This window comes from Bradyrhizobium sp. MI1.11 (assembly GCF_055811255.1).
Genome location: NZ_JBVVPM010000050.1, coordinates 1 through 56,322, shown reverse-complemented (window position 1 = coordinate 56,322; position 56,322 = coordinate 1). Strand labels below are relative to the sequence as shown.

The window sequence follows — 56,322 nt, the reverse complement described above, 5'->3', positions numbered from 1 at the left end:
ATCCTGCATTCCAAAAACAGTCCACAAAGTCAAATGCGATCCTAGCTCAATCGCTTAGCCGCTCTTCACGGACGACTGGTTATGGGTCCCGGATCAGCGCTCGCTTGTCCGGGACGACATCGGAGAATGCAGGGACAGCTCGCCAACAAACAAGCCTGCAACCCTACACCTGCTCCGCCTTCGCAAACCGATCATCCAGCGCGTAGCCGGCGCCGCGGACGGTGCGGATCGGGTCTTGCTCGCGGCCGAGATTGAGCAGCTTGCGCAGGCGGCCGATATGCACGTCGACGGTACGCTCGTCGATATAGATGTCGCGGCCCCAGACGCTGTCGAGCAGTTGCTCGCGCGAGAACACCCGGCCCGGGTGCTCCAGGAAGAACTCCAGCAGGCGATATTCGGTCGGACCGAGATCGATCGGCCGGCCTGAGCGCGCCACGCGGCGCTTGTCGCGGTCGAGCTCGATGTCGCCAAAAGCAAGCACGGTGGCGAGCCGCTCGGGGCTCGCGCGCCGCAGCAGGCCCTTCACGCGCGCCAGCAGCTCCGGCACCGAGAACGGCTTGACGATGTAATCGTCGGCGCCGGTCGCAAGACCCCGCACCCGCTCGCTCTCCTCGCCGCGCGCGGTGAGCATGATGATCGGGAGCTGCTTGGTCTCGGGACGGGTGCGAAGCCGGCGGCACAGTTCGATGCCTGACAGGCCCGGCAGCATCCAGTCGAGCACGATCAGATCGGGGATGTGCTCCTTGAGGCGGGTGTCGGCGTCGTCGCCGCGCATCACCGTCTCGACGTCATAGCCGTCGCCTTCGAGGTTGTAGCGGAGAAGCTCGGTCAGGGCTTCCTCGTCCTCAACCACCATAATGCGTGCGCCCATCGGGTCGTCGCTCCCTTAAGTCTTCAGGTGTTCGGTACCGTGTTGGCGAAGGTCGTCATGTCGCCCTTCGGCCGCTTGTCGGTGATCGCCTGGCCCTCGATCATGTAGAACACGGTCTCGGCGATGTTGGTGGCGTGGTCGCCGATCCGCTCAATGTTCTTGGCGCAGAACATCAGGTGAATACAGAACGAGATGTTGCGCGGATCCTCCATCATGTAGGTGAGGAGCTCGCGGAACAGCGAGGTGCAGATGGCGTCGACTTCCTCGTCGCCCTTCCACACCGCCATCGCCGCCGGCAAATCATGCGCGGCATAGGCGTCCAGCACCGACTTGACCTGCTGCTGCACGAGGTCGGTCATGTGCTCGAGGCCGCGGAACAGCTTGAGCGGATGGAAGTCCGTCTCCAGCGCCGCGACGCGCTTGCCCATGTTCTTGGCGAGGTCGCCGATGCGCTCGAGATCGGTCGCGACGCGCATGGCGCCGACGATCTCGCGCAGATCGACCGCCATCGGCTGGCGGCGGGCGATGGTGAGCACCGCACGCTCCTCGATGCGCTTCTGCAGCGCGTCGAGCTCGGTGTCGATGGCGACGACGCGCTGGCCGAGCGGGACGTCGCGGCGGATCAGCGCGTCGACGGACTCGACGATCATGCGCTCGGCGATGCCGCCCATCTCGGCGACCAGGCGGGTGAGTTCCTGGAGGTCGGTGTCGAAAGCCTTTGCGGTATGTTCGGAAGCCATGTCGCGTCTCCTCAGCCGAACCGGCCGGTGATGTAATCCTGCGTGCGCCGGTCGGTCGGCGACGTGAAGATCTTGCTGGTGTCGTCGAACTCGATCAGCTCGCCGAGATACATGAAGGCGGTCTTGTCGGAGACGCGCGCCGCCTGCTGCATGTTGTGGGTGACGATCGCGATCGTGTAATCCTCGGACAGCTCCTGGATCAGCTCCTCGACCTTGGCGGTCGAGATCGGGTCGAGCGCCGAACAGGGTTCGTCGAACAGGATCACCTCGGGCCGCACCGCGACGGTGCGGGCGATGCAGAGGCGCTGCTGCTGGCCGCCGGAGAGCGACAGGCCGGAGGCGTTGAGCTTGTCCTTGACCTCGTTCCACAGCGCGCCGCCGCGCAGCGCCTTCTCGACGCGGCCGTCCATTTCGGACTTCGAGATCTTCTCATACAGGCGGATGCCGAACGCGATGTTCTCGTAGATCGTCATCGGGAACGGCGTCGGCTTCTGGAACACCATGCCGACGCGGGCGCGCAGCAAATTGAGGTCCAGCTTGCCGTCGAGGATGTTGGTCTGGTCGAGCATCAGCTGACCAGTGGCGCGCTGGCCGGGATAGAGGTCGTACATCCGGTTGAAGATGCGCAGCAGGGTCGACTTGCCGCAGCCCGACGGACCGATGAACGCCGTGACGCGATTGGCGCCCAGCGTCAGGTTGATGTTCTTCAGCGCGTGGTGCTCGCCGTAATAGAAGTTCAGGTTGCGCACGGTCACCTTCGGGGGCGCCTCCGGCAGCACCGGCGCGTGGGGCAGCCCACCGGCCGCGCTCATCGATACGGAAAGATCACTCATTTTGCGGTCCTCTCGGCGCCAAGGATGCGCGCGCCAATATTAAGGGCAAGAACGGTCAGGGTGATGAGCAGCGCCCCGCTCCAGGCCAATTGCTTCCAATAGGCATAGGGGCTCTGCACGAAGTTGTTGATGGTGACAGGCAGGTTCGCCATCGTCTTATTCAGGCCGAGGCTGAAGAACTGGTTCGACAGCGCGGTGAACAGCAGCGGCGCAGTTTCACCGGCGACGCGAGCGGTTGCGAGCAGCACGCCGGTGATGAGGCCGGAGCGCGCGGCGCGATAAGCGATCCGCTTGATCACCAGCGAACGCGGCAGGCCGAGCGCCGAGGCCGCCTCGCGCAGCGCGTTCGGCACCAGCAGCAGCATGTCCTCGGTCGTGCGCAGCACCACCGGGATCACGATGACCGCGAGCGCGAGCGAGCCTGCGATCGCCGAGAAGCCGCGCATCGGCACCACCACCGCGCCGTAGATGAACAGGCCGATGATGATCGAGGGCGCCGAGAGCAGGATGTCGTTGATGAAGCGGATCACCGAGGTCAGCCGGTCATTGCGGCCGTATTCGGCGAGATAGGTGCCGGCGAACATGCCGAGCGGCGCGCCGATGCCGACGCCGATCACGGTCATGATCAGCGAGCCGACGATGGCGTTGAGCAGGCCGCCCTCGTTCGATCCGGGAGGCGGCGTGTTCTCGGTGAACAGCTGGACATTGAGTCCCGCCAGTCCATTGTAGAGCAGCGTGATCAGGATCAGCGCGAGCCAGGTGACGCCGAAGGCCGTTGCGGCGATGCAGAGCCCGCGAACGACGATGTCCTTGCGGCGGCGGCGTGAATAGATCGGATTCATGGCGCTAGTTCCCCGCCTTCTTTTCCAGCCGCATCAGCATCAGCCGCGCCGCTGCAAGCACGAAGAAGGTCAGCACGAACAGCAGGAGACCGAGCAGGATCAGGCCGGACTGGTGCAGGCCGTCGCTCTCGGCGAACTCGGATGCGATCGCCGCCGAGATCGTGGTGCCCGGCGCGAAGATCGACGACGAGATCCGGAACGAGTTGCCGATGATGAAGGTCACCGCCATGGTCTCGCCGAGCGCCCGGCCCAGCGCCAGCATGACGCCGCCGATGACGCCGACGCGGGTGTAGGGGATCACCACGCTGCGGACGACTTCCCAGGTGGTGCAGCCGACGCCGTAGGCGGCTTCCTTCAGCACCGGAGGCACGGTCTTGAACACGTCGACTGAGATCGAGGTGATGAAGGGCAGCACCATGATGGCGAGGATCAGCGCGGCATTGAACAGGCTGAGATAGGACGGGGGACCTGCGAAGATCGCGCCCAGCACGGGCACGCCGTCGAAGATCTTGATCATGAAGGGCTGGAACGTGTTGGCGAGGAACGGACCCAACACGAAGAAGCCCCACATGCCGTAGATGATCGAGGGGATGCCGGCGAGCAGCTCGATCGCCATGCCGATCGGGCGGCGCAGCCATTGCGGGCAGAGCTCGGTGAGGAAGATCGCAATGCCGAGACCCACGGGAATGGCGATCAGCATCGCGATGAAGGAGGTGACGAGCGTGCCGTACATTGGCCCGAGCGCGCCGAGCACCGGCGGATCGGCCGACGGCGCCCAGCGCTGCGTCCACAGGAACGAGACCCCGAATTCCTTCATCGCCGGGAAGGCGCCGACGATCAGCGAAATGATAATGCCGCCGAGGATCAGAAGCACCGAGATCGCGGAGAGCCGCGTGATCCAGTAGAAGGTAACGTCGCCGAGCTTGAACGCGCTCAAGGCCTTGGCGCGATCATACGGTCCGGCGTCGTCGATTACATCGCTCTGAACGGCCATCTCTGCCACGCCGATCCCCTGTACTAAATAGCATACGTTTTTTTGTTGGTCCGTGCCCCGGATGCGGCGCATCGCATCCGGGGCACGAGCGTCGCGAAGCTAGCTCTTGATTTCGGCAGCCCAGGTCTTCTCGATCAGCTGAACGACCGGGTCCGGCATCGGGATGTAGTCGAGCTCTTCAGCCGCCTTGCCGCCGTTCTTGAAGGCCCAGCGGAAGAACTTGATGGCTTCCTGCGAGGCCGCCTTGTCGGTGGCGTCCTTGTGCATCAGGATGAACGTCGCCGCCGTGATCGGCCAGGACTTCTCGCCGGGCTGGTCGGTCAGGATGACGTAGTAGCCGGGAGCCTTGGCCCAGTCGGCGTTGGAGGCGGCCGCCTGGAACGCTTCGACGGTGGGCTGCACCGGCTTGCCGGCCTTGTTGACGAGGCCGGTGTAGGTCAGCTTGTTCTGCTTGGCATAGGCGTACTCGACGTAGCCGATCGAGTTCTTGGTCTGGCTGATATTGCCCGATACGCCTTCATTGCCCTTGGCGCCGACGCCGACCGGCCACTCGACCGCGGTACCCTCACCGACCTTGCTCTTCCAGTCCGCGCTGGCCTTGGCGAGGTAGTTGGTGAAGTTGAAGGTGGTGCCAGAGCCGTCCGAACGGCGGACCACGGTGATGGCCTCCGAGGGCAGCTTCACGTTCGGGTTGAGCTTCTTGATCGCGGCGTCATCCCATTTGGTGATCTTGCCGAGATAGATGCTGGCCAGCGTCTCGCCGTCGAACACCATCTCGCCGGGCTTCACGCCCTCGATGTTGACGACGGGAACGATGGCACCCATCACCATCGGCCACTGGACGAGGCCGTCCTTCTCGAGCTGCTCGGCCTTGAGCGGCGCGTCGCTGGCGCCGAAGGTCACGGTCTTGGCCTGGATCTGCTTGATGCCGCCGCCGGAGCCGATCGACTGGTAGTTCAGACCGTTGCCGGTCTCCTTCTTATAGGCGTCAGCCCATTTGGAATAGATCGGGAACGGGAACGTCGCACCGGCACCGGTGATATCGGCAGCAAAGGCCGCCGTCGTCGATGCGGCGACGATGCCAGCAGCGACGAGTGTTTTGAGGAAATTCATGCTGGTCTCCATACAGGGGAGCGAAGCGCCATCCGCGCCCGATCGCGCTCCCCGTGCCGCCCCTTTAGGAGCGGACAGCTGAGCTTTTACGAAGGTTTGGTGACAGTCGGATGACAGCGTTAAGCAGCTGAAATCGCTGGAATTTAGCTCAGAGCCGCAGGCTTGCCCTGGGGGAAACAGGCGGTGAAAGTGGCGCCCTGTTTGGGCACGCTTTCGATCAAAAGCCGGCCGCGATGGCGGTTAAGAATATGTTTCACCAGGGATAATCCGAGGCCGGTGCCGCCCTGCGAGCGGCTGTCGCCGACATCGACCCGGTAGAACCGTTCGGTTAGCCGCGGCAGGTGCTCCGGCGCGATGCCGGGGCCGAAATCCCGGACCAGGACCCGGATTTCCTGAGTTCCATCAGGGGCGGCGCCTGGCATCAGCGACACGATGACGCGACCGCCCGCGGCGCCGTATTTGAGCGCGTTCTCGATCAAATTCTCGAACAGCCGGAGCAGCTCCTCGCGGTCCCCCGCGATCAGTACCGGGGTCTCAGGGAGCTGGGTCTCGACCTCGACCTGGCGTTCCCGCGCCAGCGGCTCGAGCCCGTCGGCGACCTGCAAGATGATCGGCAGCAGGTCGACCAGGGTGTCGGGCCGCACATGGGCGGACAGTTCCACCCGCGACAGCGACAGCAGATCGTCGATCAGGCGCGCCATCCGGGTGGCCTGGTTGTGCATGATGCCGAGGAAGCGCTCGCGCGCCTTGGGATCGTCCTTGGCCTGGCCCTGGAGCGTGTCGATGAAGCCGGACAGCGCGGCCAGCGGCGTGCGCAGCTCGTGGCTGGCATTGGCGACGAAATCGGCCCGCATCTCCTCGACCCGACGCAGCGGCGTCTGGTCGTGGAAGGTCATCAGCATGCATTTGTCGGCGCCGCCGAAGGTGGTCGGCACCGGCACCGGCGTGATGGTCAGCTCCATCCAGCGATCGACCGGGACATGGTCGAGATAGGTCGCGCGCCGCGGCTCGGTGGTCGCGATCGACTCGCGCAGCGCCGTGATGATCTCGGGCGAGCGCAGCGCGAACTGGGCAAGCTCATTCCGGCGCAGCGCCGGCGCGAGCTGGGCGGCAGCAGCGTTGAGATGGATGACGCGGCCGGCGCGGTCGAGCAGCACCGCGGGATCGGGCATGCCGGCGACCACCGCGGCGACCGCCGCGCTCTCGACCGGATTGACGCGGCGGGTCTCTTCGCGCGAGGCGGCAGTATCGTGCAGGCGCCACGGGATCAGCGCTGCGGCCGCGACGCAGAAGAACACTGCGATGGCATGCAGTGCCGACAATTCGCCCAGCGAGACCACCACCGACAGCGCCAGCGCCGCGGCGATCAGGATGACGGTCGAGTGCCGCAGCCGGTCGGACCAGGGCTGGGAGGAGGGAGAAGATGGGGCGTCGATCGCCATCGGGGCGGGCTTCTCCAAAGGACGTTGCGCCGGTCAGGCGCCGCTGTCGCTGCGCTTTCTCACGTAAGCGGCTTTAGGCGCGGGCCCGGGGTCGAGCTTGAGCGCCGCCTGCTGCAGGCGCTTCGATCGTGCGCCGATGATAACTTCGCGAAACGTCAGCAAGATTACAGATATGACGAAAGGGGACAGATAATAGAGGACGCGGAACAGCAGCATCCCGCCCAGCAGCTCCTCGCGGTCCATCTGCCAGAGCCCGACCAGCATGGCCGCGTCGAACACGCCAAGGCCTCCGGGCGAATGGCTGGCAAAGCCGAGCAGCGTGGCCGAGACGAAGATCACCGCGACCACCACGAAGCCGAGATTGGGCTCGTCCGGGACCAGCACGTACATCGCCAGCGCGCAGAAGCCGAGATCGATGATGCCGATCGCGATCTGGAGCAGCGTCAGCGGGCCGCCCGGCAGCATCACGGTCCAGGGCCCGCGGCCGACCATCCGGGGCTGGGTCCAGACCCAGACCACGTAGGCGACCAGCCCGACGATGATCATCATCGCCAGCATCCGGTTCAGCCAGGGCGGAAGCATGTCGATCGAGGCCGCGGCCTCCGGATGATAGGAGATGCCGAGGCCCAGCACCGCGGCATTGCCGAGCCAGAAGGTCAGGCCGGCGAGGAAGCAGATCTTTGCGACGTCGATCGCGTTCAGGCCGTAGGCGGAATAGATGCGGTAGCGCACCGCGCCGCCGGTGAAGACGCTGGCGCCGACATTGTGGCCGATCGAATAGCTGGTGAAGGCGGCGAGCGCGTTGATGCGATAGGGCACGTGGGCGTGGCCGATCGCGCGCACGGCGAACAGGTCGTAGAAGGTCAGCGTGAAATAGCCCGCGGCGACGAACAAAGCCGCCAGCGCAATCTGGCTCGGCTCGGTGCTCTTGATCGCTTCGAGGACTTCGTTGACATCGATGCCGCGCAGCATGTGGTAGAGCACATAGCAAGCGATGCCGATGACAGCGACGCTGATCACAACTCCAAGCTTATGCAGGATTTGCTTCTGGCGCAGAAACGTCATCGCCCTGCGTATGGCTTCCAGCATCTAGACCTCGAACAACGCTTCAGCGGCCGGGGTGGCCAGCGAACAGGCGGACGACGCACGGGCACTCGACGAATCCTCGTCAGCGGCTCCGGCATCGCGCATGCCCCCTGCCCCTCCACTAGCGCGTTTTGGGGCGGAGTGGAATTCGACAATTCGAACAAAAAGTCGTGGCTTCAAGGTTTTAGGCAGGTTGCGGGCTCCTGATGCACGGTTTGGCGCTTTCGGCGGCAAGCCTGACGCGAATCTCCATGGCAATCCTGCGCAGACGCCATGAAGTTTTGATGATTTCGGCCGTACAATGTTCCGTCACGGCTTAAGTCGAAATCAATCTATGGGCGGGATTCCGCTGTTGAAAGAGGTCGCTCCGCGCGCGGCCGCTGCGGCGCGCACGATTACGTGGCCGACGGCTCGCGCTCGATCATCCGGTTGCACTGCGACATCACAGACGTCATCGCGGCCGCCGGCCAGCGGCCGCGATGAGCATGTCGTTCGGAGGTAGCGTTCTGCTCAGGCCGCAAGCTGCGGGCGCACCGCCTCGATGCCCGCGATCCAGCCGGCCACGGAGCGCCCGATCGCCTCGGGGTGATCCTCCTGGAGGAAATGCAGGCCGGCGCCGAGACGAACCAGCGCGCAGTGCTTCAGGGAGGCTGCAAACCGTTCGGCAAATTCCGGTGCGACCAGAGCTCCGGGCTCGCCGGTGAACAGGAGCTTTGGATAGGACGACGCGGCCAGCGCTGCATGCGCGGACTGGAGCGCCTCATAGACGTCAGCAGGCTCGCCTCCGATCGGCAGTTCGCGCGGAAGCGCAAGAACGGGCCGGCGGCTCTCCGGCGTCGGGAACGGCGTGCGATAGGGCGCCATCTCGTCCTCGCTGAGCTTGCGCACGATGCCGCCCGGCAGCACGCGCTCGACGAAGGCATTCGCCTCGAGGATCATCGCCTCGCCCTCGCCCGGCGTCCTGAATTTACGGAAGGCCGCCCGCGCCGCCTCGGCATGCTCCTGCTCTTCGGCAACCTCGGTGTCGTGGAAGTCCTGCCAGGTCGGCATCGGACGGATGAACTCCATGAAGGCGAGGCCGCGCACGAAATCCGGGCGGCGCTCCGCAAGATGAAATGCGAGCGCCGTGCCCCAATCCTGTGCGACCAGATAGGCCGACGTAAGGCCGCGCTGTTCGATGAAGGCATCGACATAGCGGACGTGGTCGAAGAAGCGGTAGTCGATGTCGGGCTTGTCGGACTGACCGAAGCCGATGTTGTCGGGCGCGAGGCAATGCGCGACCGGTGACACCAAGGGCATGATGTTGCGCCAGATGTACGAGGAAGTCGGATTGCCGTGCAGGAAGAGCGCGACCGGCGCGTTCTGCGCGCCTGCCTCACGATAGGCCATGCTGCTTCCGAGGACGGACGCTTTGCGAATCTTGATCTCGATCTGCTTGGTCATGTCAGCTCCTTGAACACGGTTTGGAATGCGATGGTCTTGAAACGTTCGAGCGCTTTGGGATTGCGGTCGACCTTCATGCGCAGGATCGCGCCCTGCCAGGACGCGAGCAGGAAGTCGGCGAGCTCCTCAGGCTCGAAATCGGAGGCAATCTCGCCGCTGGTTTGGGCATCCCTGATGCAGGCGGCGAACGGCATGCGCCATTCAGCAAAGATGGCCGCGAGGCGCCCGCGCAGCATCTCGCTGCTGCCGGTCGCCTCCAGACTGAGATCGCCAATCAGGCAGCCGCGGCCGTAGCCGTCCGCTTCGAGCCGGCCAGTGATGATGTCCAGGTAGCGCTTCAGCCGCGCCCGCGGGGTCAGCGAGGTGTCGTCGAGCGCCTCGGCGACCAGCGCCCTTGTGATCTCGAAGTAGCGGTCGAGCACCTCGGAGGCGAATGCTTCCTTTGAGCGGAAATGATTGGTGAAGGACCCCTGCGGCGCGCCCGCAGCAGTGGTGACGTCGCGCACGCTGGTGCCGTGATAGCCGGTCCGAAACATGACCTTCAGGCCGGCGTCGAGAATGGCGTCTTTGAGTGAGGGCTTTGGCATGGCGTTATAATACGTACGTACGTATTGATGTCAAGCGCCATATCCTCGCCCTTGAAATCTGATGGCGGAGCAGGTGATGAGCGCGATAGCGGGCGCGCGTTTGCCTCTCAGCTCAGCCGCTCAGGCCGGCGGCATGCTGCGCGCGACCACCCGATCGCGCAGCCAGGCGCCAATGGCGCCGCCGACGAGATAGCAGGCGAACATGATCAGACCGAGGTCGAGCCAGTAGCCGAAGCGGCCGGGGACCACATGCGCGAACGAGGCCGCGACCAGGCCGGCAACAAACACGGCGAGCCAGCGCGCGGTCACCTTCGAGGTGCCGTTGCCGCGTTGGACCACCGAGATCCAGCCCATGCAGAAGCCGAGTAGCAGCGAGCCGATCAGCCAGCCCAGATGGAACGAGACGAGATAGGGCATCGTCACCTCACCAGAAATTCGATGCGGCGGTTCTGCGCCTTGGCGTCTTCGCTGTCATTACCGGCGACCGGCTGCGTGCTGCCGTAGCCGACCGCGGTGAAGCGGCTGGCAGGCAGGCCGGCCTTGACCAGATAGTCGATCACCGCCTGCGCGCGCTTCTCCGAGAGTGCCTGGTTGAAGGAATCCTCGCCGTCGGCATCGGTATGCCCGGCGACCTCGATATTGGTGGTGGGACAGCGCAATGCCGTCTCGATCAGATGATCGAGAATGCCGGCGGAATCCGGATCGATCTCGGCGCGCTTCGCCCCGAACCGAATCTTGGCCTTGGCCAAAAGCTCGGAGAACAATTGCTGGCACACGGTGCCGTCGACCGGCCCGGCCGCGGGTTTCACCGTGATTTCCGGCTTGTACTGCCAGTTTTTCGGAAAATCCTTGCCGAGGCTTGCGCGGATGTCGTTGGCGGCACCTTCATAGAGCGCATCGCCCGACAGCTTCACCTCGCGGTCGGACACGACGAGCGTGCCGGTCGACAGTCGCGACAGCGCGCCGAGCGCCGCGACCACGGCGGGGCTGAAGGAGCCGGGCGCGCCGACGCTGGCCTTGAGATTGTCGACGATTTTTTCGTTGAAGAATTTCCGCGACGCGCTGGTGGCGATGGCCGCGTGGACATTGTTGTCGGGAACATAGCCGGTCAGCGTCACCGTCGCGGCCACCGGATCCTTGTAGGCCTGGAAGACGTAAGGCGGCGCCTTGACGTCGTTGGCGGCGATCGAAAAGCCCTCGGGCAGGTTTTTCAGCGCCGCTGCGACCGCTTCGCGGCCGCCGAGATCGCGCGCCATCCCCGACAGAGTGACTTTGGTGTCCGTGATCGTGATCTTGCCGTCCTTGAGCTTGCCGATCTGATCGAGCAGCAGCATCGCAGCCGCCTCGAACCGCGGCGGTGCACCGCGCGCCAAACCCATCTGATCGGCCACCTCGGTACCGGCGACCTCCTTGCGGGCCGCCTCAGTCAGGCGGCCCTTCATCGACGGCAGGGGCGCGGAGCCTGACAGCGTGACCCGCACCACGTCGCGTTCGGCGTTCCAGACGAAGGGCTTTGCCTCGGGCACAAGGCGGGTCCGGTCGTCGACCAGGCGCACGCCGGGCACGGTCTCGACCGCCACAACAGCGTCGCGGCGACCCTCCTCGGAAAACGCGTCCGCAGCCAGGCTGACGTCGCGGCCGTCCACCGCGATCCGGGTCTTGTCCAGAACGGTGTCCTTCAGAGCCGCCGAGCTGCGGGCGGAAAGGTCCGCCTCGACCGGCAAAGTGTTATTCCAGGCCGCAAATCCCCACATGACGGCCAAGGGGATGAGCCCCGGCCACCATTTGCTGGCCCACCTGAAAAGCTTCTGCATTCGACGACCCGAACTCTGGAACCGGAGACAAAACAAACCCTTGGCGGGCTGTCAAACCGGAAATGACGCCCTTCCGAAGGCCGGGCGTGGACAATTGGAATAACTTTTTCTTCAAGGGTTCTTCCGTAAGTTGAAGGCGGAATGCCAAAGTCCGCCAGCGGGTCATGAAACAACTCCGTAACAACGTCATCCGCGCCGGGCTGGAAGCACTCTATTTCAGCGGCGCCCACCACCTGTTGCGGCCGCTTTTGTCGGGCGTCGGCGCCATTTTCATGCTGCATCACGTGCGGCCGGCCCGCGCGGCGGCGTTCCAGCCGAACAGGCATCTCGAAGTCACCCCCGAATTCCTGCGCGCGACCCTGCGTCATCTGCGCTCGCGCGAGATCGACATCGTCAGCATGGACGAGCTGCATGAGCGGCTGGTGCGGCGCCGGTTCGACCGCCGCTTCGCCGCCTTCACGCTCGACGATGGCTATCGCGACAATCTCGATTTTGCGCTGCCGGTTCTGCGCGAATTTGACGCGCCTCTGGCGGTCTATGTCGCCAGCGATTTCGCGGAGGGCACGGGCCGGCTGTGGTGGGAGGCGCTGGAGGCCGTCATCGCCAAGACCGAGCAGATCGAGGTGACGATCGGCAATGCCGCGCTGCGGCTCGATGCGACGACGCCAGCCGCCAAGCAGGCGGCGTTCGACCGCCTGCACGACTGGTTGCGCGCGCTGCCCGGCGAGCACGATCTCAAGCGCGAGATCGAGGCGCTCTGCACGAAATACGGCGTCGACATGGCCGCGCTGTGCCGCAGCCTCTGCCTGTCCTGGGAGGAGGTGAAGACATTTGCCGCCGATCCCCTGGTCACGATCGGCGCGCATTCCGTCAGCCATTGCAATCTCGCCAAGCAAAGCGAAGCGATCGCCACGCAGGAGATGGCCGTGAGCCGCGCGCGGATCGAGCAAGCGCTCGGCCGCAACGTCCAGCATCTGGCCTATCCCTATGGCGATCGCGAGGCGGCGGGCGAGCGTGAATTCGTGCTCGCTGCATCCGCCGGCTTCAAGACCGCAGTGACGACGCGGCCCGGCATGCTGTTCGCCGAAAACGCCGGCCACATGACGGCGCTGCCACGGGTCTCGCTCAACGGCAATTACCAGGACACGCGGATTCTGCCGGTGCTGACCTCGGGCGCTGCGACCGCGATGTGGAACGGCTTCCGCAGGATCGCGGCGGCGTAGTTTCGAATCTCCGCTGTCGTCCCGAATTCAGCCGTCGTCCTGGCGAAAGCCAGGACCCATTGCCACCGCTGTCCATTTTGCGACGCGCTCGGGCCACAGCTCATTCAAACAACTCTATCCTGGGGTAATGGGTCCTGGCTTTCGCCAGGACGACGATGCGGCGCCTTCCTTGACTCCCCTCCCCACCCCGCCCACAACCGGCGCAAACAAAGGGAGGCACCATGTTCAACGATCTGTTCTCGCTCAAAGGCCGCGTCGCACTGGTGACCGGCGGTTCGCGCGGCATCGGCAAGATGATCGCGGCGGGATTTCTCAGCGCAGGGGCCGCGAAGGTCTATATCACCGCGCGCAAGGCCGGGCCTTGCGAAGCCACCGCGAACGAGCTGTCAGGCCGATATGACGGTGAGTGCATCGCGCTGCCGATCGACATCTCGACCGTCGACGGCTGCGACAGGCTCGCTGGCGAAATCATCAAGCTGGAGCCGAAGCTCGACATCCTCGTCAACAATGCAGGCGCGGCCTGGGGCGCGGAGTTCGACGAATTCCCCGAAAGCGGCTGGGACAAGGTGATGGACATCAACGTCAAGTCGCTGTTCTTCCTGACCAAGGCGCTGGCCAAGCCGCTGCGCGCGGCGGCTTCGCATGAGCGGCCCGCCAAGGTCATCAACATCGCCTCGGTTGACGGCATCTTCGTCAATCCCGGCGAGACCTACTCCTATGCCGCGAGCAAGGCCGCGGTGATCCATTTGACGCGGCGCATGGCGACGAAACTGATCAAGGACAACATCAACGTCACCGCGATTGCGCCCGGCGCGTTCAAGTCCGACATGAACCGGGCTGCGCGCGACCATTCGGACGAAGTCGCCAAGCGCATTCCGGCGCGGCGGATCGGAACCGACGAGGACATGGCCGGCGTGGCGATCTATCTCGCCTCGCGCGCGGGTGACTACGTGGTCGGCAACACCATCGCGGTGGATGGCGGCGTGGTGTACGCGAACGCGGGGCTGGAGATCGCGGGGTAGGGGCTCGAGCCCGCCGCGCGGACAGTGCGCTCCCTCGCCCCGTTCTTACGGGGAGAGGGTTGGGGTGAGGGGCTCTCTCCGCGCGTGAGATTGTCGCCGCACCTGTACCCCCTCACCCGGATCGCAAGAGCGATCCGACCTCTCCCCGCAAGCGAGGAGAGGTGAAGAAGATACCTACGACTCGATCCTCACATACTCGAAATCGCCGGGCTTGTTGTCGATGCCGACTTTCGGCGGCGAGATCCAGGAGGCGAACTGGCCGGTCTCGGTGACGGGCTGCATCAGCGAGGTGATGAAGTCGCCGTCGGCGGTCGATGGCAGCCATTCGTCCTTGCGCTTCGCCCAGGTTGCGTCGTCGATCAACAGACCATCCGGCGTCGCGTGGATGCCCTTGAACTCGCCGATATGGCGATGGAAGGCGACGTTGGGCAGCTTGAGCTGAAACTGGTAGCCCGCGGTCGAGATCACCTTGTTCCAGCGCAGCATGCCCTTGACGCAATCCTGGCTGTAGTCGTCGCGCAGGCGCATGTTGAGCGCGGTGAGCGCCGGCTCGTCCACCAGCTTGATCTCGCCGTCGATGAACTTCAGCACCGGATAGGTGGCGTTCTTGAGCTGATGATCGTCGTCGATCTGGGTCTCGTGATAGCGGCCCTTGATGCCGGTGTTGAAGGCGTTCGCCGCGTTGGTGGAGACTTCCGAGCCAAACAGATCGAGCGACAGCGTATAGTGCAGGTTCAGCTTCTTCTGGATAGTCGGCAGGTCGATCACGCCGAGCGCGCGGACCTTCGCGATGTCGGTGGGATCGGTGATGCCGGCTTCGCGCATCGCATCGCAGGTGCGCTGCACGACGCGGGTGATGCCGGTCTCGCCGACGAACATGTGGTGCGCTTCTTCCGTCAGCATGAAGCGGCAGGTGCGTGACAAGGGATCGAAGCCGGACTGCGCCAGCGAATGCAGCTGCATCTTGCCGTCGCGGTCGGTGAAATAGGTGAACATGAAGAAGGACAGCCAGTCCGGGGTCGCCTCGTTGAAGGCGCCCAGCATGCGCGGCGAGTCAGCGTCACCCGAGCGGCGGCGCAACAAATCGTCAGCCTCTTCACGTCCGTCGCGCCCGAAGTACTTCTGCAGCAGGTACACCATCGCCCAGAGGTGACGGCCTTCCTCGACATTGACCTGGAACAGATTGCGCATGTCGTACAGCGAGGGCGCGGTCTTGCCGAGGTGGCGTTGCTGCTCGACGGAGGCAGGCTCGGTGTCGCCCTGGATCACGATCAGACGGCGCAGCATGGCGCGATATTCACCCGGGACTTCCTGCCAGGCCGGCTCGCCAAAATGCTCGCCGAACGGCACGACCCGGTTCTCTTCCTGGGGAGCAAGGAGAATGCCCCAGCGATACTCGGGCATCCGCACGTAATCGAACTTGGCCCAGCCGCGCGGATCGACCGAATAGGCGGTGCGCAAGTACACCAGCGATTCCTGGAAGCCTTCCGGCCCCATGTCTTTCCACCAGTCCATGTAGCCGGGATGCCAGCCCTCCAGCGCTTTGAGCACTTGGCGGTCTTCGGCGAGATTGACGTTGTTCGGAATCTTGGTCGAGTAGTCGACGTTCATGATGTTCATGTTCATGGCCGTGCTCCTTGGTCTGTCTTCTGTCCCGGACCCTGCGCAGCGCGAAGCGGTGCGCTGCAGAGCCGGGACCCATTGTTCGGTCCACATGGGTCCCGGTTCTGCGCAGCGTCACCATAGCGCGTTGAAGACGCGCGTTGCGCTTTTGGTGCCGCAGCGCGCCCGGGACACGAGAATCGTTACACCCGCGTCATATCGAATTTCGGCTTCTGGCCGCTGCCGTAGCGGCGCAGCGCGCCTTCCTCGCCGACCGCGTTCGGGCGCTGGAAGATCCAGTTCTGCCACGCGGTGAGGCGCGAGAAGATTTTCGATTCCATCGTCTCGGGGCCGACGAAGCGAAGGCTCGCTTCCATGCCGGTGAGGCTGTCGGGCGAGAAGCTGGCGCGCTCTTCCAGGAACACGCGAACTTCATCATCCCAGTCGATGTCGTCGAGCGCGAAGGTGACGAGGCCGAGCTCTTCGGCCTGCTCGGCGTCCAGCGCCGTGCCCATCGTGGCTTCCGCGCGTTCCACATCGGACGGATCGGCCTGGAAGCGCGACTGAAGCCGCGTCAGGCCATGACTCATCGGATACGGGCCAAAATTCATCGCTGACAGTTCGATCGACGGCGGCGGGCGGTTGTCGCCCTGGCGCGTGCCGATCAGCATGTAGGAGCGGTCGGCGGCGAAGACGAGCTCGGCGAGCGTGCCGGCAAAGCAGGAGCCGGGCTCGACCAGCGTCACCAGCGTCCGCGAGGTGACGTCGATGCGCTTCAAGACACGCTTCCAGTAGTGCCTGATTTCGTTGACCAGCCAGTGCGCCTTGTTGGCTTCGAGGAAGGCGTCGCAGGCGAGCACATGGGCGCGGTCGCCATGGCTTTTGAACACCAGCATGGCGATCTCGAGCTCGTTGATGCGCAGATGCAGGATGGCGTCGTCGAGTTCGCGCGCGACCTGAAGCGGCCAGAACGCGACACCCTGCGCCATCATGCCGTCGATGTCGGCGGGCGGCGCGGCTTCAGGCGCCTTGATCGAGATCGTGGCGATCCGCGCCGCGCGGTCGATATCGACCGTGACAAAGCCGTAGCGGATGCTGGTCTCGTCGATGATGCGCTTGAGCGGCGTCAGCGCGATGCCCTTGCCGCTGCCCTTGCGCTTCGAGCTGTCGGCGAATTCCCTCGCGCGCTCGGCAACCTTGCCTTCGAGCTTGCTGTTCGGCGCGATCTCGTCGACCAGGCGCCATTGCACGGCGCGCTTGCCCTTCACGCCTTCTTCGATGGTGCAGAAGAAATCAGCGTGATCGCGGCGCACCTTGCGCTTGTCGACCACACGGGTGAGGCCGCCGGTGCCCGGCAGCACCGCGAGCAGCGGCACTTCGGGCAAGGCGACGGCGGACGCGCCGTCATCGGCGAGCATGATGTAGTCGGTGGCGAGCGCGAGCTCATAGCCGCCGCCGGCGGCCGAGCCGTTCACGACGGTGATGAAGCGCTGGCCGGAATTCTCCGACGAGTCTTCCATGCCGTTGCGGGTCTCGTTGGTGAACTTGCAGAAATTGACCTTGTGGGCATGGGTCGAGCCCGCGAGCATGCGGATGTTGGCGCCGGCGCAGAACACCCTGTTCTTGGCCGAGCGCATCACCACGACCTTCACCTCGGGGTGCTCGAAGCGCAGGCGCTGAACCGCGTCGGCAAGCTCGATGTCGACGCCGAGATCGTAGGAATTGAGCTTGAGCAGATAGCCCTCGAACAGGCCGCCATTCTCGTCGACGTCCATGGTCAGAGTGGCGACGTCACCGTCGACCGCGAGCTTCCAGTGCCGGTAGCGGGACGGCTCGGTCTGGAAATCGATGAATGTCGCGCCGCCTGAGAGGCGTCGATCTTCCCCGGCCATGGGCCACCCTTGAGTTCGTTTTGATTTTACCGTTAGATGAACAATAATGCATATTATTGCGCGCGTCTAGTCCTTAACGGCTCCCACATGCATTTTGTTGCATGTCTTCTCGCAGGGCCGCTGCAGCAAATTGCTCAATCGCGTCAAGGGTCGCTCCCGGCGCCTCGCGATGCGGAGAATGCGCCGCGTCTGACATGACTTTCAAATCGACCGGGCAATAGCATTCTTGCTGCGCGATCTCAGCCTGACGCAGCGTCCCGTATTGGTCGTCCACGCCTTGAAGGATCAGGACAGGAACGCGGATATAGGCGAGATATTCCGAGATATCCCAGTCGCGGAATTTCGGATCGAGCCAGGCGGCGTTCCAGCCATAGAAGGCGTTGTCGACCTCCTTGTGCCAGCGCGCGAGCTTTGACTTGAGATCGGTGGTCTCAAAGGCGGTCTTGATCGCGGCGATGGATTTCACCGAGATGTCCTCGACGATGAAATGCGGCGCGATCAGCACCAGGCCGCTCAGGCGATGATCCTGATGCGCGCCGGCGTAGATGGTCGCGATCGAGGCGCCGTCGGAATGGCCGAGCAGCAGGCCGCGCTTGAAGGCAATCGCATCGAGGATCTTCGGCAGCACGTCCAGCGCCTCGCGCTGCATGTAGTCAAGCGGCCGCGGCAACGTCACCGGGCTCGATTGGCCATAGCCTGCACGCGAATAGACGAAGATGCCGGCGGAGGTGGCCTGCTGGAGCTTTTCCGGGAAGTCACCCCATAGGCCGACGGAGCCGAGGCCTTCGTGCAGCATGACGATGGTGGGTGAATCGGCGGATTGCGGCGCCAGCCATTTGTATTCGAGGCTGGCGCCATCGATGCTGAGAAAGCCGGTGGAGGCGAGATTGGTCATGTTCTGTCGCTCTTCTTCGCGCGCGGACTTGGAACGAGACGCGGCCGCTGGTTCAGTCGTTCCCTCCCCCCTTGTGGGGGAGGGCTAGGGAGAGGGGTGCCACACGGGGATTCCGGGCGTGACGAAGAACATCTGGCGCGTGACGACGAACACCGCTTCCTGGGCCACCCCTCTCCCCGCCCTCCCCCACAAGGGAGCGCAGCGAGATTCGGCGCGACAGAAACGCAAGACATCCACGCACTCAATTCGCCCCGTCCCGCAGCTTGAACCGCTGGATCTTGCCCGTCGCCGTCTTCGGCAGCGAGTCCACCACATCGATCCAGCGCGGATATTTCCACGGGCCGATCTTCTGCTTGACGTGGTCCTTGAGCATCTCCTGCAGGCCCGTCGTCGTCGCGCCGGGGCGCAGCACGACGAAGGCCTTCGGCTTCAGCAGACCTTCCGGATCGGCTTCGGGCACGACGGCAGCTTCCAGCACGGCGGGATGCGTGATCAGCGCGCTCTCGACCTCGAACGGCGAGACCCAGATGCCGGAGACCTTGAACATGTCGTCGGCGCGGCCGCAGAAGGTGTAGCGGCCCTCGGCATCCCTGACATATTTGTCGCCGGTGCGGGTCCACGGTCCCTCGAACGTGCGGCGGCTCTTGTGGCGCTGGTTCCAGTAGCCTTCGCCGGCGGAGGGCGCATCGACCAGGAGCTCGCCGACTTCGCCGTCGGCGACATCCTGTCCGGCTTCGTTGACCAGCCGCACCGCATAGCCCGGCACCGGCTTGCCGGAGCAGCCGTATTTGATGTCGCCGGGCGCATTCGACAGGAAGATGTGCAACAGCTCAGTCGAGCCGACGCCGTCGAGAATGTCGACGCCGAAGCGCGCCTTCCAGCTGTTCCCGACGGATTCCGGCAGCGCCTCGCCGGCGGAGGTGCAGATGCGCAAATTCTTGCCGCCACGCTCGCTCTTCATGCTCTCGTCGTTGAGCATCGCCGCGAACAAGGTCGGCACGCCGTAGAAGATCGAGGGGTTGTAGCGGTTCATCAGGTCGAACATGCGGGCGGGCGTCGGGCGCTCGCTGTTGAGCACGACGGTGGCGCCAACCGACATCGGAAAGGTCAACGCATTGCCGAGACCATAAGCGAAGAACAGCTTTGCCGCGGAAAGGCAGACGTCGCTCTCGCGAATGCCGAGCACCTGTTTGGCGTAGGTGTCCGCAGTTGCCTGGAGATTCGAATGGATATGCCGCACGCCCTTGGGCATGCCCGTCGACCCTGACGAATAGAGCCAGAACGCCGGCTCATCCGGATGTGTCGCAGCGGTCGTGAACCGGTCGCTCTCGTCCGCAATCTCCTCGGCGAGCTGCTTGTGACCATTCTGCTTGGCGCCGGAGACCACGACATGCTCGAGATCCGGCATGCGGCCGACGACGTCCTTGATGACGGGATAGAGCGCTTCCGAGACGAACAGCGCGCGCGCACGGCAATCGGCGAGGATGTAGGCGTATTGATCCGATGTCAGCAGCGTGTTGAGCGGCACCGGCACGATGCCGGCGCGGATCGCGCCCAGAAACAGAAGCGGGAAGTCGATCGTATCCAGCATGATCATCGCCACGCGCTCTTCGCGGCGGACACCGAGCCGGCGCAGCATGTTGGCGGCGCGCCGCGTTTCGCGCTGGAGCTCGCCATAGGTGAGCCGCGAGACGGTGTCGTCGAAGGCGAGCTTGTTGCCGCGTCCCTCCTCGACGTTCCGGTCGAGCAGCCAGGTCACCGCGTTATAGGATCCCTCGCTCACGGACTTCTCCCCTGAATTTAGAATTATAATTCATAGAAAGACACCGCATTGGCTTGCTGTCAATGCCAGCAGGCACTATGTTTCATTAATACGCGCCGCAGGACCTCCTTAAAAGAAGACATCCGCTCAAGCAGGCCCATGATCCGTAGTCCATGACCGACAGTCCCGACGCCGAATCCCGATTTCTCGAACAGCTCGGCCAGCGCGTGCGCACCACGCGCGCGCTGCGCGGCATGTCGCGCAAGGTGCTCGCCAAGGTATCAGGAATATCGGAGCGCTACATCGCGCAGCTCGAAAGCGGCAAGGGCAATGTCTCCATCGTGCTGCTGCGCCGCGTCTCCGACGCGATGGGCGCGCATCTCGAGGACCTGCTTCCCTCGGTCGATCCGACCCCGGACTGGCAGATGTTTCGCGATCTCCTGCGCAAGGCGACGCCAAGTCAGATCGCGCAAGCCAAGGATTTGCTCGCGGGCGGCAGCGCCTCCGCGCCGCGGCGCGCGCCGTTCTGCGGCATCGCGCTGATCGGCCTGCGCGGCGCCGGCAAATCCACGCTCGGCCGGATGCTGGCGAAGAAGGTCGGCTGGACTTTTGTCGAGCTCAACAAGGAGGTCGAGCAGCAGAACGGGCTCTCGGTCGCCGAGATCATCGCGCTCTACGGCCAGGAAGGCTTTCGCCGCATGGAGCAGGCGGCACTGCAGCAGCTGCTCGCGCGCAACGAGCTGATGGTGCTGGCGACCGGCGGCGGCATCGTCTCGGAGCCCCTGACGTTCGACCAGATCCTGTCGTCGTTCTACACGATCTGGTTGAAGGCCGAGCCCGAGGAGCACATGGCCCGCGTCCGCCGCCAGGGCGATCTGCGTCCGATGGCCGACGACCGCTCCGCCATGGCGGAGCTGCGCAACATCCTCTTGAGCCGCGAGCCGCTATATGCGCGCGCGACGGCGGTGGTGGACACGGCAGGACTGTCCGTCGATGCCGCCGCGGCGCGCCTGGTTGATGCGGTGCGGCCGGTGCTGCAGAACGAAGCACGCAGCTTCGGGCTGCGCAGCGTGGCGCTGTAGGTCCGAACTCCCATGACCGACAGCGACGTCGCAATCTCCATGTTCGAGCGGATCGGCGGCAGCGCCACGATCGACCTGTTGGTCGATCGCTTCTACGAGCGGATGGATACGCTGCCGGAGGCGAAGATCATTCGCGCAATGCATGCGGACGACCTCGGCCTCATCAGGGATGTGCTGAAGCGCTATCTCACCGAATGGACCGGTGGCCCGAAACTGTATTCGGTCGAGAAGGGCCACCCGCGGCTGCGCCAGCGCCACATCGGCTTTGGCATCGGCGATACCGAGCGCGACGCGTGGATGCTCTGCATGCGCGGCGCGCTGGAAGAGACGGTGACGGATAGCGCTGCGCGACAGGATCTCGATCGTGCGATATCGGGCCTCGCCGACTGGATGCGCAACCGGTCGTGATTTTTGCACAGGCGCGTAGCCCGGATGAGCGAAGCGACATCCGGGTCTTCACGATGACTTTCCCGGGTATCGCTTCGCTCACCCGGGCTACAAGAGTTGCGACCGCACCGCCTCCGCGCCCTCGCGCAACAGCGGCAAAAATCGCTCGATCAACTCCTTGGCCGGCACCCGGTCAACATGAGCGCCCATGTTGATGGCGGCGACGATGACATCGTCATAACGACGCACCGGGACTGAGATCGAGCGGAAATGCGGCTCGGCCTCGCGGTCCACCAGCGAATAGTTTTGGGTGCGGTCGGCGGCGATGCGTGCGAGCAGCGCCTTTGCGTCGGTCACCGTCTGCGGCGTCAGCGCCTCGCGCTTCATCGCTTTCAGGCGCGCAGCAAGCTCGGCATCATCGAGCTGCCCGAGCATGGCGCGCCCGACCGAGGTGCAGAACGCCGGAAGCCGATAGCCGATCTCCAATCCGCCTGAGAACATCCGCGTCGGACTGCTGCGTGCGACGAACACGACCTCATCGCCGTCGAGTACCGCGAGCGAGGAGATTTCGTTGGCCGCTGTCGCAACGCGGTCGAGCACCGGCTGCAGGACCGTGACGAGCTGGCTGGAGCGCAGATACGACGCCGCCAGCGTCAGCACATGCGGCGTCAGCGAGAACAGTTTTCCGTCGCCGCTGACGAAGCCGCCGCGCTGGAGCGTGAACAGCATGCGCCGCGCGGTGGCGCGTGGAAGCTCAGCGGCACGGGCGAGATCGCTGAGTGTCATCGGTCCAGCCGTGGTGCCGAAGCATTGCAACAGGCGCAGCCCGCGATCGAGGCTCTCGACGAAATCCGTCGCGCGTTCGTCGCTCTCGCTTCGCTTCAGCTTGGGCATGGGTGTCGGGATCCTGCAAAATAGTGCTTGCTGCCAGACCAAGGCATGTCATAATTCGCCCATTCGTTCAATAGGCGGACAAACGCCACTCCACAAAGGATGCACTCGCCATGATGAGCCAGGAGCAGAACGACCTGATCACCCGCACCGGTCCAAAGGACCCCTGCGGGAAGCTGATGCGAAGCTACTGGCAGCCGGCGGCGCTGGTGGACGAGCTCGACGGCGATCGTCCGATCCGCCCCGTCAGATTGCTCGGCGAAAATCTGGTGCTATTCCGCGACGAGACCGGACGCTACGGGCTGATCGATCGGCACTGCGCGCATCGCGGCGCCGATCTCGCGTTCGGACGGCTCGAGCATGGCGGCCTGCGCTGCGCCTTCCATGGCTGGCTGTTCGACGCCACCGGGCAATGCATTGAAACCCCGGCGGAGCCGAAGGACTCAAAGCTCTGCCAGAACATTCGTCAGCGCTCTTATCCCGTGGTGGAGAAGAGCGGCATCCTCTGGGCTTATCTCGGCGAGGGTGAGCCGCCGGCCTTTCCGGAGCTCGACTGCTTCGTCGCGCCCGGCACGCACACCTTCGCGTTCAAGGGGCACATGGCCTGCAACTGGCTGCAGGCGCTCGAAGTCGGCATCGATCCCGCGCACGCCTCCTACCTGCATCGCTTCTTCGAGGACGAGGACACGTCCACGGCCTACGGCAAGCAGTTCCGCGGCGCATCGGCAGGCTCCGACCTGCCGATGACGAAGATCTTGCGCGAGTACGACCGTCCGATCATCAATGTCGAGCACACCGAATACGGCCTGCGGCTGATCGCGCTGCGCGAGATCGACGAGGAGCGCACCCATGTGCGCGTCACCAACCAGCTCTTCCCGCACGGTTTCGTCATCCCCATGAGCACGGAGATGACGATCACGCAGTGGCACGTGCCGGTCGACGACGAGAACTGCTACTGGTACGCGATCTTCACGAGCTACGCGAACCCCGTGGACAAGAAGATGATGCGCGACCAGCGGCTCGAGCTCTATGAGCTGCCGGATTACAAATCTCGCAAGAACAGGACCAACGATTACGGTTTCGATCCGCACGAGCAGCAGACGGCGACCTATACCGGCATGGGCACCGACATCAACGTCCACGACCAGTGGGCGGTGGAATCGATGGGCGCGATCCAGGACCGCACCAGGGAGCACCTCGGCACGAGCGACAAGGCGATCGTGCAATACCGCCGCCTGCTGCGGCAGGAGATCGAGAAGGTCGCAGGCGGCGAGAAGCCGATGCTGCATCTCGACGAGGCCACCGCACGTTCGATCCAGGGCCCGGCGACCATGGACGGCATCGGGCCGACACGAGGCTGGGAGATCTACTGGATGGAAGCCGACGTCAAGCGCCGCCGCAGCGCGCCGTGGACGGCGCCGGTGCCGAAGGAGATCGCGGACAACGTGCATCGGCTGACGGCGGCGGAGTGACGTTCGTGCACGGAAGCGGTAGGGTGGGCAAAGGCGCAAAGCGCCGTGCCCACCATGCTTCCACGAAGACGATAGACGCGGTGGGCACGCTTCGCTTTGCCCACCCTACATCAGTTGGGAGAGTGGCAAAGTGACTTTCGTCGCGCGTCATGCGCTGTGGTCGGATGAGCAGAACGACGCGGCGACACGCATGCGCCGCATCGTGGAGGAGAAGAACCTCGAGGTCATCCGCCTCGCCTTCCCGGACCAGCACGGCATTTTGCGCGGCAAGACCATCGTCGCGGCCGAGGCGATCGCTTCGCTGGAGAGCGGCTGCTCCATCACCACCACCATGCTCGCCAAGGACACCTCGCACCGCACGGTGTTTCCGGTGTTCACGTCGGGCGGCGGCTTCGGCATGAAGGAGATGGAGGGCGCGGCCGACGTGCTCATGGTCGCCGACCCCGCGACGTTTCGCGTTTTGCCATGGGCGCCGACCACGGGCTGGGTGCTGTGCGACCTCTATTTCAACGACGGCCGCCCGGTGCCGTTCGCGACGCGCGGGCTCTATCGCAAGGTGCTCGACGAGCTCGGCACGCGCGGCCACGATTTCGTGGCGGGCCTCGAGGTCGAATTCCACATCTTCAAGCTCGACGACCCGCATATGCGGCCCGAGGACGCCGGCCAGCCCGGCACGCCGCCTTCGGTGAGCCTGCTCAGCCACGGCTATCAATACCTCACCGAGCAGCGCTTCGATCAGATGGAGCCGGTGCTGGAGATTTTGCGGCGTGACATCGTCGCGCTCGGGTTGCCCTTGCGCTCGGTCGAGGTCGAGTTTGGGCCGAGCCAGTGCGAATTCACCTTCGCCCCGAAGAAGGGCCTGGAGCCCGCGGACAACATGGTGCTGTTTCGGAGCGCCGTAAAGCAGATCGCGCACCGCCACGGTTATCACGCTACCTTCATGTGCCGGCCGAAACTGCCGAACCTGTTCGCGAGCGGCTGGCATCTGCATCAATCGATCGTCTCGCGCGCGACCGGCGAGAACCAGTTCATGGCGAACGAGGGCAGCGAACCGCTCAGCGCGTTCGGCAAGGCCTATCTTGCCGGCCTGCTCGACCACGCCCGCGCCTCCACCTTGTTCACCACCCCGACCATCAACGGCTACAAGCGCTACCGCTCCTATTCGCTGGCGCCGGACCGCGCGATCTGGGGCCGCGACAATCGCGGCGTGATGATCCGCGTGCTCGGTGGCGCCGGCGATGCCGCCACGCGGCTGGAAAACCGCATCGGCGAGCCCGCCGCCAATCCCTATCTCTACATGGCCTCGCAGATCCTCTCAGGCCTCGACGGCGTCGACCGCAAGCTCGATCCGGGCCCCTCGGCCGACACGCCCTACGAGACCAAGGCGCCGCTGCTGCCGAAGTCGCTGCGCGATGCGGTCGCCGCCCTGAAGGACGATCCGTTCTTCCGCGAGAAGCTGGGTGCGGAGTTCGTGGACTACTACACCCACATCAAGAACGCCGAGATCGACCGCTTCCTGTCGGAGGTGACCGATTGGGAGCACCGCGAATATTTCGAGATGCTTTGATCTCCTCCCTCTGACCTCCTCCCTTGCAGGTGGAGGCGCAGCGGCTCAATGCTCACACCCCCGTGAGGTGACTTCGTCCCACCTGTTCCGGCGACATCAGGTCGCGGTCCGACGAAACCATTTTCGTCACGTGCCGAAAACCGCCGGAAAAACACCGGGGTTAACCTTTGTCCAGTGATCAACAACGGAGTTCGGTCATGTGGGGTCAATTGTTCAGCCTGATCTATCGCCTGTCCTGCCGGACCACTCTGATCGAAATCGGCGCGCATCGGCTGGCGCGCTGATGGGCCAGTCAGACGCCAATAGGTAAGCCGGATTGACCAGATAACGGGGATTTCCATGCGAAAGCTGATCCTGATCGCAGCGCTCTCGCTGTTCGCAACACAAGCACATGCCGGCGGTCCGCGCAGTCTGAGCCTTGCAGCGACCAGTGCAAACCAACCGGCGGCCGAGCAACCGGCCTCGCCGACAGCCGCACCGCAGACGACGCAAGCCCCGGCGGCAACGCAGCCGGCGAATGTCCAGACGGCAATCACCAGCCCGGCTTCAGCCGCGGCCACCGCGCCGACGCAACCCTCGGCCACACCGGTGACCAGCACGACCGAGACGACCAAGCCGAAGCGCCGCCAGCCGTCCACGGAGGCGCGCGTGATCCGCGAACTGCATCGGCATGGGATTTACTGGTGATTGCCAATGTCGTCCTGGCGAAAGCCAGGACGCATTACCCCGGGGAAGGGGTTTGGCGAAGATTCTTCCTCCGGTACTGATACCGTCCACAATGGACAGACCTCGCGGTATGGGTCCTGGCGTTCGCCAGGACGACACCGGGTGAGCGGCCACGCGTACCGTCCCTCACCTCGCCGCCGCCTCAAATCCCCAGGTATTTGTGCTGCAGATCCGGCTCGGCCATCAGTTCGTCGGAGGTGCCACTCCACACCGTCTTGCCGCGCTCGATGATGGTGTGGCGGTCGCAGATGCGGGCCAGGTGGTCGACGTTCTTGTCGACGACAAGGATCGACTGTCCCCGGCTCTTGAGCAGCGACAGGCAGCTCCAGATCTCTTCGCGGATCAGCGGCGCCAGGCCTTCGGTGGCTTCATCCAGGATGAGGAGCTTCGGGTTGGTCATCAGCGCGCGGCCAATTGCGAGCATCTGCTGCTCGCCGCCGGAGAGCTGGTTGCCCATGTTGGAGGCGCGCTCGGCCAGGCGCGGAAACATCACGTAGATCGCCGCCAGCGTCCAGGGATTGCTGCTGTCGAAACGATCGGCGGCGGCCGCGACCAGGTTTTCGCGCACGGTGAGGTTCGGGAAAATCTGCCGCCCCTCGGGGACGAGGCCGACACCGAGTTGCGCGATCCTGTAGGACGGCTGCGTCCGCACTTCCGAACCCGCAAAGCGGATGCTGCCTGCGCGCGCCGGCGTCAGGCCCATGATGGAGCGGATGGTCGTGGTCTTGCCCATGCCGTTGCGGCCCATCAGCGAGACCATCTCGCCTGATTTGACCGACAGCGACAGGCCGAACAGCACCTGGGACAGGCCATAGCAGGTCTCGATGCCGTCGACCTCGAGCAGCGTGTCACCCATCCCTTTTTCAGCCATGGTGCGTCACCACATGCGCCTCGCCGAGATAGGCGCGCTTGACGTCCTCGTTCGCCCTGATCGCGGCCGGATCGCCGGAGGCGATGACGCGGCCATAGACCAGCACCGAGATACGGTCGGCCAGCGCAAACACCGCCGGCATGTCGTGCTCGACCAGCACGATCGAGACCTCTTTACGCAGTTCCTGGAGCAGCTGCACCATGCGCTGGGACTCGGTGACGCCGAGGCCGGCCATCGGCTCGTCGAGCAGCAAAAGTTTCGGCTTGCTTGCCAGCGCCACGGCCAGCTCGATCTGGCGACGCTCGCCATGACTGAGCCTGGACACCAGGACATCGGCACGATGGGCGAGACCGACGCGGTCGAGCGCGGCATGCGCGGCATCGCGCAGGCCCTTCTCCTTGCGTGCATCGGCGAAGAAGCGAAACGAGGTGCCGGCATGCGCTTGCGCCGCGAGCGCAACATTGTCGGCGGCGGTGAAATCGAGCAGCAGCGAAGTGATCTGGAACGAACGTGCCAGGCCCAACGCGCAGCGGCGATAGGCCGGCAGATAGGTGATGTCGCGCCCCGCCAGCGAGACGCTGCCGGAATGCGGCTCCAGATGTCCGGTGAGCTGGCTGATCAGCGTGGTCTTGCCGGCGCCGTTCGGGCCGATGATGGCGTGCAGCTCACCCGCCGCGACGTCGAGCGAGACGTTGTCGGTCGCAATGATGCCGCCGAAGCGGCGCACCAGCTTGTCAACGCGGAGCAGCGGCTCAGCCACGTTGGAGCCTCCCGAGCAGGCCCATGATGCCGCCGCGGCCGAACAGCACGATCAGCAGCAGCATCGGGCCCATGATCAGCGCCCAGTATTCGGTGAGCTGCGACAAGAACTCTTCCAGCAGCAAATACACCACGGCGCCGATGACCGGACCGAACAGCGTGCCCATGCCCCCGAGGATCACCATCACCATGAGGTCGCCGGAACGCGTCCAGTACATCGCGGCCGGGCTGACGAAATCGGTGTTGTTGGCGAGCAGCGCGCCGGCAAGGCCGCACATCATGCCCGAGATGACGAAGCAGACCAGCTGGTAGCGTTTCGAGGGAAAGCCGATCGCCTGCATGCGCTGCTCGTTGGAGCGCAGGCCCTGCAGGACGAGGCCGAAGCGCGAATTGGCGATGCGCCAGATCAGGAAGACCACGCCCAATAGGCAGGCGAGGCAGAGATAATAGAACTGCGTGCGGTTCGACAGATTGATCAGCCCGGAGAAGTCGCTGCGCTTGTAGACGGTGAGGCCGTCATCGCCGCCATAACGCGCCAGCCCCGAGGCGACGTAATAGGCCATCTGCGCGAAGGCGAGCGTGATCATGATGAAGTAAACGCCACGCGTGCGAAGCGAGAGCGCGCCGATCACCAGCGCGTAAGTCGCGGACGCCGCGAGCGCGACGGGAAACTGGATGAAGCCGCTTCCCACGCCTTCCTGCGCCAGCATCCCGACCGCGTAACCGCCGATGCCGAGATAGGCGGCGTGGCCAAAACTCATCATGCCGCCAAAACCCATGATGAGGTTGAGGCTCGCGGCCGCCAGCGCCAGAATGACGACGCGGGTGAACAGCGTCAGGATGAAGATGTTGCCGGACAGTTGCGAATACAGCGGCAGCAGCACCAAACCAGCCAGCATCAGAGCCGTGACGGCCTTGCTCACAGTGAAAGTCTTCATCGGCGGCTGGCCGGAAACAGCCCCTCCGGACGCACCACCAGCACGATCGCCATCAGCAGATAGATCAGCATGGACGACAACGCGGGCGCGGCGGTGGAGGCCGCGGCGCCGCTCAGCACCTGCCGCAACAAATTGGGCAGGAAAGCGCGGCCGAGCGTGTCGATCATGCCGACAAAGATCGCGGCCAGGAACGCGCCGCGGATCGAACCGATACCGCCGATCACGATGATGACGAAGGCGAGGATCAGGATGTTCTCGCCCATGCCGATCTGCACGGTGAGGATCGGCGCCTGCATCAATCCGGCAAGGCCGGCGAGCGCGGCACCGAGGCCGAACACCAGGGTGTAGAGCAGCTTGATGTTGATGCCGAGCGCACCGATCATCTCGCGATTGGAGGCGCCGGCCCGGATCAGCATGCCGATGCGGGTGCGCATCACGCCGAGATAGAGCAGCAGCGCAACCAGCAGCGCCACGACGATGATGGCGAGGCGATAAGCGGGATAGTGAATGCCCGGCAGGATCGGCACCGGCACGGTGAGCCAGGCCGGCAGCGGCAGCGCAAGCCCGGCCGGGCCCCAGATCAGCCGCACGGCTTCATTGAAGAACAGGATCAGGCCGAAGGTCGCGAGCACGTGGTCGAGATGGTCGCGCCCGTAGAGATGCCGCAGCGCGGTCATCTCGAGCACGATACCGAGCACGAGCGTCGCGCCGAGCGCCAGCAGCGCGCCGAGCAGGAAGCTGCCGGTCCAGGCTGCGAAGGTCGCGGCGAAATAGGCGCCCATCATGTAGAGCGAGCCGTGCGCGAGGTTGACGAGATCCATGATCCCGAACACCAGCGTCAGGCCGGCGGCGAGCAGGAACAGCAGCAGGCCAAACTGCAATCCGTTCAAGAACTGTTCGACGACGAGCAGCATCAAAACTCTTTCAGGCGCACGCAGGTTCGCGCCGATGTTCGAACACGGTCGCCATCAGTGAAAGAGCTCCCCCTGCCTCTACAAGGCGGAAAAATGGGTAATGGCAGTATCGTTCCGAGGCAAGAGCGATTCGACACCCAACATGCACTTTGTTGCATGCCGATGCATCCGATCGGTCCTGGCCCCTGCAATCGGCCTTGCAAGAAGACTGCCGCGCAGGATGGGTCAACCTGACGCACCCAAAACGGATCACCCTCCCTCCGTTGCCGGAGAGAGGGTGTGAATTCGTCGCAACGTGTAGATGGAGCCGCCTAGTGCGACGTCATCTGCCGGGGAAGGTCATCCGGCTCGGCAAGCACGCTATTGGCCGTCGAGGCCTCCAGCGCCGCCATCCGGAACAGATAGGCGAGCGTCGCCAATCCGGTGTCTTCCGCCATCTGCGCGAGTTCGAGCGCCATGTCGGACATGTAGCCGAGATTTTCGTCCTTGATCTGCGCCATGATCTGGCTGTCCCGCATCATGTTCGACATCTCAGGCGCTCTTTCGTTGCGCGGCAGCGAGGCCGCAGAGGTTGGCACGGGCGACGGCGTCCAGACGCGGGCCGTCCTGTTGCACGATAGAAGGCACACCGATGCGATCATGCAGGGCATCGAGCGTCTCGCGACGAATGTCGATCGTCGCCGCCATGGTCCACGCATTCTCCACCAGAGCCGGTAGGCCGAGCGGGGTCACGACGAAGCCGGCCTCATGAAAGCGCGGCAACCACCAGGTTTCCATGATCGCGCTGACCTGCGCGATCCCCTGACCGAGGCAGAACTCCTGCACCGCCGCCATCAGTTGCAGGTTGAGCGCGCCGTCGCGGCGATCGCGCACGACGAAGTAGCGCGACCATTCCCAGACCAGCGGATCCGAAGGACAGCCGCGAACCGATGCCAGATGCGGAAAGACTTCGCTCATCATCGAAGGCTTGGTGGTCGGGTAGAGCCGGTGACCGCCGATAACACGGCGTCCCTCCAGCGCAAGCAGATAGACTGTGTCCTCGTCGTCATAAGAATCGATCTCGCGACAATCCGGCCTGCGCAGCGTCTCCCAGCGCCGCTCTTCGACGAAGATGTCGTGCCGCAGCCGGAAATGCTGATCGAGTACATCTTCGTAAAGGTGGCGATTTACTGCAGAAATGGCGTGAATCATGAAAGCCCCCATTCATCCTCAATGGAGGGCACCCTCTGCGAAAAGAGAATGGTTCGATATTGGGAAATTTCCCAGTACGTCGCTTAGGGATTGATGATCTTGTTGCGAATCGCCAGTGCAACCGCATGCGTACGGTTCACGGCTCCGAGCTTGCGCCCGGCGGTCGCGAGATGCTCTTCGGCGGTACGCTGCGTGATGTGCAGTATCTCGCCGATTTCCCAGGCCGATTTGCCCTGTGAGGCCCAGGAGATCACCTCGCGCTCGCGCGGAGTGAGGCGCGTCGAGGGATACGGCGCTGGATCGAGCAGACGGCGAATGTGGTCGAAGCCATACATCGCCATCAGGTGCAATGCCGGCTTGCTGCGGGCGTTGAGATCGAGATGGATGCCGCCGAGCGACACGGCGGCTTCATAGCCGGTGAGCCCGTGGATCGGCACGATGAAGCCGCGCGACATGCGGAAATCGCCGGCGCGGTTCATGACCTCCGCCGCGCCCGGATCGAGTTCGGCATCATAGGGTGCTTCCGACCACTCGAATGGGTTGACCGATTGTCGGCACATCCGCACCACGGGGTCGACGCGGTCGTAGTTGTTCTGGGTGTAGAGGCTGAACCATTCCGCGGGCCAGCGCTTGGCGAGCACCATCTGTGCGAACCGCTGGTCGGGATTCGGCAACCCTGTCACGATGATGGTTTCAAAGCCGAAGCGCCCGAAGGCCCCTTCGAGCGCATTCATAGCGTCCGGAACCCTCCGATAGGCCCCTAGCCCCTCAATGAAGTCGAGCGCTTCCCGGCCATAATCCACGGCGGACATCGGTGCGTTTCCTGACCCTCGCTGTGCGATATAGCACGTCTTTGGGCACTGCCTCAATTCACGGTTTCCGTAGTTTCCCGGTATCCCATTGACCCCGAAGGCTTAATCTACTTGTGGAAGAAGTGACGTCAAGATACACCTACAATGTCTGAAGCGGGGAAACCACGATGGAAGACGAGGACATCGCCCTCAACAGCGTGCTCGGCCTGGAACTCAACCGCGTATTTTTCGCCGTCCGCGAAACGGCAAACAAGCAGAAGATCATCGAGTTCGCGCGCGGGGTGCTGCAAAGCGAGCGCAGCAAGCCGGCAGAGAGCGCCACGCCGGACGGACCGGCGAGCTAGCACGCAATTGCTGTGAGCGCACGAACGGTCCGTTCGGTGCCATGCCTTCCTCTGATCTGAACCGAACAACCGAACGCGAATGTTTCCTTCCTTCTCCCCTTGTGGGAGAAGTGGCATAGGCGGCCTTCGGCCGCCGTTCTTAAAACAAAACGCCGATGCTTCGCATCGGCTATGGCGCCGGATGAGGGGTTGTTTCCACGCGTTCAAATGCGCGAGGCTCGCGCGGGAGAGAACCCCTCCCCCGTCTCGCTCTATCGCTGTGATCCACCCTCTCCCACAAAGGGGAGAGGGAAAGGCAGCGCCGCCCACGATTATCTTTTGGATGCCCAGGACATGATGACGCTGCGCCAGGTTGAAGTGATCCGTGCCGTGATGGTGACGGGCACGATCGGCGGCGCGGCGAAGCTGCTGAACGTTTCGGCGCCGGGCATCAGCCGCCTCGTCAAATACACCGAGCGCTCGCTCGGCATCCGCTTCTTCCAGCGCCAGAACGGACGCTATTTCCCCACCCCGGAAGCCGAGAACATCTTCGAGCAGATCAACGGCGTCTACAAGAAGGTCGACGACCTTTCCGAGATCATCTCCAAGATCGGACGCGGCGGATTGTCGGAATTGCGCATCGGCTCGGTGCCGAGCATTTCGCAAGTCATGGTGCCGCGCGCGATCGAGCGGGTCCGGCGGCGCTATCCGGATCTCGGCATCGACATCAACATCCTCAAGCTCGAGGAAGCCATCGACTACCTCATGCTCGGCCGCGGCGAGTGCGTGGCGATGAGCTACCGCCTGGAGCATTCCGGGCTCGACTTCATGCCGCTCGCCTCAGGCGAGCTCTACTGCATCGTGCCGCCGGGCCACGAGCTCGCCGGCCGCAAGCAGGTCTCGGCCGCCGAGATCACGCGCTATCCGCTGATCGGCATTGATCCCAACGATCCCTACGGGCGGATCATGGCCGAGATCTTCGCGCGCCACCGCCTCGCATACAACATCACCATCCGCGCCCGCTTCGGCACCACGGTCTGCGCGCTGGTGAAGGCGGGGCTCGGCATCGCCGTCATCGACCAGTTCACGGTGGCCCATGGCGGCTATCCCGGCATCGAGCTGATCAAGATCACCGAGCCAACGCGATTCGAGACCTATATCGCGGTGAAGCGCGGCGCGCCGCTGTCGCTTCATGTCGAGTATTTCATCGAGTCCCTGCGCGCGGAGATGCGCGCAGTCGAGCCGTCGCAGGGCAAAGGCAGGGCCGCGGCGGCACGGGGGCGGAAGAGATAACATTATGTTAGGTTTGCAGGACAAAAGGGTAATTGTGTTAGGCCGAGGAAAGACTATCGTTCCTAGCGGAAGCCCCTTGGAATTGGGCGGATTTCCCCGCTAATGGCCGGGACCGAACGCTCCCAACGAGACGATAGCGAACCATGTCAAAGCGCGGACCCGCCGCATCCAAAAAGCTCCTGACCGGCCTGATCGGCGCACCCATCGCGCATTCCGCCTCCCCTGCGATGCATGAGCGCGCCGCGGAGGGGCTTGGCCTGCGCGGACATTATCAGCTCATCGAAGTGGCCGGCGCCGATACGGCCGGGCTCCGGCTGATGCTGGAAGGCGTGCGGCGCCTCGGCTTTGCCGGCGTCAACGTCACCTTTCCCTACAAGGAGGCGGTGGTCCCGCTGCTCGATGAACTGGCACCGGGTGCGGCCGCCATGGGGGCGGTCAACACCGTCGTCGTCAGGAACGGACGGCTGACCGGCCACAACACCGACACGACCGGCTTTGCGCGCGCCGTCGCGCCGCTGCTGGCGCCGTCCGGCAACGCGGTGGCCGTGATCGGCACCGGCGGCGTCGGCAAGGCGATCGCCTTTGCGCTGGCGAGCCTTGACGTGACCGACATCCGCATCTTCGACAGCGAGCCGGCACGCGCCGAAAAACTCGCCGCGCTGCTCGTCAAGCAGGGGGGCGCCAGGGTCGCCGCAAGCGTCGAGGATGCGCTCGACGGCGCAACCGGCCTCGTCAACGGCACACCGGTCGGCATGCTGCCGAACCGGGAAACGCCGGTCTCGCCGACGCTGCTGCGTCAAAACCTGTGGGTCGCCGACGCCGTCTACTCACCGCTGATCACGCCGCTGCTGGCGGCCGCCCAAGCCAAGGGCGCGCGGATCATGACCGGCCGGGAGCTTGCGATCTACCAGGCCGCCGACGCTTTCGAACTGTTCACGGGTCTTGCCCCATCGACCGAGATCATGGGAGAGGCATTCGACGAGGTGATGGCGGCACGAAGCTCGGCCTATCACGCAGCGTAACCGAAGCGGCCGGACACAAGGCCGCGCACAACATCAACGAAAAATGGGAGGAGAGACCATGAAATCGACCATTCTGGCCGGCGCCCTGCTTGCCTTCGCGACTGCAACCAGCGTCCACGCCCAGGCGATCAAGCTCGCCGACGTCGCCGAGTTGTCCGGCGGCGGCGCCACCGTCGGCACCAACTGGAAAAACGGCATCGACCTCGCGATCGAGGAGATCAACGCCAAGGGCGGCGTGCTCGGCCGCAAGCTCGAAGTCACTCATGCGGATTCGCAATCCAACCCCGGCGTCGCGCGCGCGCAGGTGCAAAAGGCGCTCGACGCCGAGCCCTATGTGCTGCTCGGACCCGGCTATTCCGGCTCGGTGAAGGTGACCGCGCCGTTGGCGGCCGAAGCCGGCATCGCGCAGATCATGGGCGGCGAAGCCGCCGAGCTGACGCAAGGCGGAAACAAATTCCTGTTCCGCACCTCGTTCGGCCAGCAATCGTCGATGCCGAAGGTCGCCAAATACATTCACGACGACATGAAGGCGAAGTCGGTCGCCGTGGTCTGGGTCAACAACGATTTTGGCCGCGGCGGTCGCGATGTCGTCGTCAAGGAGCTCGACCGGCTCGGCTCCAAGGTGGTCGCCGATCTCTCGACCGAAGCAGGTCAGGCCGATTTCGCCGCCGACGTCGGCAAGATCAAGGCCGCCAATCCCGATGCCGTGTTCGTCTATTTGAACGAGGAAGAGAGCGCACGTATCCTGAAGGAGCTGAAACGTCAGGGCGTCACCGCGCCGCTGATGGGCGAGACCACGCTGATCGGGCAGAAGGTGATCGAGCTCGCGGGCGATGCCGCCAACGGCGCGCGTGGCCATGTCGGTCTCACCACCGATGCGCCGGTCGACCTGATCAAGGCGTTTCGCGACAAGTTCGCGAAGAAGTACAATTACGTGCCTGATCATAACGGCCTGAAAGGCTATCTCGCGGTCTACATGGTGAAGGCCACCACCGACAAGATGGGGAAGGTGGATTCGAAGGCGTTCGCCGACACCCTGCATGGCCTGACCATCAAGGCGGTGGACGAGCCAGGCATCCTAATGGACGTCACCTTCAGCGACACCGGCGACATCGACCGCCAGAGCTTTCTGGTGGAAGTGGTCGAAGGCAAGCAAGTGGTGAAGCAGGTGCTGCCTAAGGTGAAGTGAGGTCTTTGCCTCTCGCCGCGCCTGTCCGCCGAAGGTTTAGCGAAGGCGGATGCGGGGAGAGATCTTTCGTCTCCCTCTCCCCGCCCTTCGCGGGGCGAGGGTGAAAAGGAAGAACGGGGAGAGGGAGTGACAGACCTAAACTCGCGTCGATCCAGTTCAGTCGGGCTCTAACGATCAAAGAGAACCCATGTCCAATCTGTTCGATCTTCTGGTCGCGGGACTTGCCACCGGCGCGATCTATGCGCTGGTCGCGGTCGGCTTCACGCTGCTGTGGCAGACCTCGCAGACCATCAATTTCGCGCAGGGCGAGTTCGTGATGCTGCCGGCGTTCCTGATGCTGGCGGCGATGCATGCCGGCGCGCCGTTCTGGCTCGCGATCATCCTCGGCATCCTGCTCTCGATGCTCCTGCTCGGCCTCGCCTTCAAGATGCTGCTGGTGGATCCGATGCTACGCCACGGCGTGCTGCCGCTCGCGATCGCGACCATGGCGCTCGCGATCGGCCTCAAGGAGGCCGTCAAGCAGTTCTTCAGCGCCGAAGCCTCACCCTTCCCCTCGATCGTGCCGACCGGCGACATCTCCATCCTCGGCCATGCCGTCTCGCTGCAAAGCATCGGCGTTCTCCTCCTCGCCATCCTTGCCGTCTTCGGCTTGACTGCGCTTCTCAACCGCACCTCGCTCGGCCACCAGATGCAGGCGGCGGCGCAGAACCCGACGGTGGCGCGCATCATCGGCGTCCCTGTCGAGCGCATGATTCTCCTGACCTTCCTGATCAACGCGTTCCTGGTCGCGCTCGCCTCGCTGTTGATCACGCCGATCTACCTCGCGAAATTCACGTCCGGCGAGGTACTGGGCCAGGCTGCCTTCATCGCCGCGATCATCGGCGGCTTCAACCAGGTGCGAGGCGCGATCGCAGGCGGCCTCCTGATCGGCGTGCTCGACAATCTCGCAGCCGCCTATGTCTCGACGCAGTATCGCGCCGCCGTGCCGATGATCTTCCTGATCGCCGTCATCCTGTTCCGGCCGCAGGGCCTGCTCGGCCGCGCCGAGGAGCGCACCGTATGAGCGGCTTCGCCAAACCTCTCAAGATCGCGTTCGGCCTCATGGTCATCGCTGCGCTGATCGCAGTCCCCATGAACTTCAACCGCTATGGCCTGTTCATCCTGAGCCAATGGGCGGTGATGGCCATCGCCGCGATGGGCCTCAACCTCACGCTTGGCTATGCGGGCCAGGTCTCGCTGGCGCAGGGCGCCTTCGTCGGCATCGGCGCTTACGCGGCAGCGATCATGACCACGCATGGCTGGCCGCTGCCGGCGGCGATCGTCGTCGCGATCGGCCTGAGCTTCGCGGTCGGCTGGGTGCTCGGCTATCCGGCGCTGCGGGTGCAGCACCACTATCTCGCCTTCGTCACGCTCGCCTTCTCCACGCTGGCCTTCCTGGTGTTTCGCAACGAGAGCTGGCTCACCGGCGGCATCTACGGCATCTCCAACATTCCGCGCCCGCACATCTTCGGCATCGCGACCAACAAGCCGCTGCCGTTCTACTATGTCTGTCTCGGCTCGCTCGCGATCGTGTCGCTTGCAGTGTGGTGGCTGATCCGCTCGCCCTGGGGCCGCGCCTTCATGGCGCTGCGCGAAAACCCGCTGCGGGCGCAGTCGCTGGGCGTCGACACGCGACGCTATACGCTGATGGCGTTCGCGATCGGCTCTGCGCTCGGCGGCGTCGCCGGCGCGCTCTATGCGCCGCTGACGCAATATATCGATCCCGTGCCGTTCAACCTGTCGCTCTCGCTCGACCTCCTGATGATGGTGATCGTCGGCGGCGCCGGCTTCTTCCTGGGTCCGTTCCTCGGCGCGATGATCGCGGTGCTGCTGCCGGAATGGCTGCGCTTCACCGAGGGCTATTATCTGATGCTGTACGCGATCGCGGTGATGGGGCTGCTGATCTGGTCGCCGACCGGCATTCTGGGAATCCTCGACCGCTATCTCGCCGAGCGCCGAACCAAGGCGGCCTCGGCCCAGCGCGCCGTCGCAAAGTCCCGGCTGGAGACAGTGCAATGAGCGCGGTCCTCGAAGTCTCCGACATCAAGAAGAATTTTGGCGGCATCAGCGCCGTCGGCGGCGTCTCTTTCGACGTCCGCGAGGGCGAGATCCTTGGCCTGATCGGACCGAACGGCTGCGGCAAGTCGACCCTGTTCAACTGCATCCTCGGCCAGCTCACGCCGAGCGGCGGCGAGGTCAAGCTCGACGGCAAGGTCGTCACGGGCCTGCGACCCGCCGAGCTCAACAAGCTCGGGGTCAGCCGCACCTTCCAGCTCCTGCAGGTGTTCCCAAAACTCTCGGTGCGCGAGAACCTGATCCTCGCAGGACAGGAGCACCAGGGCAGCATGGCCTCGCGGCTGGTCGGCCGCTCCGATGCCGGCCTGACGGAGGCCGCCAACCAGATGATCGGCTTTTTCAAGCTCGATCATCTTGCCGACGAGCCGGCCGGCGGTTTGTCCTATGGCCAGCAAAAACTACTCGACGCCGCCATGGCCTTCATGGGCGGACCGCGGCTGGTGCTGCTCGACGAGCCCGCCGGCGGCGTCAACCCGTCGATGCTGGCGGACCTGAAGGAGCGGCTGGTCGCGATCAACTGCGAGAAGAACGCCACCTTCGTCGTGATCGAGCACAACATGGAATTCGTGATGTCGCTGTGCTCGCGCGTGATGGTGATGGCGGAAGGCAAAGTGCTGGCAATGGGACGACCCGACGAGGTCCGAAAGAACCCCGCCGTGATCGAAGCCTATCTCGGACATTAGGAGAGCGACCTTGAGCGATCCGATCCTCTTGGTTCACAATCTCGTCGGCGGCTACGGCAAGATGACGATCCTGAACGGCACCACCTTCGCCGTGCCGCAGGCCACCATCACCACCATCATCGGCCCGAACGGCGCCGGCAAGTCCACCGTGTTCAAGGCGATCTTCGGCCTGCTCAAGCTGCGCGAGGGCAAAATCAGCTTCGCCGGCCGCGACGTCACCAATCTGAGCCAGCGCGCGCTGCTCAATGCCGGCATCTGCTACGTGCCGCAGGGCCGCAACATCTTTCCCGAGCTGTCGGTGCGCCACAACATCGAGCTCGGCGGCGTTCCCGCCGGCAAGGGCATCGACCTGCAGAGCCGGATCGAGGCCGCGCTCGACCTGTTCCCGGCGCTGCGGCGGAAATCGACGCAGCAGGCCTCCACGCTATCTGGCGGCGAGCAGAAGCAGCTCGAAATCGCCCGCTCGCTGCTGCTCGAGCCGAAGCTCGTGCTGATCGACGAGCCGTCGATCGGCCTGTCGCCGCTGATGGTGCAGCAGACTTTCGACATCCTGAAATCCCTGCGCGACCGCGGCGTCACCATTCTGATGATCGAGCAGAACGCACGCTCGGCGCTGGAGATTTCCGACATCGGCATCGTGCTCGAGCTCGGCCAGACCCGCATGGTCGACGGTGCGAAGCGCATTTTGAATGATCCCCGCATCGGACAATTGTTCCTTGGCGGCGCCATGGAGGACAACGCAGCATGACCAAACGCTCGATCGCAACGGTCTCTCTCTCCGGCGCCCTTGACGAAAAGCTCCGCGCCATCGCATCCGCCGGATTCGACGCGGTCGAGATTTTCGAGAACGATCTGCTGTCGTTCGGCTCAGGCCCGCGCGACATCGCAAAGCTCTGCGGGGACCTCAATCTCGAGATTTGCGCGTTTCAGCCGTTCCGCGATTTCGAGGGCATGCCGGAGCCGCAGCGTTCGCGCAACTTTGCCCGCGCGATGCGCAAGTTCGACCTGATGCAGGAGCTCGGCACCGATCTGCTGCTGATCTGCTCCAACGTGTCGCCGGCCGCGCTCGGCGGCATCGACCGCGCCGCAGACGATTTTCGCGAGCTTGGCGAGCGCGCCGCCAAGCGGTCCTTGCGCGTCGGCTACGAGGCATTGGCCTGGGGACGCCACGTCAACGATTACCGCGACGCCTGGGAGATCGTGCGGCGCGCCGACCATCCCGCGATCGGCGTGATCCTCGACAGCTTTCACGCACTGGCCCCCGGCTTTCCGGTCCGCGCGATGGCCTCGATCCCCGGCGACAAGATCTTCCTGGTCCAGCTTGCGGACGCGCCGAAGCTCGAGCTCGACATCTTGTCGTGGAGCCGGCACTTCCGCTCCTTCCCCGGCCAGGGCGACCTGCCGGTCGGCGAGTTCATGGCGGCGATCGCGGCGACGGGCTATGCCGGGCCGCTGTCGCTGGAGATCTTCAACGACCAATTCCGCGCCGGCTCGGCCATACAGACCGCGGTCGACGGCCTGCGTTCGCTGATCCTGCTGGAGGACCAGCTTGCACCGGCTTGGCCAAAGCTCGTCAGCGAACCCTTGGCGCCCAAGCCCAAAAGTGGAGGCACGGGATTCATCGAGTTTGCCGTCAACGAGACCAAGGCCGGAGAACTCGCCCGCCTGCTTTCGCAGCTCGGTTTCCGAAAGACCGGCAAGCATCGCAGCAAGGCGGTGGAGCGCTGGTCGCAGGGCAAGGTCGAGCTCGTCGTCAACTCCGAGACCGACGGCTTTGCGCATTCGCACTACGTGACGCATGGCCCCGGCGTCTGCGCCATCGCGCTCGACGTCGACAATGCCGGCCTCGCCATGCAGCGCGCCGAGACACTGAAAGCGCGCACCTTCTACCAGCCGGTCGGGCCGGGCGAGCTCGAGATTCCCGCAATTCACGGCGTCGGCGGCAGCCTGCTGTATTTTCTCGACCAAGCCGGCAAGAACTGGAACACGGATTTCGAACCGGTCCCGAGCGACGCCGGCGCGGACGCGCTGCTAGCTGTCGATCACATCGCGCAGTCGATGCCCTATGACGAGATGCTGTCCTGGCTGCTGTTCTACACCGGCATCCTCGACCTCGAGCGGCTGCCGCAGATGGAGATCGCCGATCCCAGGGGCCTTGTGCAAAGCCAGGCCGTCATCAACGGCGACCAGAGCCTGCGCTTCGTGCTCAACGGCTCATCCGCGAACCGCACGCTGCCGGCCCGTTTCATCTCGGAGTTCTTCGGCTCAGGCGTGCAGCACGTCGCGTTCTCCTGCCGCGATATCTTTGCGGCGGTCGCGGAGATGCGCAAGCGCGGCGCGGATTTTTTGGATATCCCGGACAATTACTACGACGACATCGAAGCCAAATACGACCTCGCACCCGAGTTGATGGCCCAGCTGCGCGCCAACCACATTCTCTACGACCGCGAAGGCGACGGGGAGTTCTTCCAGGTCTATACCCACATCTTCGACGAGCGGTTTTTCTTCGAGATCGTGGAGCGGCGGGATTATCAGGGGTTTGGTGCGGCCAATGCCGGGATCAGGCTTGCCGCGCAGTCACGCGAAGTGCGGCCTGTGAGCATGCCGCGGGTGTAGTGGCCGTCATTGCGAGGAGCCCTTGCGACGAAGCAATCCAGAATCCCTCCGTGGAAAGATTCTGGATTGCTTCGCTACGCTCGCAATGACGAGAGAGAGAGAGCTGAGAACCCCTCTCCCCGTAAGGACGGGGAGAGGGAGAAGCAATCAGCTCACTTCATCGCGCATTTGTCGTGGAAACGATCCTGGTCGTTTTCGACGATGGTCGCGACCGTCTTCAGCGAGAGTTGGCCCTCGCCGTCCTTGACCACGTCCTGGAGATAGAAGCTCTGCACCGGGATGTGGTTCTTGCCGTACTTGAAGGGACCGCGCAGCGACTTGAAGTTGGCCTTCTCCATCTCGGCCTTCATCGCGTCCTTCTTGCTGGTGTCGCCCTTCACCGCGACCACCGCGCTGTTGATGAGCTGGGCCGCGTCGTAGGCTTGCGCGCCGTAATAGGTGGGACGCAGGCCGGTGTATTTCTTGCGATAGTCGGCGACGAAGCGCTTGTTCTGCTCGTTGGGCAGATCATTCACCCATTCCTGCGCGCCGGGAACGCCGAGCGCATTCTCCTTCTGCAGCGGCAGCGACAGCTCGTCGACGGTGAAAGCCGTGTAGAGCGGCATCGTGCTCTTCAGCCCGGCCTGCGCATATTGATTGAGGAACTGCACGCCGGCTGCACCCGGATAGAACACGAAGATCGACTCGGCCCCCGAGGCGCGCGCCTTGGACAGCTCGGCGGAGAAGTCGAGCTGGCTCGGCCAGACCGTGTATTCCTCGCCCTTGACCTCTCCCTTGAACGTGCTCTTCACGCCCGCGAGCATGTCCTTGCCGGCGGCATAGTTCGGGCCGATCAGGAACACGCTCTTGACGCCCTTCTGGTTCATGTAGAGGCCCATGGCAGCCGGCGTCTGGTCGTTCTGCCAGGAGGTCGAGAACACGTAGGGCGAACAAAGATCGCCGGCGAGCTGCGACGGGCCGGCATTGGCCGAGATCAGGAAAGTCTGCGAGTCCACCGCGGTCTTCAGCGAGGCCAGCAGCACGTTGGACCAGATATAGCCGACGATGAAGTCGACCTTGTCGGACTGCACCAGCTTCTCGGTCTTCTGCTTGCCGACGTCGGGCTTCTGTCCGTCGTCCTCGTAGATCACCTCGACCGGCTTGCCGTCCATCTTGCGGCCGAGATGATCGAGCGCGAGCTCGAACGAGTTGCGCATGTCATTGCCGATCACGGCGGTCGGGCCGCTGAAGGTCGAAACGAAACCGATCTTGATGGTGTCGCCGGCGGATGCCGGGCCTGCCAGCACCAGCGCCGCTGCGCCCGCCAGCCAGAATGCCGTCCTCATAACCACTCCCCTCCATATTATTATGCCCGGAAGCGGGGTCATTGCCGCCCCGGGTCATCTCTATTGAACGCAAAATCTCTCGCGCCGCCAATGGCTCGGCGCCCGCCCCTGCACCGTATTTCGCCCCGATCGGCGATAGCAAGAAATATAATTCTACTCACTTCGGCGGAGCATGCGGCGCTTTTTCGCGGGATAGCGATACACTCGATACCCTTAGCCTATGCGTCCATTGATGACGGCTATTGGACCGCCACGCCCAATCCGCACTTAAATGAGAGAATAGAGCAGCGAGATTCGAGGGCGCAACATGACCACGACACCGCACCGCGTCGTCATTGTCGGAGCCGGCTTCGGCGGGCTGGAGACGACCTACCGGCTCGCCGGCAGCCCGGTCGAGATCACGCTGATCGACCGCCGCAACCATCATTTGTTCCAGCCGCTGCTTTACCAAGTCGCGACCGCCTCGCTCGCGACCAGCGAGATCGCCTGGCCGGTCCGGCATCTGATGCGCGACCGGCGCGACGTGACGACGCTGTTTGCGGCCGTCAGCGGGGTGGATGCCGACAGGCGCTGCGTGCTGATCGACGATGGCAGCGAGGTGCCGTACGACACGCTGGTGCTCGCCACTGGCGCGCGGCACGCTTATTTCGGCCACGACGAATGGGAGCAGTTCGCGCCCGGCCTGAAGACGCTGGAGGACGCGACCACCTTGCGCCGTCATATCCTGGTGGCGTTCGAGCGCGCCGAGCGCGAGACCGATCCGGCCAAACGCGCGGCACGGCTGACTTTCGTCATCGTCGGCGCCGGCCCCACGGGCGTCGAGCTCGCCGGCACCATCGCCGAGATGGCGCACCACACCTTGCCAGCCGACTTCCGCAATATCGACACCAACAAGGCGCGGGTGGTGCTGATCGAGGCGGGTCCGCGCGTGCTCGCAGGCTTTCCCGATGATCTCTCGGCCTATGCGCAGGCCTCGCTGGAGAAAATCGGCGTCGAGGTCGTGCTGGGACAGGCCGTCACTGAGATCGACCGCGACGGCGTGGTGTTCGGCGGCGAGCGGCTCGATGCCAAAACCAAGATCTGGGCCGCCGGCGTCCGTGCCTCGCCCGCCGCGGAATGGCTGGGCGCACCGGCCGATCGCGCCGGACGCGTCCAAGTGGAGGCCGATCTCACCATCCCCGGTCATCCCGAGATCTTTGCGATCGGCGACACCGTCTTGATCAACGCCTGGGACGGCAAGCCAGTGCCCGGCATCGCGCCGGCCGCCAAGCAGCAGGGCCGTCACGTGGCTGAGACCATCAAGGCGCGGCTGCGCCAGGAGCCGACAGGCCCGTTCCGCTACAAGCACTCCGGCAGCCTCGCGCAGATCGGCAAACGGCTCGCGGTGATCGACTTCGGGCGCATCAAGCTGCGCGGCACCATCGCGTGGTGGATCTGGGGCATCGCCCACATCTACTTCCTGATCGGCTTGCGCCACCGCCTCAGCGTCGCGCTGAGCTGGCTCTGGATCTACGCCCGCGACCAGCGCGCCGCGAGGCTGATCACGCAGGGAAGCAGCAAGGTGGTGTAGCTTTTTCTTCCTTCTCCCCTTGCGGAAAAGGTGGCGCGAAGCGCCGGATGAGGGGTCTGTCTCAGCGCGCTCGAAAGAGAATGACTCGCGGAGAGAACCCCTCACCCGGCTTCGCTTTGCGAAGCCACCCTCTCCCACAGGTGGAGAGGGTGCAGCGGCGCTCGCGGCTACATCACTACTTCACCAACCCGCACCCACCTTCCGCCAACGGTCGAAACGCCTGCTCCGCAGAGATCGTCGAGACCAGCTTGTAATAATCGTACGGATATTTCGACTCCTCCGGCTTCTTCACCTCGAACAGATACATCGGATGCACGACGCGGCCGTCCTGGCGAATCGCGGTGTCGCCGAACAGCTTGTCCTTACCCCTGAACTTCTTCATCTCGGGCACGGCGTCCTTGGCATTGTCGCTGCCGGTGGCGGCGACCGCGTTCAGATAAGCCAGCGTGGAGGCATAGACTCCGGCCTGGTTGCCGCTCGGCATCTTGCCGTTCATGCCGGGCCGCACCGCGAAGCGTTTGGCGAAGGCGCGGGTGTCGTCGTTCATGTCCCAATAGAAGGCTTCCATGAGCTGGAGCCCTTGCGCGACCTTGATGCCCATGCCGTGGACGTCGTTGATGAAGAGCAGGAAGGCGACGAGCTTTTGTCCGCCCTGCTGGATCCCGAACTCGGCGGCCTGCTTCACCGCATTGATGGTGTCGCCGCCGGCATTGGCGAGCCCGATCACCTGCGCCCTCGAGCCCTGCGCCTGCAACAGGAAGGAGGCGAAGTCGGAGGTGCCGAGCGGATGCTTGGAGGACCCCAACACCTTGCCGCCATGCGCCTCGATGTATTTCTGGGCTTCCGCCTCGATGCCCTTGCCGAGCGCGTAATCGACCGTGAGGAAATACCAGTCCTTGCCGCCGCGCGACATCATCGCGGCCGCCGTGGTGTTGCCGGTGGCCCAGGCGTCGTTGACCCATTGGATGGTGTTGGGGGAGCAGGCCTTGCCGGTGAGATCGGAGCTCGCGGTCGACGATGCCAGGAACGTCATGCGGCTGTCGCGCAGCAGCGTGTTGATGGACAGACCGACCGCCGAATTCGGCACGTCGACAATGGCGTCGACGCCTTCGACATCGAGCCATTTGCGCGCGATGGCATTGCCGACGTCGGCCTTGTTCTGGTGATCGGCATAGACGATCTCGACCTTGATGCCTTTGCCGCCGCCGTTGAAATCCTCAGCGGCCATGCGCGCGGCCTCGACCGAACCCATGCCGTTGGTGTCCTGGAAGATGCCCGAGATATCGTTGAGCACGCCGACGCGCACGACATTGTCCGATATCTCGGCATTTGCCGCACCGCCAATCAGGCTCGCGGCCAGCGCAAGCGTCCACTTCAAATGTCTCATGGTTCCCTCCCCTGTCGTATTGATTGTCTTCGACGCCAGTAGCATCAGGCCGGCGTGATCGTTACAGGCAGGCTGTCAAGACCGCGCAGCGTGTTGTTGAAGCGGCGCTGTGGCTCGCCCGTGATCTCGATCTTCGCGATCCGGCGAGCCAGCGCCGCAAGCATTGTCTCGCCTTCGAGCCGCGCGACCAGCTGGCCGACGCACATGTGAATACCTGAGCCATAGCCAACATGGCCGGACGTGCGGCGGGTGATGTCGTAGCTGTCAGGCTTGTCCCAGCGCCGCGGATCGCGATTGGCAGCCGCCAGGAACATCAACACCTTCTCACCCTCACCGATGGTCGCGCCTGACAGTTCGACCTCGCGGGTTGTCGTGCGGAAGAAGGTCTGCACCGGGCTTTCAAAGCGAACGGCCTCCTCGAAAGCGTTGCGTGCCAGCGTGACATCGTTGCGCAGGCGCTGCCACTGCTCAGGGAAGCGCGCGAGGCAGTAGACCGCAGCCCCGATGCCGTTGACGGTGGTGTCGAGGCCCGCCGACAGCAGCGAACGCACCAACAGCGGCGCTTCGGTGGCGGTGATGGCACCCTCGTCGACATGGGCGTGGATGCAGGCGCCGATGCCGCCGGGCGTGAGGTTGTCCCGCTGGCACTGCTCGGTGACGTAAGCCTGGTGTGGCGCCGAGCGCGCGATGGCTTCCTGGCGCAGCTCGTTCGGCGGGCCGAAGGCGTTGAACACGACGCTCGCATAGGGAATCAGATGTTCGCGCCCCTCCGGCTTCAGCCCGAGCGCATTCGGGAAGATCGACAGCGGATAGGCCTCGGCGAGGTCCGTGATGGCATCGAAGCTGCGCTTCTCCAGCAGCGCGTCCACACGCTGTTCCGCTGCCGCGGCAAAGCGGTCGCGCAGCCCCTTCATGACCGTCGGCGACAGCACCTTTGAGAGCACCGCGCGGGTGCGGGTGTGCGCGGGCGGATCGGCTTCGAGGATCAGGCTCGGCGGCCGCCACGGCGTCTCCTTCTTGAAGTCGGACAGGCCGACGCCGCGGCTGGAGCAGAAGGTCGCGGGATCATTCAGGACGGCATGGACCTCGGCATAGCGCGCGACGCCATAGACGTTCCACTTGTCGAGATAGACGACAGGTCCCGCCTCCCGCAGCAGCTCATGCGTGGGATAGGGATCGGCGAAAAAATCCATCGCGAAAGGATCGACGTCGAGATGCGGGACGGCCGACGAACCGTTGATTTCCGGGGAGCTGGAAGCGCTCATGGAAGTCCTCACTTATTTTGATCTTGTGCAAGGGCGGCGCTTACCCTTAGGTCTTTCGGACACGCCGCGAGACAGAATCCCGATATGCCGCCGTCTTCGACCAGAGCCCGCCAGAAACCTGCGCCCCCCGATACGGGACCGACGCTCGATCTCGACCGCTACGTCCCCGCGTTCATCACCTTCATCGCCAACAAGCTCTCGAACAGCGCCACGGCGTTCTATCAGCGGCAGTTCGGCGTCAACGTCACGGAATGGCGGATCATGTCGCTGCTGGCGATCGAGCCCGGCATTCCGGCGTCGCGCATCTGCCACGTCATCGGTTTCGACAAGGGCCCGGTGAGCCGAACGCTGGCCGGTCTGGAAAAGCGGGGCCTGATCTCGATCCGCACCGATCCCAACGATGGGCGCACCCACTCGATCTCGCTGACGGCGAAGGGCCGCGCCATCCATGACAAGGTGATCGTCGCGGCATTCGAGCGCGAACGGCGCCTGTTGTCCTGCCTGGACAAAGACGAGCGCGAGGTGCTGATCGACCTGTTGCGCCGTCTGCACGAAAATCTCGGCGCGGTCACCGGCAGCACCGAGACCTGACGAACCACGCAGCGAGCGCTGAGCCCTGTCATGTCCGGGCATGCACCGTCGTTCGCCGGCGGTACCCTCTCTGCCGAGCATAGCTTCCTCCGATCCGACGCGGCGGTTCTCCCGCCGTCATCCTAGTCTGGAACGGTTCGCACAAACTAGTTGCTTAGGCAACAAAAGAATCATGCAGGATAATGCGGCAGGTTGGCTGGCCTTTTTCTTTCACCCGCTCTCGTGTTCCGGACGCGCTGCAGCGTGAAGCGCTGCTGCGCAGAGCCGGGATCCACGCGACCGCGCGCACAAACGAGATAGGCCCGGCTCTGCAGCGCATCACTGGGTGCTGCGCTGCTTCCGGGGCACGGGCCCAAGCCCTACAGACCGATCCACTCGCCTGGCGCAGCGTCATCCAACCGCGCCACCGCATCGGCACGCCGCGTCAGCACCGCGCGCTGATTGATGTAGCCCTTGTCGGTGATCTCGCCGCCGTCCACCGACGGCGGCTCGTCGAGCAGCAGGGCACGCGTGGCGTGGCCGGAGGAGTTGGCGCCGTGTTGCTTGAGCTTCGCCAGACCCTGCGCGATCGCGGCTCTGACCTTGTCATGCGCAAGCACGTCGTTGACGCCTGCGGTCTCAGGCAGGCCGGCATGCGCGCGGCACGCAGCGATGTTCGGAAACACCAGGAAGCGCACCTCGTCGCCGCCATGGCCGGTGATGACGATATCCTGCGCGAGCGGCGCCAGCGCGGCGATGCCGGCGAGGCGCAGCGTGCCGACGCTGACCCAGGTGCCGGAATTGAGTTTGAAATCCTCCGCGACGCGGCCGTCGAAGAACAGGCCGCGCTCGGGCCGCTTCGCATCGGCGAACTTCACGGCGTCACCGATGAGATAAAATCCCTCGTCGTCGAACGCCTGCCTGGTCAGCTCCGGCGCTTTCCAATAGCCCGGCGTGACGTTGGGGCCGCGCACGCGCACCTCCAGCTTGTCGCCCGAGGTGACGAGCTTCAATTCGGTGCCGGGGATAGGCACGCCGATGTTGCCCGAGCGTTCCGCGAGGAAATGGCAGTCGGTGGCCAGCGGCGAGGTCTCGGTCGAGCCCCAGGCCGAGACCATCGGCATCGCGCGGCCAACAGTCTTGACGGAGAGTTCTTCGAGCGCGTCCCAGAGATTCTGCGGCAACGCGGCACCGGCGTAGAACGCGAATTTCACCTCGCTGAAGAAGCGGCGACACAGTTCCCCGTCGCCGCGCAGCGCCGCGATCAGCATATCGAAGCCGCGCGGCACGTTGAAATAGACCGTCGGCATCACGCTTCTGAGATTGGCGAGTGACATCGCAAACAGACCGGGCGCCGGCTTGCCGCCGTCGATATAGAGCGAGCCGCCATTGCGCAGCACGAGATTGAAATTGTGGTTGGCGCCGAAGGTGTGGCTCCAGGGCAGCCAGTCGAGAATGACGAGATCGTCGCGCCCCTGTTCGAGAAACGTCCAGGTCTGCGCCTTGGCCTGCTGGCTCGACGTCAGCATGCGCTGGGTGTTGATCACGGCTTTCGGCGTGCCGGTCGAGCCCGAGGTGAACAGGAATTTTGCGATGGTGTCCGGTGTGACAGCGGCGAAGGCTCTTGCGACGTCCGCCGTTTCAGGCGTCGCCGCAACGGTGCGAAAGGCGAGCGCATCGGCGTCGCTCGCGTTGCCGCTGATGACCTGCGCACGATGCAGCGGCTTGATCGCGGCCAGCGCCGCCGCAAACGGCTTGGTCGCGGAGACATAGATCGCGCCGGGCTCCAGCAACGAGATCATGCTCCTGAGCTTGTCAAAATCCTTCGACATCAGCGAATAGGCTGGCGAGATCGCGGCCGAGGGCACGCCGACATGCTGGGCCGCGAGCGCAAGCAGCGCATGGTCGATACTGTTATCGGATAGGATCACGAGCGGGCGTTCGGCGCCGAGTCCTTGCGCCAAAATCCACGACGCGGCCGCGCGGACTCTCCGCAAGGCCCCCGCGTAGGTCATGGTGGCCCAGGGCGTATCGGCGCGGTCACGCTCAGCGAGGAAGACCGTGTCGGGCTTTTGCCGGGCCCATTGCTCCAGCCAGTCGCCAACGCAGCGCGCGCCATCGCGCAGCGGCTCGGGCGAGCGCAGCACGATGCTGCCGTCGGCGCGATGCTCGGCAACGGTTCTGGGTGTCGCAAACAGGCTCGCAGCATCACCGCGAGGGGCGGTTGTCATGGTTTCCTCCTCGCCCGGAAGCCGGGATCGGCCGCAGCCTCGTCGCGGACCGCGTTGGCCGGCATGTTGGCCACGACAATAGTTGGGGCGCAAGCTCGGGCCCGGTGAGCTGCCCATTATTTGCGCAAATGCCCGTAACAGGGCGCTGACACGCAGGCCAGCCGGCGCTCGAAATATCCCCCAAGCCACTGATCTCTCGATAACATCCGCAGCACTTGTCCTGCCCGGATTCTGTACACAATGGCACATCGCTTGCTTCGATCCGGGTGAAGAGACGTAGCCGGAGTTTGTCGCCATGAGGGCTGAAATGGGGGCTGAGCAGCCTGAAACGATCGCCGCGATCGTGGCCGCGCACCGCGCGGGCACGCTCACGCCGGCGCAGACGGTCGCGCGCACCTATCAGCGCATCCGCGACCACAACGATCCCGCCGTCTTCATCAGCCTGCGCGACGAAAACGACGCGATCGCGGAAGCCGAGAAGCTCGTCGCGAAGGAGGCCGCCACGCTGCCGCTCTACGGCGTGCCGGTCGTGGTGAAGGACAATATCGACGCGCTGGGATTTCCGACCACCGCGGCGTGCCCGGCCTTCTCGTACATCCCGACACACGATTCGACCGCGGTTGCGCGGCTGCGCGCCGCCGGCGCGATCATCATCGGCAAGACCAATCTCGACCAGTTCGCGACCGGCCTTGTCGGCGTGCGCTCGCCCTATGGCATCCCCAGAAACGCGATCCGTGAGGACCTCATTCCCGGCGGATCGAGCTCGGGATCGGCTACCGCCGTCGGCGCCGGGCTGGTGCCGCTGTCGCTCGGCACCGACACCGCCGGCAGCGGGCGCGTGCCGGCGATGCTCAACAACATCGTTGGTCTGAAGCCGAGCCTCGGCATGATTTCGACCGCTGGCCTGGTGCCGGCCTGCCGGACGCTGGACTGTATCTCGGTGTTCGCGCTGACCGTGGACGACGCCGCGCTGGCGCTCTCCGTGATGGCGGGTCCCGACCAGGCCGATCCGTTCTCGCGCGACCGGCCGCTCGGCGCGATCACCCCGCTCCCGGCAAACCTGCGCCTCGGCGTGCCGCGCAGCGGACAGCTGATCTTCTTCGGCGACAAGAAGGCGGAAGCGGCTTACGCTGACGCGTTGAAGCGCTGGACCGCGCTTGGCGCAACCCTCATCGAGTTCGACCTCGAGCCATTCTACGAGACGGCGCGGCTGCTCTACGAAGGACCGTGGGTCGCCGAGCGCTATCTCGTGATCCGCGACCTGCTCGCCTCCGCGCCGGATACGATCCATCCGGTGACACGCGAGATCACCGCGGCCGGTGCGCGGTTAACGGCGGCGGAGACCTTCTCCGCGCTCTATCGCCTGCAGGGCCTGCGCAAGATCGCCGAGCGCACCTTCACCAATATCGACGCGCTGGTGCTGCCGACGGCGCCGACGGCCTATACGACCGCGCAGGTGCTGGCCAATCCGATCGAGCTCAACAGCCGGCTCGGCACCTACACCAATTTTGTGAATCTGCTCGACCTCTGCGGTCTCGCGCTGCCGGCGGCGATGCGCGCCGACGGCATCCCGTTCGGCATCACGCTCCTTGCACCCACGGGTCACGACGCGCTGCTCGCGAGCATCGGACGCGTGTTTCATGCCGATACCAAACTGACGCTTGGCGCAAAGGGTGCGGCGCAAGCAGCGCTGGCGCCGCTTGCCGCAAACGGCATCGACGAGATTCCCATCGCCGTGGTCGGCGCGCATCTGTCCGGCATGGCGTTGAACGGCGAGTTGAAAGCGCTGAACGGCCAGCTGATCGAGGCGACCAGGACCGCGGCGGACTACAAGCTCTACGCATTGAAGACCACGCCGCCGAAGCCGGGCATGCTGCGCGTCGAAACCGGCAAGGGCGCGTCGATCGAGCTGGAGATCTGGATGCTGTCGTCGTCCGCCTTCGGCAAGTTCGTCAACGCGATTCCCGCGCCGATGGCGATTGGCACCGTGCGGCTGGCGGATGGCCGCAGCGTGAAGGGATTTCTCGTCGAGCCCGAGGTGCTGGGCGAGGCGCGAGATATCACGGCTTATGGTGGATGGCGGAAGTTTATGGCGGAAGCCGCTACGGCATAGGTCTCGTAGGGTGGGCAAAGCGAAGCGTGCCCACCATCACCGTCAGCTTGGGTAGATGGTGGGCACGGCGCTTTGCGCCTTTGCCCATCCTACGGCACCGTGCGCGCGGCCCTACACCGACACCGCGTAGATCTCGTACTCCCCGCGCACCAGCTCGATATGCGCGCGCATCGCGGCGGCGGCGCCCTGCTTGTCGCCGCGCATGATCGCGACGACGACGCGGTCGTGCTCGGCTTGCGACTTTGCCAATCGGCCGAGGTTGCGGAACTGGGCGCGACGAAACGGCTGCACGCGCACGCGCGTCGCCAGCGTGATCTCGGCGATGTAGCCGTTCTGCGATCCCGCATAGATCGCGTTGTGGAAGCGCTCGTTGACCTCGTGGAAGCGCTCGGGATTGCCGGCGTAGCTCAACACCCGCAGCTCTTCGTGGATGGCTTCCAGACCGTGACGCTCAGTGGCCGACATGCGTTCGGCGGCAAGACCCGCGCACAGCGCTTCCAGCTCCGCCATCGCCTCGAACATGCCCGTCAGCCGTTCGAACGAAGGCTGTGCCACCACCGCGCCGCGATGGGCGCGTGCTTCGACGAGGCCGCTTGCCACGAGCTGGCGCAGCGCTTCCCGCACCGGCGTGCGCGAGACGCTGAAGCGGCGCGCGATGTCGGTCTCGTCAAGCGGCGCGCCGGGCGGCAGAGCGCCGCGCACGATCTCGTCGGCGAGCTGCAGGCGCAGCTCCTCGGCGCGCGTGATTTTGTGAGCTGATGGTGACGCCCGGTCGACACGCGGCACCGCCGGATCGGCCGGCAGCGCTCCGGGCGGAAGATCGTCAAGCGTCATACGGTCAGGTCTCTTTCGACTCGTCGATGATGCTGACATGGGCGGCGACGACGCGCCAGCCCTCCGGGAATTTTACCCAGGTCTGCATCTGCCGGCCGACCTTGCCCGGCATCGTGTCGCGATAGAACAGGGTGGAGGCGACCGCCGTGTCGCGGCCATAGCTGGTGATCACGGTTTTCGCGGTGCGGCGATTGAGGCCGACCGGCGAGCGCCCGGCGCGGAATCCGGAGATCGCCTCATAGCCGTAGAGATTCTCGCCGATGCCATAACGCAGCGTGCGGGGATCGTTGCGGAAGAGCTCGCCGAGCACCGCGACGTCGTTGGTGATCAACGCCTGCTCATAGCGATCGAACGCGGCTTTGACGTCCGCGATCACGTCGGGGAGATCGATCTCCATCTCAAAATCCTTTTGCGCTGGGCGCGGCGGCGACGCCCATCTTCTCCAACGCGTATGCGACGCGCAGCGCGATGTCCTCGCGCCATGGCGCGGCGATGATCTGCACGCCGATCGGCAGCGGTTCGAGCGGCACCGGCACGGCAACCACAGGCAGGCCGATGAAGGAGATCGGCTGGGTGTGGATGCCGATATTGGCGCGCACCGGCAGCTCGACGCCGCCAAGATTGAAATTGATCTGGCCGAGTTTCGGCGCGGTGCACGGCGTCGCCGGTGCGATCAGCACGTCGACCGACTTGAATATCTCGGCGAGTTGCGTTCGATACCAGCGGCGGAATTTTTGCGCGCGGTCGACCAGCGGCGCCGGCACCATAGCGCCCGCGATCAGCCGGTCGCGCACGGCGGGATCGAAATCGTTCGGCCGCTTGCGGAGCCGGTCGAGATGCAGCGAGGCGCCTTCCGTGGTGGTGATGACATAGGCCGCCGCGCGGGCGCGCGCGGCTTCCGGCACGTCCACCACGCGCGTTGCGCCCAGCGCCTTGGCGACGCGGCTGACGGCTTCGACGGCTTCCGGAAACAGATTCTGCTGGAAGTACCCGCCGGCGATTGCGATGCGCAGGTCCGAAACCGGATTGGCGAGCAGCGGCAGCGTCGGCTCCAGACCACGTGTGGTGGTGCAGGCGGCGTCGTCCGCATCCGGCCCCTGCATCGCGTCGTAGGCGAGCGCGAGATCGGTGGCGGAGCGCGCGAACGGGCCGAGATGATCGAGGCTCGCGACGAACGGGAAGGAGCGCGCACGCGAGAGCCGGCCATAGGTGGGCTTCAGGCCGAAGATGCCGCAGAACGAGGACGGCACGCGGATCGAACCGTTGGTGTCGGAGCCGAGCGCGATCGGCACCAGCGCGCCGCCGACGGCGCTGCCGGATCCGCCGGAGGAGCCGCCGCTCATCCGCGTGGTATCATGCGGATTGCGCGAGGGACCGTCATGGACGTTCTCGCCGGTGAAGTCATAGGCGTATTCGCCCATGTTGAGCGCACCGACCAGCACGGCGCCAGCCGCTTCCATACGCTCGATTAGCGTGGCATCGCGCGTCGCGGGCGCGCGGTCTCGGTTTATCTTCGAGCCGGCGCGGGTGGCGAGGCCTGCGACGTCGAATAAATTCTTCACCGCGAAGGGCACGCCGGTGAGCGGGCCGACGGTCTTGCCGGCGGCGATGTCGGCATCGATCGCGCGCGCTTTGGCGCGGGCGCGATCGGCGGTGATGTCGGTGAAGGCGTTGAGGATGGTGTCGTGCTGCTTGATACGCGCAAGCGCTGCTTCGGTCGCATCGAGCGCCGACATCTTGCGGCCCGCAACCGCGCTCGCGATCTCGGAGGCCGTCATCTCTGGCTTGGTCGTCATGGCGGCGTCAGACCGTGAAGACGGGCGCCGGCTCGGTCTCGTCCGGCAGCGCGAATTCGTCGACGAAGCGGCCGAGCCGTAGCGAGACCTCGAGATTGGCGCGAATGGACGACCTCCATGCTTCCTCGACAGGCAACGCCAACGCTTTCGTAACAGCGTCGATATAATCGTCCAGCGGTTCGGCCATCACGCTCCCAAACAAGCTCTCAGTGTGCGCCCAGTGTCTGCAGCGGCGGATGCGGGATCGCCGTCAGCAGCTCCTTGGTGTAGTCGTCCTGCGGATCGCTCAAGACCCGCTCGGAAGATCCTTCCTCGACGATTCGACCCGACCGCATGACAATGACACGATCGCACAACAAGCGCACTACGTTCAAATCATGCGAGACGAACAGATAACTCATACCTAGCCGCGCCTTGAGGTCCTGGAGCAGATTAAGGACCACCGCCTGGACCGAGACGTCGAGCGCGGCGGTCGGCTCGTCCAGGATGACGAGTTTCGGGTGCAGGGCAATGGCGCGGGCGATGCCGACGCGGGCCTTCTGGCCGCCCGACAATTGGTGCGGGAAGCGATCCAGCAGATTGTGCGGCAGGCCCACCATGGTGGCGAGCTCCTCACAGCGGGCGCGGAGCGCGTCCCGCCCCCTGATGTCGCCAAGCTGCATGATGGGATCGGCGATGGCACGCACGGCGGTGAAGCGCGGGTTGAGGCTGTCGGTCGGATCCTGGAACACCATCTGGATGCGGCTGCGCTGCGGCAGCCGGGCAAAGCCGGCGGGCGCGATGGCGCCGATGTCCTCGCCGTCGAACTGGATCAGGCCCGAGGTCTGGTCCAGCAGCCGCATCACCATCATCGACGTGGTCGATTTGCCGCAGCCGGACTCGCCGACCAGGCCGACGCTCTCGCCATGGCCGACCGTGAAGCTGATGCCGTCGACCGCGCGGAACACATCCGGCTCGACCGGCGGCTTGCGGCCGAACAATTTTCCGAGCGTGGCGGTCGCGCCCTGGCGGGGATATTCCTTGACCAGCTTGTCGATGAGGAGAAGAGGCGTCTTCTCCCTCTCCCCGTCCTTCACGGGGAGAGGGTTGGGGTGAGGGGCTGCTTCCGCGGACACGGTGCTGGGAGAGGCAAGAGTCTCCTCCTCCGGCAACAGATCCCGCAGGCTCACGCCCAGCCGCGGCGTCGCGCGCATCAGCTTCTTCGTGTAGGGGTGCTGCGGGTTGGCGAAGATGTCGGCGGCCTTTGCGGTCTCGACCACCCGGCCCTTTTCCATCACCACGACGCGGTCGCAATAGGCTGCGGCGAGGCCGAGATCATGCGTGATCAGGATGGTGGACATCGCCTTGCGCTTGGTCAGCTCGACGATCAGATCCATCACCGCCTTCTGCGTGGTGACGTCCAATCCAGTCGTCGGCTCGTCCGCAATCAGCAGCTGCGGATTGCAGGCAAGCGCGAGCGCGATGACGACGCGCTGGCACATGCCGCCGGACAATTCGAACGGATACGCGTGATAGCGCTCGCGCGGGCGGGCGATCTTGACCTGTTCCAGCGCCTCGATCGCCTTTTCGCCGCGATCGGAAACCATGGCCTGCTGGACATGGGTGCGCAGCACGTCTTCGATCTGGTCGCCGACCTTCCGGATCGGGTTGAGCGCGGCGCGCGGGTTCTGGAAGATCATCGAGACTTCGCGACCGCGCAAATCACGCATCTGGTCTTCGGTCGCGGCCTTCACGTCGATGCCCGAGAACATCACCGAGCCCTCGGCGATCCGCCCTGCACGATCGAGAATGCGCATCACGGCATAGGAGGTCACCGATTTGCCGGAGCCGGACTCGCCGACGATCGCCAGCGTCTCGCCCTTGGCGACGGAGATGTTGACGTGCTGGACGGCTTTGACGATGCCGCGGCGGGTGGTGAATTCGACCGTGAGGTCCTGGACGTCGAGCAGCGGCTGGGCGGTCATAGGTGCCTCCCAACACTCAAAAGCTCGAAAACAACCCCATGCACAGTAGGGAAGCAGTTGAATTTATTGAATAATTTCTGAGTGGAATTTGCGTGTAAGGCGGGCACCGCTCTCTCATTCCCTCCCCCCTTGTGGGGGAGGGGCAGGGAAGGGGGTAGCCACGAACTCAGACCTCTCCCGGGGCGGGGGGGGGGGGGGGGGGGGGGGGGGGGGGGGGGGGGGGGGGGGGGGGGGGGGGGGGGGGGGGGGGGGGGG

The 56,322-nt window shown here is 64.6% G+C and carries 52 protein-coding genes; 19 read left to right on the top strand and 33 right to left on the bottom strand.

The genetic code is table 11. The annotated features are described in order from the left end of the window. Positions 1 to 163: 163 nt before the first annotated feature. The 12 genes from phoB to AC0L30_RS33430 all read right to left on the bottom strand — a co-directional run bounded on the left by phoB (position 164) and on the right by AC0L30_RS33430 (position 11,765). Positions 164 to 871 (bottom strand): phosphate regulon transcriptional regulator PhoB, encoded by a 708-nt coding sequence (gene phoB / locus AC0L30_RS33485; RefSeq protein ID WP_007597871.1) that lies wholly within the window; start codon positions 869 to 871, stop codon positions 164 to 166. Positions 872 to 894: 23 nt separating this feature from the next. Next, entirely contained in the window at positions 895 to 1,611 is a 717-nt protein-coding gene (phoU, locus tag AC0L30_RS33480) for a phosphate signaling complex protein PhoU (RefSeq protein WP_007597873.1), read from the bottom strand. An 11-nt stretch (positions 1,612 to 1,622) separates the two neighbouring features. Next, positions 1,623 to 2,444 (bottom strand): phosphate ABC transporter ATP-binding protein PstB, encoded by an 822-nt coding sequence (pstB, locus tag AC0L30_RS33475; protein WP_007597875.1) that lies wholly within the window; start codon positions 2,442 to 2,444, stop codon positions 1,623 to 1,625. Beyond that, positions 2,441 to 3,286, bottom strand: coding sequence for a phosphate ABC transporter permease PstA (gene pstA / locus AC0L30_RS33470; RefSeq protein WP_007597877.1), 846 nt, complete (start codon positions 3,284 to 3,286; stop codon positions 2,441 to 2,443). The genes pstB and pstA overlap by 4 nt, the downstream gene beginning before the upstream one ends. A 4-nt stretch (positions 3,287 to 3,290) precedes the next feature. Further along, entirely contained in the window at positions 3,291 to 4,280 is a 990-nt protein-coding gene (pstC, locus tag AC0L30_RS33465; protein WP_007615692.1) for a phosphate ABC transporter permease subunit PstC, read from the bottom strand. Between the two features lie 99 nt (positions 4,281 to 4,379). Further along, positions 4,380 to 5,393 carry a phosphate ABC transporter substrate-binding protein PstS gene (gene pstS, locus AC0L30_RS33460; protein ID WP_007597882.1) on the bottom strand — a complete coding sequence of 338 codons (1,014 nt, stop codon included), beginning with the start codon at positions 5,391 to 5,393 and terminating at the stop codon, positions 4,380 to 4,382. 143 nt (positions 5,394 to 5,536) lie between these two features. Continuing rightward, the gene (locus AC0L30_RS33455) at positions 5,537 to 6,835 is read right to left on the bottom strand and encodes an ATP-binding protein (protein WP_007597885.1); all 1,299 of its coding nucleotides are present in this window, start codon (positions 6,833 to 6,835) and stop codon (positions 5,537 to 5,539) included. A 33-nt stretch (positions 6,836 to 6,868) separates the two neighbouring features. Next, complete coding sequence (locus tag AC0L30_RS33450; RefSeq protein ID WP_007597887.1) at positions 6,869 to 7,924, bottom strand: putative bifunctional lysylphosphatidylglycerol flippase/synthetase; 1,056 nt, start codon at positions 7,922 to 7,924, stop codon at positions 6,869 to 6,871. Positions 7,925 to 8,431: 507 nt separating this feature from the next. Continuing rightward, positions 8,432 to 9,364: a haloalkane dehalogenase gene (locus AC0L30_RS33445; protein WP_007597888.1), complete on the bottom strand. Its 933-nt coding sequence runs from the start codon at positions 9,362 to 9,364 to the stop codon at positions 8,432 to 8,434. After that, positions 9,361 to 9,951 (bottom strand): TetR/AcrR family transcriptional regulator, encoded by a 591-nt coding sequence (locus tag AC0L30_RS33440; RefSeq protein WP_007597889.1) that lies wholly within the window; start codon positions 9,949 to 9,951, stop codon positions 9,361 to 9,363. The genes AC0L30_RS33445 and AC0L30_RS33440 overlap by 4 nt, the downstream gene beginning before the upstream one ends. Positions 9,952 to 10,071: 120 nt before the next feature. Beyond that, positions 10,072 to 10,368, bottom strand: a complete 297-nt coding sequence (locus AC0L30_RS33435) for a hypothetical protein (RefSeq protein WP_007597890.1) — start codon at positions 10,366 to 10,368, stop codon at positions 10,072 to 10,074. Positions 10,369 to 10,370: 2 nt separating this feature from the next. Beyond that, entirely contained in the window at positions 10,371 to 11,765 is a 1,395-nt protein-coding gene (locus AC0L30_RS33430; protein WP_007597891.1) for an OmpA family protein, read from the bottom strand. A gap of 164 nt (positions 11,766 to 11,929) precedes the next feature. Between AC0L30_RS33430 and AC0L30_RS33425 the strand changes: the two genes are divergently transcribed. Both AC0L30_RS33425 and AC0L30_RS33420 read left to right on the top strand, forming a co-directional pair. Beyond that, positions 11,930 to 12,988: a polysaccharide deacetylase family protein gene (locus tag AC0L30_RS33425; protein ID WP_007597893.1), complete on the top strand. Its 1,059-nt coding sequence runs from the start codon at positions 11,930 to 11,932 to the stop codon at positions 12,986 to 12,988. Positions 12,989 to 13,209: 221 nt separating this feature from the next. Then, the gene (locus tag AC0L30_RS33420; RefSeq protein ID WP_473406149.1) at positions 13,210 to 14,010 is read left to right on the top strand and encodes an SDR family oxidoreductase; all 801 of its coding nucleotides are present in this window, start codon (positions 13,210 to 13,212) and stop codon (positions 14,008 to 14,010) included. 174 nt (positions 14,011 to 14,184) lie between these two features. On the opposite strand, the gene boxB is transcribed toward AC0L30_RS33420, so the two are convergent. The 4 genes from boxB to AC0L30_RS33400 all read right to left on the bottom strand — a co-directional run bounded on the left by boxB (position 14,185) and on the right by AC0L30_RS33400 (position 20,182). After that, on the bottom strand, positions 14,185 to 15,636 hold the full coding sequence (gene boxB / locus AC0L30_RS33415; protein WP_007597900.1) for a benzoyl-CoA 2,3-epoxidase subunit BoxB: 1,452 nt from the start codon (positions 15,634 to 15,636) through the stop codon (positions 14,185 to 14,187). Between the two features lie 179 nt (positions 15,637 to 15,815). Next, entirely contained in the window at positions 15,816 to 17,504 is a 1,689-nt protein-coding gene (boxC, locus tag AC0L30_RS33410) for a 2,3-epoxybenzoyl-CoA dihydrolase (RefSeq protein ID WP_007597902.1), read from the bottom strand. A 73-nt stretch (positions 17,505 to 17,577) separates the two neighbouring features. Next, on the bottom strand, positions 17,578 to 18,399 hold the full coding sequence (locus AC0L30_RS33405; RefSeq protein WP_473406148.1) for an alpha/beta fold hydrolase: 822 nt from the start codon (positions 18,397 to 18,399) through the stop codon (positions 17,578 to 17,580). A 241-nt stretch (positions 18,400 to 18,640) separates the two neighbouring features. Next, positions 18,641 to 20,182, bottom strand: a complete 1,542-nt coding sequence (locus tag AC0L30_RS33400) for a benzoate-CoA ligase family protein (protein ID WP_473406147.1) — start codon at positions 20,180 to 20,182, stop codon at positions 18,641 to 18,643. Between the two features lie 152 nt (positions 20,183 to 20,334). Here AC0L30_RS33400 and AC0L30_RS33395 point away from each other — a divergent pair, with 152 nt between their 5' ends. Both AC0L30_RS33395 and AC0L30_RS33390 read left to right on the top strand, forming a co-directional pair. After that, the gene (locus tag AC0L30_RS33395) at positions 20,335 to 21,243 is read left to right on the top strand and encodes a helix-turn-helix transcriptional regulator (RefSeq protein WP_473406146.1); all 909 of its coding nucleotides are present in this window, start codon (positions 20,335 to 20,337) and stop codon (positions 21,241 to 21,243) included. 12 nt (positions 21,244 to 21,255) lie between these two features. Continuing rightward, a complete protein-coding gene (locus tag AC0L30_RS33390) occupies positions 21,256 to 21,651 on the top strand; it encodes a group II truncated hemoglobin (protein WP_219679028.1) in 396 nt (131 codons plus the stop codon). An 87-nt stretch (positions 21,652 to 21,738) separates the two neighbouring features. Here the strand turns inward: AC0L30_RS33390 and AC0L30_RS33385 are convergent, their stop codons facing one another. Beyond that, on the bottom strand, positions 21,739 to 22,524 hold the full coding sequence (locus AC0L30_RS33385; RefSeq protein WP_354127020.1) for an IclR family transcriptional regulator domain-containing protein: 786 nt from the start codon (positions 22,522 to 22,524) through the stop codon (positions 21,739 to 21,741). Between the two features lie 110 nt (positions 22,525 to 22,634). On the opposite strand from AC0L30_RS33385, the gene AC0L30_RS33380 reads away from it, so the two are divergent. The 3 genes from AC0L30_RS33380 to AC0L30_RS33370 all read left to right on the top strand — a co-directional run bounded on the left by AC0L30_RS33380 (position 22,635) and on the right by AC0L30_RS33370 (position 26,247). Continuing rightward, complete coding sequence (locus AC0L30_RS33380; RefSeq protein WP_473406145.1) at positions 22,635 to 23,993, top strand: aromatic ring-hydroxylating dioxygenase subunit alpha; 1,359 nt, start codon at positions 22,635 to 22,637, stop codon at positions 23,991 to 23,993. 130 nt (positions 23,994 to 24,123) lie between these two features. Further along, a complete protein-coding gene (locus tag AC0L30_RS33375; protein WP_473406144.1) occupies positions 24,124 to 25,560 on the top strand; it encodes a glutamine synthetase family protein in 1,437 nt (478 codons plus the stop codon). 339 nt (positions 25,561 to 25,899) lie between these two features. Beyond that, a complete protein-coding gene (locus tag AC0L30_RS33370; RefSeq protein WP_354200158.1) occupies positions 25,900 to 26,247 on the top strand; it encodes a hypothetical protein in 348 nt (115 codons plus the stop codon). Between the two features lie 181 nt (positions 26,248 to 26,428). Here AC0L30_RS33370 and AC0L30_RS33365 read toward each other — a convergent pair whose 3' ends face one another. The 7 genes from AC0L30_RS33365 to AC0L30_RS33335 form a co-directional block, all read right to left on the bottom strand. After that, positions 26,429 to 27,157, bottom strand: a complete 729-nt coding sequence (locus AC0L30_RS33365; RefSeq protein WP_354127024.1) for an ABC transporter ATP-binding protein — start codon at positions 27,155 to 27,157, stop codon at positions 26,429 to 26,431. Further along, positions 27,150 to 27,917 carry an ABC transporter ATP-binding protein gene (locus AC0L30_RS33360; RefSeq protein WP_354127025.1) on the bottom strand — a complete coding sequence of 256 codons (768 nt, stop codon included), beginning with the start codon at positions 27,915 to 27,917 and terminating at the stop codon, positions 27,150 to 27,152. The genes AC0L30_RS33365 and AC0L30_RS33360 overlap by 8 nt, the downstream gene beginning before the upstream one ends. Beyond that, positions 27,910 to 28,854, bottom strand: a complete 945-nt coding sequence (locus tag AC0L30_RS33355) for a branched-chain amino acid ABC transporter permease (protein WP_473255365.1) — start codon at positions 28,852 to 28,854, stop codon at positions 27,910 to 27,912. The genes AC0L30_RS33360 and AC0L30_RS33355 overlap by 8 nt, the downstream gene beginning before the upstream one ends. Beyond that, on the bottom strand, positions 28,851 to 29,768 hold the full coding sequence (locus tag AC0L30_RS33350) for a branched-chain amino acid ABC transporter permease (protein ID WP_219679014.1): 918 nt from the start codon (positions 29,766 to 29,768) through the stop codon (positions 28,851 to 28,853). Before AC0L30_RS33350 ends, AC0L30_RS33355 begins: the two co-directional genes overlap by 4 nt. Before the next feature lie 311 nt (positions 29,769 to 30,079). Then, entirely contained in the window at positions 30,080 to 30,298 is a 219-nt protein-coding gene (locus AC0L30_RS33345; RefSeq protein WP_027514447.1) for a hypothetical protein, read from the bottom strand. Between the two features lies 1 nt (position 30,299). Further along, positions 30,300 to 30,959, bottom strand: a complete 660-nt coding sequence (locus tag AC0L30_RS33340; protein ID WP_219679010.1) for an acyl-homoserine-lactone synthase — start codon at positions 30,957 to 30,959, stop codon at positions 30,300 to 30,302. Positions 30,960 to 31,042: 83 nt separating this feature from the next. After that, positions 31,043 to 31,771, bottom strand: a complete 729-nt coding sequence (locus AC0L30_RS33335; RefSeq protein ID WP_007597931.1) for a helix-turn-helix transcriptional regulator — start codon at positions 31,769 to 31,771, stop codon at positions 31,043 to 31,045. A 167-nt stretch (positions 31,772 to 31,938) separates the two neighbouring features. Here AC0L30_RS33335 and AC0L30_RS33330 point away from each other — a divergent pair, with 167 nt between their 5' ends. The 9 genes from AC0L30_RS33330 to AC0L30_RS33290 all read left to right on the top strand — a co-directional run bounded on the left by AC0L30_RS33330 (position 31,939) and on the right by AC0L30_RS33290 (position 41,012). Next, positions 31,939 to 32,115 carry a hypothetical protein gene (locus tag AC0L30_RS33330; protein WP_018456036.1) on the top strand — a complete coding sequence of 59 codons (177 nt, stop codon included), beginning with the start codon at positions 31,939 to 31,941 and terminating at the stop codon, positions 32,113 to 32,115. Positions 32,116 to 32,448: 333 nt separating this feature from the next. Beyond that, on the top strand, positions 32,449 to 33,387 hold the full coding sequence (locus tag AC0L30_RS33325) for a LysR family transcriptional regulator (protein ID WP_219679008.1): 939 nt from the start codon (positions 32,449 to 32,451) through the stop codon (positions 33,385 to 33,387). Between the two features lie 143 nt (positions 33,388 to 33,530). After that, complete coding sequence (locus tag AC0L30_RS33320) at positions 33,531 to 34,409, top strand: shikimate dehydrogenase (protein ID WP_007597935.1); 879 nt, start codon at positions 33,531 to 33,533, stop codon at positions 34,407 to 34,409. 58 nt (positions 34,410 to 34,467) lie between these two features. Further along, positions 34,468 to 35,598 carry an ABC transporter substrate-binding protein gene (locus tag AC0L30_RS33315; RefSeq protein ID WP_354162209.1) on the top strand — a complete coding sequence of 377 codons (1,131 nt, stop codon included), beginning with the start codon at positions 34,468 to 34,470 and terminating at the stop codon, positions 35,596 to 35,598. Positions 35,599 to 35,785: 187 nt separating this feature from the next. Continuing rightward, complete coding sequence (locus AC0L30_RS33310; RefSeq protein WP_219678999.1) at positions 35,786 to 36,661, top strand: branched-chain amino acid ABC transporter permease; 876 nt, start codon at positions 35,786 to 35,788, stop codon at positions 36,659 to 36,661. After that, positions 36,658 to 37,656, top strand: coding sequence for a branched-chain amino acid ABC transporter permease (locus tag AC0L30_RS33305; RefSeq protein WP_354200160.1), 999 nt, complete (start codon positions 36,658 to 36,660; stop codon positions 37,654 to 37,656). The genes AC0L30_RS33310 and AC0L30_RS33305 overlap by 4 nt, the downstream gene beginning before the upstream one ends. Then, positions 37,653 to 38,396 carry an ABC transporter ATP-binding protein gene (locus tag AC0L30_RS33300; protein WP_007597944.1) on the top strand — a complete coding sequence of 248 codons (744 nt, stop codon included), beginning with the start codon at positions 37,653 to 37,655 and terminating at the stop codon, positions 38,394 to 38,396. The genes AC0L30_RS33305 and AC0L30_RS33300 overlap by 4 nt, the downstream gene beginning before the upstream one ends. 10 nt (positions 38,397 to 38,406) lie before the next feature. Then, complete coding sequence (locus AC0L30_RS33295) at positions 38,407 to 39,144, top strand: ABC transporter ATP-binding protein (RefSeq protein WP_473406143.1); 738 nt, start codon at positions 38,407 to 38,409, stop codon at positions 39,142 to 39,144. Continuing rightward, positions 39,141 to 41,012, top strand: a complete 1,872-nt coding sequence (locus tag AC0L30_RS33290) for a bifunctional sugar phosphate isomerase/epimerase/4-hydroxyphenylpyruvate dioxygenase family protein (RefSeq protein ID WP_473406142.1) — start codon at positions 39,141 to 39,143, stop codon at positions 41,010 to 41,012. Before AC0L30_RS33295 ends, AC0L30_RS33290 begins: the two co-directional genes overlap by 4 nt. A 152-nt stretch (positions 41,013 to 41,164) precedes the next feature. Here AC0L30_RS33290 and AC0L30_RS33285 read toward each other — a convergent pair whose 3' ends face one another. After that, positions 41,165 to 42,337 (bottom strand): ABC transporter substrate-binding protein, encoded by a 1,173-nt coding sequence (locus AC0L30_RS33285; RefSeq protein ID WP_007597947.1) that lies wholly within the window; start codon positions 42,335 to 42,337, stop codon positions 41,165 to 41,167. Between the two features lie 307 nt (positions 42,338 to 42,644). On the opposite strand from AC0L30_RS33285, the gene AC0L30_RS33280 reads away from it, so the two are divergent. Further along, the gene (locus tag AC0L30_RS33280; RefSeq protein WP_007597949.1) at positions 42,645 to 43,907 is read left to right on the top strand and encodes an NAD(P)/FAD-dependent oxidoreductase; all 1,263 of its coding nucleotides are present in this window, start codon (positions 42,645 to 42,647) and stop codon (positions 43,905 to 43,907) included. A gap of 175 nt (positions 43,908 to 44,082) precedes the next feature. Here the strand turns inward: AC0L30_RS33280 and AC0L30_RS33275 are convergent, their stop codons facing one another. Both AC0L30_RS33275 and AC0L30_RS33270 read right to left on the bottom strand, forming a co-directional pair. Further along, positions 44,083 to 45,294 (bottom strand): ABC transporter substrate-binding protein, encoded by a 1,212-nt coding sequence (locus AC0L30_RS33275; RefSeq protein WP_473406141.1) that lies wholly within the window; start codon positions 45,292 to 45,294, stop codon positions 44,083 to 44,085. Positions 45,295 to 45,338: 44 nt separating this feature from the next. Beyond that, positions 45,339 to 46,559, bottom strand: a complete 1,221-nt coding sequence (locus tag AC0L30_RS33270; RefSeq protein ID WP_354127034.1) for a cytochrome P450 — start codon at positions 46,557 to 46,559, stop codon at positions 45,339 to 45,341. Positions 46,560 to 46,643: 84 nt separating this feature from the next. Here AC0L30_RS33270 and AC0L30_RS33265 point away from each other — a divergent pair, with 84 nt between their 5' ends. Beyond that, positions 46,644 to 47,150: a MarR family winged helix-turn-helix transcriptional regulator gene (locus tag AC0L30_RS33265; RefSeq protein WP_473406140.1), complete on the top strand. Its 507-nt coding sequence runs from the start codon at positions 46,644 to 46,646 to the stop codon at positions 47,148 to 47,150. Positions 47,151 to 47,509: 359 nt separating this feature from the next. Here AC0L30_RS33265 and AC0L30_RS33260 read toward each other — a convergent pair whose 3' ends face one another. Continuing rightward, positions 47,510 to 49,360 (bottom strand): feruloyl-CoA synthase, encoded by a 1,851-nt coding sequence (locus AC0L30_RS33260; RefSeq protein WP_473406139.1) that lies wholly within the window; start codon positions 49,358 to 49,360, stop codon positions 47,510 to 47,512. A gap of 307 nt (positions 49,361 to 49,667) precedes the next feature. Here AC0L30_RS33260 and atzF point away from each other — a divergent pair, with 307 nt between their 5' ends. Continuing rightward, entirely contained in the window at positions 49,668 to 51,473 is a 1,806-nt protein-coding gene (gene atzF / locus AC0L30_RS33255; protein ID WP_473406150.1) for an allophanate hydrolase, read from the top strand. Positions 51,474 to 51,584: 111 nt separating this feature from the next. Here the strand turns inward: atzF and AC0L30_RS33250 are convergent, their stop codons facing one another. From AC0L30_RS33250 to AC0L30_RS33230, 5 genes are read right to left on the bottom strand one after another with little or no spacing between them, the layout of a single operon-like run. Continuing rightward, a complete protein-coding gene (locus AC0L30_RS33250; protein WP_007597956.1) occupies positions 51,585 to 52,307 on the bottom strand; it encodes a GntR family transcriptional regulator in 723 nt (240 codons plus the stop codon). Positions 52,308 to 52,311: 4 nt separating this feature from the next. Next, positions 52,312 to 52,704 carry an oxalurate catabolism protein HpxZ gene (gene hpxZ / locus AC0L30_RS33245; RefSeq protein WP_007597958.1) on the bottom strand — a complete coding sequence of 131 codons (393 nt, stop codon included), beginning with the start codon at positions 52,702 to 52,704 and terminating at the stop codon, positions 52,312 to 52,314. Between the two features lies 1 nt (position 52,705). Next, the gene (locus tag AC0L30_RS33240; protein ID WP_354127037.1) at positions 52,706 to 54,103 is read right to left on the bottom strand and encodes an AtzE family amidohydrolase; all 1,398 of its coding nucleotides are present in this window, start codon (positions 54,101 to 54,103) and stop codon (positions 52,706 to 52,708) included. A 7-nt stretch (positions 54,104 to 54,110) separates the two neighbouring features. Next, positions 54,111 to 54,290, bottom strand: a complete 180-nt coding sequence (locus tag AC0L30_RS33235) for a DUF4089 domain-containing protein (RefSeq protein WP_007597962.1) — start codon at positions 54,288 to 54,290, stop codon at positions 54,111 to 54,113. A 19-nt stretch (positions 54,291 to 54,309) separates the two neighbouring features. Further along, positions 54,310 to 56,067, bottom strand: a complete 1,758-nt coding sequence (locus tag AC0L30_RS33230; RefSeq protein WP_007597964.1) for a dipeptide ABC transporter ATP-binding protein — start codon at positions 56,065 to 56,067, stop codon at positions 54,310 to 54,312. Positions 56,068 to 56,322: the final 255 nt, after the last annotated feature.

Bases quoted from the DNA above. Each gene is read 5' to 3' on its own strand.
- phoB (WP_007597871.1), bottom strand. From the start codon at position 871: ATGGGCGCACGCATTATGGTGGTTGAGGACGAGGAAGCCCTGACCGAG.
- phoU (WP_007597873.1), bottom strand. From the start codon at position 1,611: ATGGCTTCCGAACATACCGCAAAGGCTTTCGACACCGACCTCCAGGAA.
- pstB (WP_007597875.1), bottom strand. From the start codon at position 2,444: ATGAGTGATCTTTCCGTATCGATGAGCGCGGCCGGTGGGCTGCCCCAC.
- pstA (WP_007597877.1), bottom strand. From the start codon at position 3,286: ATGAATCCGATCTATTCACGCCGCCGCCGCAAGGACATCGTCGTTCGC.
- pstC (WP_007615692.1), bottom strand. From the start codon at position 4,280: ATGGCCGTTCAGAGCGATGTAATCGACGACGCCGGACCGTATGATCGC.
- pstS (WP_007597882.1), bottom strand. From the start codon at position 5,393: ATGAATTTCCTCAAAACACTCGTCGCTGCTGGCATCGTCGCCGCATCG.
- AC0L30_RS33455 (WP_007597885.1), bottom strand. From the start codon at position 6,835: ATGGCGATCGACGCCCCATCTTCTCCCTCCTCCCAGCCCTGGTCCGAC.
- AC0L30_RS33450 (WP_007597887.1), bottom strand. From the start codon at position 7,924: ATGCTGGAAGCCATACGCAGGGCGATGACGTTTCTGCGCCAGAAGCAA.
- AC0L30_RS33445 (WP_007597888.1), bottom strand. From the start codon at position 9,364: ATGACCAAGCAGATCGAGATCAAGATTCGCAAAGCGTCCGTCCTCGGA.
- AC0L30_RS33440 (WP_007597889.1), bottom strand. From the start codon at position 9,951: ATGCCAAAGCCCTCACTCAAAGACGCCATTCTCGACGCCGGCCTGAAG.
- AC0L30_RS33435 (WP_007597890.1), bottom strand. From the start codon at position 10,368: ATGCCCTATCTCGTCTCGTTCCATCTGGGCTGGCTGATCGGCTCGCTG.
- AC0L30_RS33430 (WP_007597891.1), bottom strand. From the start codon at position 11,765: ATGCAGAAGCTTTTCAGGTGGGCCAGCAAATGGTGGCCGGGGCTCATC.
- AC0L30_RS33425 (WP_007597893.1), top strand. From the start codon at position 11,930: ATGAAACAACTCCGTAACAACGTCATCCGCGCCGGGCTGGAAGCACTC.
- AC0L30_RS33420 (WP_473406149.1), top strand. From the start codon at position 13,210: ATGTTCAACGATCTGTTCTCGCTCAAAGGCCGCGTCGCACTGGTGACC.
- boxB (WP_007597900.1), bottom strand. From the start codon at position 15,636: ATGAACATGAACATCATGAACGTCGACTACTCGACCAAGATTCCGAAC.
- boxC (WP_007597902.1), bottom strand. From the start codon at position 17,504: ATGGCCGGGGAAGATCGACGCCTCTCAGGCGGCGCGACATTCATCGAT.
- AC0L30_RS33405 (WP_473406148.1), bottom strand. From the start codon at position 18,399: ATGACCAATCTCGCCTCCACCGGCTTTCTCAGCATCGATGGCGCCAGC.
- AC0L30_RS33395 (WP_473406146.1), top strand. From the start codon at position 20,335: ATGACCGACAGTCCCGACGCCGAATCCCGATTTCTCGAACAGCTCGGC.
- AC0L30_RS33390 (WP_219679028.1), top strand. From the start codon at position 21,256: ATGACCGACAGCGACGTCGCAATCTCCATGTTCGAGCGGATCGGCGGC.
- AC0L30_RS33385 (WP_354127020.1), bottom strand. From the start codon at position 22,524: ATGCCCAAGCTGAAGCGAAGCGAGAGCGACGAACGCGCGACGGATTTC.
- AC0L30_RS33380 (WP_473406145.1), top strand. From the start codon at position 22,635: ATGATGAGCCAGGAGCAGAACGACCTGATCACCCGCACCGGTCCAAAG.
- AC0L30_RS33370 (WP_354200158.1), top strand. From the start codon at position 25,900: ATGCGAAAGCTGATCCTGATCGCAGCGCTCTCGCTGTTCGCAACACAA.
- AC0L30_RS33365 (WP_354127024.1), bottom strand. From the start codon at position 27,157: ATGGCTGAAAAAGGGATGGGTGACACGCTGCTCGAGGTCGACGGCATC.
- AC0L30_RS33355 (WP_473255365.1), bottom strand. From the start codon at position 28,854: ATGAAGACTTTCACTGTGAGCAAGGCCGTCACGGCTCTGATGCTGGCT.
- AC0L30_RS33350 (WP_219679014.1), bottom strand. From the start codon at position 29,768: ATGCTGCTCGTCGTCGAACAGTTCTTGAACGGATTGCAGTTTGGCCTG.
- AC0L30_RS33345 (WP_027514447.1), bottom strand. From the start codon at position 30,298: ATGTCGAACATGATGCGGGACAGCCAGATCATGGCGCAGATCAAGGAC.
- AC0L30_RS33340 (WP_219679010.1), bottom strand. From the start codon at position 30,959: ATGATTCACGCCATTTCTGCAGTAAATCGCCACCTTTACGAAGATGTA.
- AC0L30_RS33335 (WP_007597931.1), bottom strand. From the start codon at position 31,771: ATGTCCGCCGTGGATTATGGCCGGGAAGCGCTCGACTTCATTGAGGGG.
- AC0L30_RS33330 (WP_018456036.1), top strand. From the start codon at position 31,939: ATGGAAGACGAGGACATCGCCCTCAACAGCGTGCTCGGCCTGGAACTC.
- AC0L30_RS33325 (WP_219679008.1), top strand. From the start codon at position 32,449: ATGATGACGCTGCGCCAGGTTGAAGTGATCCGTGCCGTGATGGTGACG.
- AC0L30_RS33320 (WP_007597935.1), top strand. From the start codon at position 33,531: ATGTCAAAGCGCGGACCCGCCGCATCCAAAAAGCTCCTGACCGGCCTG.
- AC0L30_RS33315 (WP_354162209.1), top strand. From the start codon at position 34,468: ATGAAATCGACCATTCTGGCCGGCGCCCTGCTTGCCTTCGCGACTGCA.
- AC0L30_RS33310 (WP_219678999.1), top strand. From the start codon at position 35,786: ATGTCCAATCTGTTCGATCTTCTGGTCGCGGGACTTGCCACCGGCGCG.
- AC0L30_RS33305 (WP_354200160.1), top strand. From the start codon at position 36,658: ATGAGCGGCTTCGCCAAACCTCTCAAGATCGCGTTCGGCCTCATGGTC.
- AC0L30_RS33300 (WP_007597944.1), top strand. From the start codon at position 37,653: ATGAGCGCGGTCCTCGAAGTCTCCGACATCAAGAAGAATTTTGGCGGC.
- AC0L30_RS33290 (WP_473406142.1), top strand. From the start codon at position 39,141: ATGACCAAACGCTCGATCGCAACGGTCTCTCTCTCCGGCGCCCTTGAC.
- AC0L30_RS33285 (WP_007597947.1), bottom strand. From the start codon at position 42,337: ATGAGGACGGCATTCTGGCTGGCGGGCGCAGCGGCGCTGGTGCTGGCA.
- AC0L30_RS33280 (WP_007597949.1), top strand. From the start codon at position 42,645: ATGACCACGACACCGCACCGCGTCGTCATTGTCGGAGCCGGCTTCGGC.
- AC0L30_RS33275 (WP_473406141.1), bottom strand. From the start codon at position 45,294: ATGAGACATTTGAAGTGGACGCTTGCGCTGGCCGCGAGCCTGATTGGC.
- AC0L30_RS33270 (WP_354127034.1), bottom strand. From the start codon at position 46,559: ATGAGCGCTTCCAGCTCCCCGGAAATCAACGGTTCGTCGGCCGTCCCG.
- AC0L30_RS33265 (WP_473406140.1), top strand. From the start codon at position 46,644: ATGCCGCCGTCTTCGACCAGAGCCCGCCAGAAACCTGCGCCCCCCGAT.
- AC0L30_RS33260 (WP_473406139.1), bottom strand. From the start codon at position 49,360: ATGACAACCGCCCCTCGCGGTGATGCTGCGAGCCTGTTTGCGACACCC.
- atzF (WP_473406150.1), top strand. From the start codon at position 49,668: ATGGGGGCTGAGCAGCCTGAAACGATCGCCGCGATCGTGGCCGCGCAC.
- AC0L30_RS33250 (WP_007597956.1), bottom strand. From the start codon at position 52,307: ATGACGCTTGACGATCTTCCGCCCGGAGCGCTGCCGGCCGATCCGGCG.
- hpxZ (WP_007597958.1), bottom strand. From the start codon at position 52,704: ATGGAGATCGATCTCCCCGACGTGATCGCGGACGTCAAAGCCGCGTTC.
- AC0L30_RS33240 (WP_354127037.1), bottom strand. From the start codon at position 54,103: ATGACGACCAAGCCAGAGATGACGGCCTCCGAGATCGCGAGCGCGGTT.
- AC0L30_RS33235 (WP_007597962.1), bottom strand. From the start codon at position 54,290: ATGGCCGAACCGCTGGACGATTATATCGACGCTGTTACGAAAGCGTTG.
- AC0L30_RS33230 (WP_007597964.1), bottom strand. From the start codon at position 56,067: ATGACCGCCCAGCCGCTGCTCGACGTCCAGGACCTCACGGTCGAATTC.